The sequence below is a fragment of the Zestomonas ipomoeae genome (genome assembly GCF_057128665.1).
This window is the reverse complement of record NZ_JBSKHQ010000014.1, coordinates 1-57,671: the sequence shown is the minus strand read 5'-3', so window position 1 is coordinate 57,671 and position 57,671 is coordinate 1. Positions and strand designations below refer to the sequence as shown.

44 protein-coding genes, 1 pseudogene and 1 riboswitch (1 of these 46 running past the window's edge) are annotated in these 57,671 nt (G+C 64.4%); of the genes and pseudogenes, 29 read left to right on the top strand and 16 right to left on the bottom strand.

The window, feature by feature from the left end; all coding sequences use genetic code 11:
- The 5 genes from ACWKV7_RS15675 to ACWKV7_RS15655 form a co-directional block, all read left to right on the top strand.
- Positions 1 to 43, top strand: the final stretch of a protein-coding gene (locus tag ACWKV7_RS15675) for a cation:proton antiporter (RefSeq protein ID WP_483858617.1). 1,211 nt of this gene lie to the left of the window's left edge; only the last 43 of its 1,254 coding nucleotides appear in the window; its start codon lies beyond the left edge, outside the window; its stop codon occupies positions 41 to 43.
- Positions 44 to 142: 99 nt separating this feature from the next.
- Positions 143 to 226, top strand: a riboswitch (S-adenosyl-L-homocysteine riboswitch).
- A gap of 22 nt (positions 227 to 248) precedes the next feature.
- Entirely contained in the window at positions 249 to 1,655 is a 1,407-nt protein-coding gene (ahcY, locus tag ACWKV7_RS15670; RefSeq protein WP_483858616.1) for an adenosylhomocysteinase, read from the top strand.
- A gap of 175 nt (positions 1,656 to 1,830) precedes the next feature.
- Positions 1,831 to 2,676, top strand: a complete 846-nt coding sequence (gene metF / locus ACWKV7_RS15665) for a methylenetetrahydrofolate reductase [NAD(P)H] (protein ID WP_483858615.1) — start codon at positions 1,831 to 1,833, stop codon at positions 2,674 to 2,676.
- Between the two features lie 56 nt (positions 2,677 to 2,732).
- The gene (locus ACWKV7_RS15660; RefSeq protein WP_483858614.1) at positions 2,733 to 3,500 is read left to right on the top strand and encodes a substrate-binding periplasmic protein; all 768 of its coding nucleotides are present in this window, start codon (positions 2,733 to 2,735) and stop codon (positions 3,498 to 3,500) included.
- 264 nt (positions 3,501 to 3,764) lie between these two features.
- A complete protein-coding gene (locus ACWKV7_RS15655) occupies positions 3,765 to 4,025 on the top strand; it encodes a hypothetical protein (protein WP_483858613.1) in 261 nt (86 codons plus the stop codon).
- A gap of 99 nt (positions 4,026 to 4,124) precedes the next feature.
- Here the strand turns inward: ACWKV7_RS15655 and gbdR are convergent, their stop codons facing one another.
- Both gbdR and ACWKV7_RS15645 read right to left on the bottom strand, forming a co-directional pair.
- Positions 4,125 to 5,228, bottom strand: a complete 1,104-nt coding sequence (gbdR, locus tag ACWKV7_RS15650) for a choline metabolism transcriptional regulator GbdR (protein WP_483858612.1) — start codon at positions 5,226 to 5,228, stop codon at positions 4,125 to 4,127.
- Positions 5,229 to 5,613: 385 nt separating this feature from the next.
- Entirely contained in the window at positions 5,614 to 6,990 is a 1,377-nt protein-coding gene (locus ACWKV7_RS15645; protein ID WP_483858611.1) for an L-serine ammonia-lyase, read from the bottom strand.
- 290 nt (positions 6,991 to 7,280) lie between these two features.
- On the opposite strand from ACWKV7_RS15645, the gene choX (ACWKV7_RS15640) reads away from it, so the two are divergent.
- The 7 genes from choX (ACWKV7_RS15640) to betA all read left to right on the top strand — a co-directional run bounded on the left by choX (ACWKV7_RS15640) (position 7,281) and on the right by betA (position 15,952).
- Positions 7,281 to 8,225: a choline ABC transporter substrate-binding protein gene (choX, locus tag ACWKV7_RS15640; protein ID WP_483858610.1), complete on the top strand. Its 945-nt coding sequence runs from the start codon at positions 7,281 to 7,283 to the stop codon at positions 8,223 to 8,225.
- Between the two features lie 259 nt (positions 8,226 to 8,484).
- Positions 8,485 to 9,423 carry a choline ABC transporter substrate-binding protein gene (choX, locus tag ACWKV7_RS15635; protein WP_483858609.1) on the top strand — a complete coding sequence of 313 codons (939 nt, stop codon included), beginning with the start codon at positions 8,485 to 8,487 and terminating at the stop codon, positions 9,421 to 9,423.
- Positions 9,424 to 9,573: 150 nt separating this feature from the next.
- Positions 9,574 to 10,419: a choline ABC transporter permease subunit gene (gene choW / locus ACWKV7_RS15630; RefSeq protein WP_483858608.1), complete on the top strand. Its 846-nt coding sequence runs from the start codon at positions 9,574 to 9,576 to the stop codon at positions 10,417 to 10,419.
- Positions 10,416 to 11,660, top strand: coding sequence for a choline ABC transporter ATP-binding protein (choV, locus tag ACWKV7_RS15625; protein WP_483858607.1), 1,245 nt, complete (start codon positions 10,416 to 10,418; stop codon positions 11,658 to 11,660). The genes choW and choV overlap by 4 nt, the downstream gene beginning before the upstream one ends.
- 353 nt (positions 11,661 to 12,013) lie before the next feature.
- Entirely contained in the window at positions 12,014 to 12,607 is a 594-nt protein-coding gene (betI, locus tag ACWKV7_RS15620) for a transcriptional regulator BetI (protein WP_483858606.1), read from the top strand.
- Positions 12,608 to 12,689: 82 nt separating this feature from the next.
- Positions 12,690 to 14,162 carry a betaine-aldehyde dehydrogenase gene (betB, locus tag ACWKV7_RS15615; protein ID WP_483858605.1) on the top strand — a complete coding sequence of 491 codons (1,473 nt, stop codon included), beginning with the start codon at positions 12,690 to 12,692 and terminating at the stop codon, positions 14,160 to 14,162.
- A 107-nt stretch (positions 14,163 to 14,269) separates the two neighbouring features.
- Positions 14,270 to 15,952 (top strand): choline dehydrogenase, encoded by a 1,683-nt coding sequence (gene betA / locus ACWKV7_RS15610; RefSeq protein WP_483858604.1) that lies wholly within the window; start codon positions 14,270 to 14,272, stop codon positions 15,950 to 15,952.
- 20 nt (positions 15,953 to 15,972) lie between these two features.
- Here betA and ACWKV7_RS15605 read toward each other — a convergent pair whose 3' ends face one another.
- Positions 15,973 to 16,794: an alpha/beta hydrolase family protein gene (locus ACWKV7_RS15605; protein WP_483858603.1), complete on the bottom strand. Its 822-nt coding sequence runs from the start codon at positions 16,792 to 16,794 to the stop codon at positions 15,973 to 15,975.
- Between the two features lie 143 nt (positions 16,795 to 16,937).
- On the opposite strand from ACWKV7_RS15605, the gene ACWKV7_RS15600 reads away from it, so the two are divergent.
- Both ACWKV7_RS15600 and ACWKV7_RS15595 read left to right on the top strand, forming a co-directional pair.
- A complete protein-coding gene (locus ACWKV7_RS15600) occupies positions 16,938 to 17,942 on the top strand; it encodes a GlxA family transcriptional regulator (RefSeq protein WP_483858602.1) in 1,005 nt (334 codons plus the stop codon).
- Positions 17,943 to 18,067: 125 nt separating this feature from the next.
- Positions 18,068 to 18,802, top strand: a complete 735-nt coding sequence (locus ACWKV7_RS15595) for a hypothetical protein (protein ID WP_483858601.1) — start codon at positions 18,068 to 18,070, stop codon at positions 18,800 to 18,802.
- Positions 18,803 to 18,810: 8 nt separating this feature from the next.
- Here the strand turns inward: ACWKV7_RS15595 and ACWKV7_RS15590 are convergent, their stop codons facing one another.
- From ACWKV7_RS15590 to ACWKV7_RS15580, 3 genes are all read right to left on the bottom strand, one after another.
- The gene (locus ACWKV7_RS15590; protein ID WP_483858600.1) at positions 18,811 to 19,272 is read right to left on the bottom strand and encodes a YehS family protein; all 462 of its coding nucleotides are present in this window, start codon (positions 19,270 to 19,272) and stop codon (positions 18,811 to 18,813) included.
- Between the two features lie 104 nt (positions 19,273 to 19,376).
- Positions 19,377 to 20,087 (bottom strand): rRNA pseudouridine synthase, encoded by a 711-nt coding sequence (locus ACWKV7_RS15585; protein ID WP_483858599.1) that lies wholly within the window; start codon positions 20,085 to 20,087, stop codon positions 19,377 to 19,379.
- Positions 20,088 to 20,222: 135 nt separating this feature from the next.
- Positions 20,223 to 21,395, bottom strand: coding sequence for a hypothetical protein (locus ACWKV7_RS15580; protein ID WP_483858598.1), 1,173 nt, complete (start codon positions 21,393 to 21,395; stop codon positions 20,223 to 20,225).
- Positions 21,396 to 21,764: 369 nt separating this feature from the next.
- Here ACWKV7_RS15580 and ACWKV7_RS15575 point away from each other — a divergent pair, with 369 nt between their 5' ends.
- From ACWKV7_RS15575 to ACWKV7_RS15540, 7 genes are all read left to right on the top strand, one after another.
- Complete coding sequence (locus ACWKV7_RS15575; protein ID WP_483858691.1) at positions 21,765 to 22,841, top strand: type I restriction endonuclease; 1,077 nt, start codon at positions 21,765 to 21,767, stop codon at positions 22,839 to 22,841.
- 236 nt (positions 22,842 to 23,077) lie between these two features.
- Positions 23,078 to 25,360 (top strand): EAL domain-containing protein, encoded by a 2,283-nt coding sequence (locus tag ACWKV7_RS15570; protein WP_483858597.1) that lies wholly within the window; start codon positions 23,078 to 23,080, stop codon positions 25,358 to 25,360.
- The gene (locus ACWKV7_RS15565; RefSeq protein ID WP_483858596.1) at positions 25,329 to 26,912 is read left to right on the top strand and encodes a methyl-accepting chemotaxis protein; all 1,584 of its coding nucleotides are present in this window, start codon (positions 25,329 to 25,331) and stop codon (positions 26,910 to 26,912) included. Before ACWKV7_RS15570 ends, ACWKV7_RS15565 begins: the two co-directional genes overlap by 32 nt.
- A 254-nt stretch (positions 26,913 to 27,166) precedes the next feature.
- A complete protein-coding gene (locus ACWKV7_RS23760) occupies positions 27,167 to 29,122 on the top strand; it encodes a methyl-accepting chemotaxis protein (RefSeq protein WP_487249221.1) in 1,956 nt (651 codons plus the stop codon).
- Between the two features lie 190 nt (positions 29,123 to 29,312).
- Positions 29,313 to 29,984, top strand: coding sequence for a CsgG/HfaB family protein (locus tag ACWKV7_RS15550; RefSeq protein ID WP_483858595.1), 672 nt, complete (start codon positions 29,313 to 29,315; stop codon positions 29,982 to 29,984).
- Positions 29,985 to 30,001: 17 nt separating this feature from the next.
- On the top strand, positions 30,002 to 30,346 hold the full coding sequence (locus tag ACWKV7_RS15545; RefSeq protein ID WP_483858594.1) for a DUF4810 domain-containing protein: 345 nt from the start codon (positions 30,002 to 30,004) through the stop codon (positions 30,344 to 30,346).
- A gap of 9 nt (positions 30,347 to 30,355) precedes the next feature.
- Entirely contained in the window at positions 30,356 to 31,042 is a 687-nt protein-coding gene (locus tag ACWKV7_RS15540; protein WP_483858593.1) for a DUF799 domain-containing protein, read from the top strand.
- Between the two features lie 36 nt (positions 31,043 to 31,078).
- Here ACWKV7_RS15540 and ACWKV7_RS15535 read toward each other — a convergent pair whose 3' ends face one another.
- Complete coding sequence (locus ACWKV7_RS15535) at positions 31,079 to 33,712, bottom strand: CHASE domain-containing protein (protein ID WP_483858592.1); 2,634 nt, start codon at positions 33,710 to 33,712, stop codon at positions 31,079 to 31,081.
- 338 nt (positions 33,713 to 34,050) lie between these two features.
- On the opposite strand from ACWKV7_RS15535, the gene ACWKV7_RS15530 reads away from it, so the two are divergent.
- Entirely contained in the window at positions 34,051 to 35,478 is a 1,428-nt protein-coding gene (locus tag ACWKV7_RS15530; RefSeq protein ID WP_483858591.1) for a cellulase family glycosylhydrolase, read from the top strand.
- 97 nt (positions 35,479 to 35,575) lie between these two features.
- Here ACWKV7_RS15530 and ACWKV7_RS15525 read toward each other — a convergent pair whose 3' ends face one another.
- Both ACWKV7_RS15525 and ACWKV7_RS15520 read right to left on the bottom strand, forming a co-directional pair.
- On the bottom strand, positions 35,576 to 36,535 hold the full coding sequence (locus ACWKV7_RS15525; protein ID WP_483858590.1) for a ribonuclease Z: 960 nt from the start codon (positions 36,533 to 36,535) through the stop codon (positions 35,576 to 35,578).
- A gap of 38 nt (positions 36,536 to 36,573) precedes the next feature.
- Positions 36,574 to 37,035, bottom strand: a complete 462-nt coding sequence (locus tag ACWKV7_RS15520; protein ID WP_483858589.1) for a hypothetical protein — start codon at positions 37,033 to 37,035, stop codon at positions 36,574 to 36,576.
- 153 nt (positions 37,036 to 37,188) lie between these two features.
- On the opposite strand from ACWKV7_RS15520, the gene ACWKV7_RS15515 reads away from it, so the two are divergent.
- The 6 genes from ACWKV7_RS15515 (at position 37,189) to ehuA (ending at position 41,886) form a co-directional block, all read left to right on the top strand.
- Complete coding sequence (locus ACWKV7_RS15515) at positions 37,189 to 38,046, top strand: hypothetical protein (protein WP_483858588.1); 858 nt, start codon at positions 37,189 to 37,191, stop codon at positions 38,044 to 38,046.
- Positions 38,047 to 38,077: 31 nt separating this feature from the next.
- Positions 38,078 to 38,485, top strand: coding sequence for a CesT family type III secretion system chaperone (locus ACWKV7_RS15510; protein ID WP_483858587.1), 408 nt, complete (start codon positions 38,078 to 38,080; stop codon positions 38,483 to 38,485).
- 343 nt (positions 38,486 to 38,828) lie between these two features.
- Positions 38,829 to 39,698 (top strand): ectoine/hydroxyectoine ABC transporter substrate-binding protein EhuB, encoded by an 870-nt coding sequence (gene ehuB, locus ACWKV7_RS15505; RefSeq protein WP_483858586.1) that lies wholly within the window; start codon positions 38,829 to 38,831, stop codon positions 39,696 to 39,698.
- Positions 39,699 to 39,767: 69 nt separating this feature from the next.
- Positions 39,768 to 40,418, top strand: coding sequence for an ectoine/hydroxyectoine ABC transporter permease subunit EhuC (gene ehuC, locus ACWKV7_RS15500; RefSeq protein ID WP_483858585.1), 651 nt, complete (start codon positions 39,768 to 39,770; stop codon positions 40,416 to 40,418).
- The gene (gene ehuD / locus ACWKV7_RS15495; protein ID WP_483858584.1) at positions 40,418 to 41,110 is read left to right on the top strand and encodes an ectoine/hydroxyectoine ABC transporter permease subunit EhuD; all 693 of its coding nucleotides are present in this window, start codon (positions 40,418 to 40,420) and stop codon (positions 41,108 to 41,110) included. The genes ehuC and ehuD overlap by 1 nt, the downstream gene beginning before the upstream one ends.
- Positions 41,107 to 41,886: an ectoine/hydroxyectoine ABC transporter ATP-binding protein EhuA gene (ehuA, locus tag ACWKV7_RS15490; protein WP_483858583.1), complete on the top strand. Its 780-nt coding sequence runs from the start codon at positions 41,107 to 41,109 to the stop codon at positions 41,884 to 41,886. The genes ehuD and ehuA overlap by 4 nt, the downstream gene beginning before the upstream one ends.
- A gap of 76 nt (positions 41,887 to 41,962) precedes the next feature.
- On the opposite strand, the gene ACWKV7_RS15485 is transcribed toward ehuA, so the two are convergent.
- The 3 genes from ACWKV7_RS15485 to ACWKV7_RS15475 form a co-directional block, all read right to left on the bottom strand.
- The gene (locus tag ACWKV7_RS15485; RefSeq protein ID WP_483858582.1) at positions 41,963 to 44,710 is read right to left on the bottom strand and encodes an autotransporter outer membrane beta-barrel domain-containing protein; all 2,748 of its coding nucleotides are present in this window, start codon (positions 44,708 to 44,710) and stop codon (positions 41,963 to 41,965) included.
- 79 nt (positions 44,711 to 44,789) lie between these two features.
- Positions 44,790 to 45,392 (bottom strand): transposase, encoded by a 603-nt coding sequence (locus tag ACWKV7_RS15480; RefSeq protein WP_483858581.1) that lies wholly within the window; start codon positions 45,390 to 45,392, stop codon positions 44,790 to 44,792.
- 30 nt (positions 45,393 to 45,422) lie between these two features.
- Entirely contained in the window at positions 45,423 to 45,746 is a 324-nt protein-coding gene (locus ACWKV7_RS15475; protein ID WP_483858580.1) for a transposase, read from the bottom strand.
- A gap of 39 nt (positions 45,747 to 45,785) precedes the next feature.
- Between ACWKV7_RS15475 and ACWKV7_RS15470 the strand changes: the two genes are divergently transcribed.
- Complete coding sequence (locus ACWKV7_RS15470; RefSeq protein WP_483858579.1) at positions 45,786 to 46,931, top strand: IS481 family transposase; 1,146 nt, start codon at positions 45,786 to 45,788, stop codon at positions 46,929 to 46,931.
- 974 nt (positions 46,932 to 47,905) lie between these two features.
- Here ACWKV7_RS15470 and ACWKV7_RS15465 read toward each other — a convergent pair.
- From ACWKV7_RS15465 to ACWKV7_RS15450, 4 genes and pseudogenes are all read right to left on the bottom strand, one after another.
- Positions 47,906 to 48,229, bottom strand: a complete 324-nt coding sequence (locus tag ACWKV7_RS15465; RefSeq protein ID WP_483858578.1) for a hypothetical protein — start codon at positions 48,227 to 48,229, stop codon at positions 47,906 to 47,908.
- A 696-nt stretch (positions 48,230 to 48,925) separates the two neighbouring features.
- A complete protein-coding gene (locus ACWKV7_RS15460; RefSeq protein ID WP_483858577.1) occupies positions 48,926 to 49,489 on the bottom strand; it encodes a hypothetical protein in 564 nt (187 codons plus the stop codon).
- Positions 49,486 to 56,982: a hemagglutinin repeat-containing protein gene (locus ACWKV7_RS15455; RefSeq protein WP_483858689.1), complete on the bottom strand. Its 7,497-nt coding sequence runs from the start codon at positions 56,980 to 56,982 to the stop codon at positions 49,486 to 49,488. Before ACWKV7_RS15455 ends, ACWKV7_RS15460 begins: the two co-directional genes overlap by 4 nt.
- Before the next feature lie 18 nt (positions 56,983 to 57,000).
- Positions 57,001 to 57,474: pseudogene (locus ACWKV7_RS15450) on the bottom strand (hypothetical protein); the annotation flags it as partial.
- Between the last annotated feature and the right edge of the window lie 197 nt (positions 57,475 to 57,671).

Sequence of the window (57,671 nt, the reverse complement as noted above, 5' to 3'; positions counted from 1 at the left end):
ACGCAGCATCTGCGGCAGCGAACCGCGGGCCGGCGGCCACTGAGGCAGCCCGCACAGCTGATCCGCGGCGCTTGGGAATAGCGGCTTACCCGGCTATACTCGCCGGGTTTCACCGGCCGACCCGCTCGGCCGTGCCCGCCACCCGTTCGAGGGGCGCTGCAGCAGGCCAGAAGCCTGTCAGGCTCGAACGGGGCGTTACCCAACGCATCAACGGCGCCCATTCGCACACTACGAATGGAGAGACTCGCATGAGCGCTGTCATGACGCCTGCCGACTTCAACGACTTCAAAGTCGCCGACATTTCCCTGGCCGCCTGGGGCCGCCGCGAAATCATCATCGCCGAATCCGAGATGCCCGCCCTGATGGGCCTGCGCCGCAAGTACGCCGGCGAACAGCCGCTCAAGGGCGCGAAGATCATCGGCTGCATCCACATGACCATCCAGACCGCCGTGCTGATCGAGACGCTGATCGCCCTCGGCGCGGAAGTGCGCTGGTCGTCCTGCAACATCTTCTCCACCCAGGACCAGGCCGCCGCCGCCATCGCCGCCGCCGGCATCCCGGTATTCGCCTGGAAGGGCGAGACCGAGCAGGAGTACGAGTGGTGCATCGAGCAGACCATCCTCAAGGACGGCCAGCCGTGGGACGCCAACATGATCCTCGACGACGGCGGCGACCTGACCCAGATCATCCATGAGAAGTACCCGGCGATGCTGGACAAGATCCACGGCATCACCGAGGAAACCACCACCGGCGTGCACCGCCTGCTCGACATGCTCAAGGCCGGCACCCTGAAAGTCCCGGCGATCAACGTCAACGACTCGGTGACCAAGAGCAAGAACGACAACAAGTACGGCTGCCGCCACAGCCTCAACGACGCCATCAAGCGCGGCACCGACCACCTGCTGTCGGGCAAGCAGGCGCTGGTGATCGGCTACGGCGACGTGGGCAAGGGCTCGGCGCAGTCGCTGCGCCAGGAAGGCATGATCGTCAAGGTCTCGGAAGTCGACCCGATCTGCGCCATGCAAGCCTGCATGGACGGCTTCGAGCTGGTCTCGCCGTACAAGAACGGCATCAACGACGGCACCGAAGCCTGCGTCGACGCCGCGCTGCTGGGCAAGATCGACCTGATCGTCACCACCACCGGCAACGTCAACGTCTGCGACGCCGGCATGCTCAAGGCACTGAAGAAGCGCGCCGTGGTGTGCAACATCGGCCACTTCGACAACGAGATCGACACCGCCTTCATGCGTGCCAACTGGGGCTGGGAGGAGGTCAAGCCGCAGGTGCACAAGATCCACCGCACCGGCAAGGACATCGATCCGGCCAACGACGACTACCTGATCCTGCTCGCCGAAGGCCGCCTGGTGAACCTGGGCAACGCCACCGGCCACCCGAGCCGCATCATGGACGGTTCCTTTGCCAACCAGGTGCTGGCGCAGATCCACCTGTTCAACGCCAAGTTCGCCAACCTGCCGGCCGGCGACAAGCCATCGCAGATCCGCGTCGAAGTGCTGCCGAAGAAGCTCGACGAAGAAGTGGCGCTGGAAATGGTGAAGGGCTTCGGCGGCGTGGTCACCCAGCTGACCGCCAAGCAGGCCGAGTACATCGGCGTCACCGTGGAAGGCCCGTTCAAGCCGGACGCCTACCGCTACTAACGACAGCCCGTAGGGTGGGTCGCGCCGCGCAGCGGCGTAACCCACCATCGCTGACGACGGGCTTTCAGCGTCGCCGCAACCGCTGCCTGGCGGGTTACGCGCCGCACGAGGGCCCAGGATGGTCCAGCTCCAGTGGCTGGTGGCGCTAACCCGCCCTACGAAGGAAACCTTCTCCATGACTCAAGAACGCCGTTACAGCTTCGAATTCTTCCCGGCGAAGACCGAGGCCGGGCATGAAAAACTGTTGGCCACCGCACGCAACCTGGCCAGCTACAAGCCGGATTTCTTCTCCTGCACCTACGGTGCCGGCGGCTCGACCCGCGACCGCACCCTGAACACCGTGCTGCAACTGAACAGCGATGTCGGCGTAGCCACCGCGCCGCACCTGTCCTGCGTCGGCGACTCCAAGGCCGAGCTGCGCGACCTGCTGCAGAAGTACAAGAGCGCCGGCATCCAGCGCATCGTCGCCCTGCGCGGCGACCTGCCGTCGGGCATGGGCATGGCCAGCGGCGAGCTGCGCTACGCCAACGAACTGGTCGCCTTCATCCGCGAGGAAACCGGCGCTCATTTCCATATCGAGATTGCCGCCTACCCGGAGATGCATCCGCAGGCGCGCAACTTCGAGGACGACCTGGCCAACTTCGTGCGCAAGGCCAAGGCCGGCGCCAGCAGCGCCATCACCCAGTATTTCTTCAACGCCGACAGCTACTTCTACTTCGTCGAGCGGGTACGCAAGCTGGGCGTGGAGTTGCCGATCGTGCCGGGCATCATGCCGATCACCAACTACAGCAAGCTGGCGCGATTCTCCGATGCCTGCGGCGCGGAAATCCCGCGCTGGGTGCGCAAGCAGCTGGAAGCCTATGGCGACGATGTGCAGAGCATCCAGGCCTACGGCGAGCAGGTGATCAGCGAGATGTGCGAACGCCTGCTGGCCGGCGGCGCGCCGGGGTTGCACTTCTACACCCTGAACCAGGCCGATCCCAGCCTGGCGATCTGGAACAACCTCAAGCTGCCCCGCTGAGGTCGAACAGCGGGCGAGCGATCGTCCGCTGCTTGTTTTGGCCTAAGCTTTCTCCCATGAAAGCATCGGCAATCGGCCTGCTCGCCCTGTTGTTCTCCGCACTGGCGGCAAGGGCCGACTCCAACACCCTGCAGATCGTCACCGAGCCCTGGCCGCCGTATATCTACGAGGAGCAGGGCCAACCGCGCGGGCTCGACTACGAGATGGCCTCCCGCGTGCTTGAGCGCCTGGGCATTTCCGCCGAACTGAGGCTGCTGCCCTGGCGCCGCGTGCTCAGCCAGATCGAGAGCGGCGAAGCCGACGCCATTCTCGATATCTTCAAGACCGCCGAGCGCGAAGCGCACCTGCTGTTTCCCGAGGAACCGCTGTCGCAGAGCGAGATGGTGCTGTTCTACGCCAGGCAACGACCGCACGCCTTCGACACCCTGGAGGACCTGCGCGGGCTGAAGATCGGCGTCTCACCGGGCTACTGGTATGCCAACCCGGAATTCCGCGAGGCCGACTATTTCATCCGCGAGCCGGCACCGAGCCACGAGGCCAATCTCGGCAAGCTGTTGCGCGGCCGTATCGATCTGGTGGTCTGCGACCGGCGGGTCTGCAGCCACCTGGGAAAATCCATGGGCATCGCCGAGAAGATCGCCTACCACCCGCGCCCCATCAGTCGGGACGCGCTCTACCTGGCCTTTCGCAAGGAAAAGGGCATGGACCGGCTGGTCGAGCGGTTCGATGCCGAACTGCGACGCTTCAAGCAGAGCGAGGAGTATCGCCAATTGCTCGACAGCCACGACGAGCAGACCGCCGAACCGCCCGTCCACTGGCGCTGAAACCCGTCCCGCGCACAAAAAAAGCCCCCACCAAGCCGACAAGCAAGCGGGGGCAAACATATGGGGTAGCTGCTACGCACCAAGCCGGCGACCAACCGGCTGTCCGGGACGAAGACGGTTTCATTGTGCGGCGCCCCCGGGGCGGCGAATTAGCCGAAAGCGACCTGCATTTACGCGTGCCAGCCATTCGCTGCGAGGCGCCCTTGCCGCTAGGCTTAGGCCTGACCAGAATCGCTGTCACCATCACCGACGAGGGCTGCCCCCATGATGCACGCGGACTTGATCGATCAGGAGGACCTGCGCGAACGCCTGTTGGCGCTGGGCTTCGAAGTGCCCACCGGCGCCAGCCCGGAACAGGCCTGCGAACGCGCCGTGCTCGGCCTCAGCGAAGCACGGGCGGCAGCCTTGCGACACCTGGTGGAGCAGATGCTCGGCAGCGGTGCGACCATGCTGCCGGCAGTGCGCGAAGCCATCTCCCGCCACCTGCTGCCAGCCCTGGCGCAGTACCAGCAGAGTCACCGCTGATCCGGCTCCGATAACCTTGCAGGAGCGGGCCATGCCCGCGATGCATTGGCGCCGCCGGGTTTCGCGGCCCGCTCCTACCGAAGCGGGCCGATCGCGGCGCTACAGTCGCACGCTGGCGAATGTCGACTCGCCGCGCGCCTGGCTGAGGGCGGACAGGGCGCCGGCCATGGGCGCCAGTACCATGGCCTGGGGCACGGTCATCAGCATCACCGGCTGCGAGTTGTTGGAACTGGCGCGCTCGTCCCGTGGCGGGATGCCGAAGTATTCGCGGTAGCACTTGGAGAAATGCGGGGTGGAGACGAAGCCGCATACCGAGGCCACCTCGATGATCGACATCGGCGTCTGCTTGAGCAGCTGCCGCGCGCGGATCAGCCGCAACTTCAGGTAATAACGCGACGGCGAGCAGTGCAGGTACTTCTGGAACAGCCGTTCGAGCTGGCGACGGGAGACATTGACGTACACCGCCAGTTCGTCCAGGTCGATGGGCTCCTCCAGGTTGGCCTCCATTAGGGTGACGATTTCCTGCAACTTCGGCTGGTTGGTGCCGAGCATGTGCTTGAGCGGCACGCGCTGGTGATCCTGCTCGTTGCGGATGCGCTCGTAGACGAACATTTCGGAGATCGCCGCCGACAGTTCGCGGCCGTGCTCGCGGGAGATCAGGTGCAGCATCATGTCCAGCGGCGCGGTGCCGCCGGAGCTAGTGAAGCGGTTGCGGTCGAGGGTGAACAGGCGGGTGCTCATGCCTACGCGGGGGAAGGCTTCCTGCATCGCCGCCAGACATTCCCAGTGCACGCTGCATTCGAAGCCGTCGAGCAGGCCGGCGCAGGCCAGCGCCCAACTACCGGTGCACACGCCGCCCAGGCGCCGCCCCTGGCGTGCCTGGCTCTGCAGCCAGCTGATGTGTTCGCGGGTGACGCTGCGCTGGATGCCGATGCCACCGCAGACGATCACCATGTCCAGCGCCGGCGCCTTGGCCATGGCGGAGTCCGGGGTGATCTGCAGACCATCGCTGGCCCATACCTGGCCGCCGTCGGCGGTCAGCGTGCACCAGCGGTAAAGCTCGCGGCCGGACAGCTGATTGGCCATGCGCAGGGGCTCGACTGCCGAAGCCAGGGAAATCAGGGTGAAGTTGTCCAGCAACAGAAAGCCGATGGACTGCGGAGCACGGTTCTGGGGTTGTGCCCCGGGGTTGAACTGCGACATCACGGTACCTCCTCACGCAAAGCAGCTGTGGCCTCGTTCGAGGCTCTCTTGTAGTTATGGCTGTGGGCGCGCCGAAGCGGCCCTGAGCTGTGCTGGAATCAACGCAAATGCCGTGCCCAAACTTGAATGGACGTTCAATTAAAAAAGAACGGTCGCAAACGCCGCTCTAAATTGCGACATCCACCGTTTTCCCGCACGCCCGCGAGCGGGCGGCAATGCCCGCCGCAGCGGGCCCCTGAGCACTTCGGTAGCACTGCCCGAGCGACCGGTGTCACCACACGCACACCCACCCCGGCCAGCGCTAACCGTTCGGTCAGGTGCGCGCCGCCATGCACCATTGGCTGGCGCGCACCCGCTCCCGTGAGCGACAACGGCGCAACGCCGCTCAGCACTCGATGGCATTGACCGCCAGGCCGCCACGGGAGGTTTCCTTGTACTTGTCGTGCATGTCGGCCCCGGTGTCGCGCATGGTGCGAATCACCCGGTCCAACGAGATGAAATGTTCGCCATCTCCGCGCAAGGCCATTTGCGCGGCGTTGATCGCCTTCACCGCGGCGATGGCGTTGCGCTCGATGCAGGGCACCTGCACCAGGCCGCCGACCGGGTCGCAGGTCAGGCCGAGGTTGTGCTCCAGGCCGATTTCGGCGGCGTTCTCCAGTTGCGCCGGGGTGGCGCCGAGCACTTCGGCGAGCCCCGCGGCGGCCATGGCGCAGGCCGAGCCGACCTCGCCCTGGCAGCCGACCTCGGCGCCAGAAATGGAGGCGTTCTTCTTGCACAGGATGCCCACCGCCGCGGCGCCGAGGAAAAACCGCACCACGTCGTCGTCGCAGGCATCCGGGTTGAACTTCATGTAGTAGTGAAGCACCGCCGGAATGATGCCGGCGGCGCCATTGGTCGGCGCGGTGACCATGCGCCCGCCGGCGGCGTTTTCCTCGTTGACCGCCAAGGCGAACAGGTTGACCCATTCCATGGCGCTCATGGTCGAGCCGATCACGTTGGGCTTGCCCAGCTCCTGCAGGCTGCGATGCAGCCGGGCGGCACGACGACGGACATTGAGCCCGCCGGGCAGAATGCCTTCCTGCTTCAGGCCGTTGTTCACGCACGCCTGCATGGCGTGCCATAGCCGCAGCAGGCCGTCGCGGATCTGCGCCTCGCTGCGCCAGGCTTTTTCGTTCTCCAGCATCAGCTGCGACACGCTCAGGCCGTGGCGCTGGCACAGTTGCAGCAGCTCGACGGCACTGGAGAAGTCGTAAGGCAGCACGGTGCGATCCTGATCGAGCTGGCCGGCGGCGGCTTGCGCCTGATCGACGACGAAACCGCCACCGATCGAGTAGTAGGTGTCGCAATGCAACTCGCCCTGCTCGCCGAAGGCGCCGAGGGTCATGGCATTAGGGTGATAGGGCAGGTTTTCGTCCAGCAGCAGCAGATCCCGCGACCAGTCGAAAAGCACCGGCCATTCGCCGCCCAGCAGCAGCCGCTTGCCTTCCCTCAGGGCCGCGATGCGCGGGGCGATCTGGCTGGGGTCGATGCGATCCGGCCATTCGCCCATCAGCCCCATGATGACCGCATTGTCGCTGCCATGTCCGACGCCGGTGGCGGACAGCGATCCGTACAGCCGCACCTCGACGCGCGTCACCTGCGCCAGCAGCCCGCGCTCGTCGAGTGCCTGGACGAACAGCGCGGCGGCGCGCATCGGCCCCACCGTGTGGGAACTGGAGGGACCGATACCGATTTTGAACAGGTCGAACACACTGATGGCCATGCCTTTCTCCTGCAAGTTCGAGCCGTGCCGGACACGCTCGGAGCCGCGGATCATCAGGCTTTTCACTGCCCGGACGGCATCCCACACCGACCCGGCCTTATCCACCAGCGCCGCCCTCAACCCGGGCCTATTCATAACGCCGCGCGCGTTCGGCAGATGCGCTGGAAACGACCTCACCGCTACCAAATGCGACCTCGTCGGTAGGCGCAGCGGCGCAGCCTGCTCCATGATCTGGAGCGACCGACCATCGCCGCGCCGGCCGTCGACGCGACTCAGCAAGGATAGAGATGATGAAAACCGTGATTTCCCTGGGTCTGGCCCTGTGCCTGGCCGCCCCGCAACTGGCCCTCGCGGCCGAGCCGGCCAGTTGCAAGAAGGTGCGCTTTTCCGACGTCGGCTGGACCGACATCACCATGACCACCGCGGTGACCCGCCTGCTGCTCGGCTCCCTCGGCTATGTCACCAGCGTCAAGCGCATGTCCGTGCCGGAAACCTACCAGTCACTCAGCGAGGCGCAGCTCGACGTGTTCCTCGGCAACTGGATGCCGAGCATGGAGGGCGACATCCGTCCGTACCTGGACAACGGCAGCGTCGAGACCCTGCGCGCCAACCTGACCGGCGCCAAGTACACCCTGGCCGTGCCGGAGTACGTCTACGAGGGCGGCCTGAAGAGCTTCGACGATATCGCCAGGTACGCGGACAAGCTGGACGGCAAGATCTACGGCATCGAGCCGGGCAACGACGGCAACCAGCTGATCAGCAAGATGATTGCCGAGAACGCCTTCGGCCTGCGCGACTTCAGCCTGGTGGAAAGCAACGAAGCGAAGATGCTGGCCAGCGTGCAGCGCGCCGAACACCTCGGCCAGTGGCTGGTATTCCTCGGCTGGGAACCGCACCCGATGAACACCCGGATCAAGATGCGCTACCTCGAAGGCGGCGACGTCTGGTTCGGTCCCGACTACGGCGGCGCCACCGTCTATACCAACGTGCGCAAGGGCTATGCCGAGGAATGCCCCAACGTCGGCCGGCTGCTGAGCAACCTGGAGTTCAGCCTGGACATGGAGAACCAGTTGATGGAGGCCGCACTGAGCCAGACCGTCAACCGCCGGCAGGCCGCCAAGGCCTGGCTCCAGGAGCATCCGCAGAAGCTCGATACCTGGCTCGCCGGGGTACAGAGCCGCGACGGCCAACCCGGCGCGGAGCGGGTCAAACGCAAGCTCGGCCTGCTCGACTAGCCGAAAACCCCGCGGCGGATGCGGCGCAAAAGCAGCGGTTGCGACGCCGCCGACACTGGATGCGACCCGCGCTGCGCTGGTTGCGACGCACCCCGTAGGCGTTTGATTTCGCCTGTTCCATGATCGAGACCAGTTCACGCGCTAGGCTGGAAAAACGTGCCGTCCGCCATGCAGAAGCGGCGCACCGAAGTGCCATCACGAAAGCACAGCGGCGCTCAGCCTGTTAGGCTGTCCCCGTCAAACCGTAAGGAGTTCGTCCATGAAAGTATCGAAAACGTTGCTGCTGGCCGCATCCCTGAGCCTACCGCTGCTGACCCAAGCGGCAGAGCCGGAGTCTTGCAGCACAGTACGTTTCGCCGATGTCGGCTGGACCGATATCACCGTCACCACGGCGGTCACCAGCGAGGTGCTCGAAGCCCTCGGCTACAAAACCAAGACCAATCTGCTGTCGGTACCGGTGACCTACAAATCATTGGAGAACAAGGATATCGATGTGTTCCTCGGCAACTGGATGCCGACCATGGAGAACGACATCAAGGAATACCGCGACAAAGGCACCGTCGAAACCGTGCGCGCCAACCTCGAAGGCGCCAAGTACACCCTGGCCGTGCCGAGCTACGCCTATGACGCCGGGCTGAAGAGCTTCGCCGACATCGCCAAGTTCGCCGACAAGCTGGACAACAAGATCTACGGCATCGAGCCGGGCAACGACGGCAACCGCCTGATCCAGGGCATGATCGACAACGACACCTTCGGCCTGAAAGGCTTCAAGGTGGTCGAATCCAGCGAGGCCGGCATGCTGTCCCAGGTGCAGCGCTCGATCCGCCGCGAACAGTGGGTGGTCTTCCTCGGCTGGGAACCGCACCCGATGAACGCCCGCTTCCAGATGAAATACCTCGATGGCGGCGACGATGTGTTCGGCCCCGACTTCGGCGGCGCGACCATCTACACCAACGTGCGCAAGGGTTACACCCAGGAGTGCTCGAACGTCGGCAAGCTGCTGCAGAACCTCGAGTTCAGCCTGGCCATGGAAAACCAGCTGATGGACGCCGTGCTCAACGAGAACCAGAAGCCGGACGCCGCTGCCGAAGCCTGGTTGAAAGCCAACCCGCAGGTGCTCGACGCCTGGCTGGCCGGTGTGACCAGCCGCGACGGCAAGCCCGCGCTGGACGTGGTCAAGGCCAAGCTGGGGCTGTAACCGCCCCGCTCAAGGCCTGATGCCGTCGCCGGCGGGCGTGAATCGCCCGCCGGCCCCCTCCCCTCCCGATGTGATCGGGTGGAGCAACTCCGAGGCGATTCGCCAGGCGGCCGCCTCACTGTTTTCCTCTGAATGTGGACGCTCAATACCATGCTGACTGACCACAAGATCCCCCTCGGCCAATTCATCGCCAACTTCGTCGATTGGCTGACGCTGGTCGGCGCCGACTTCTTCGATGCCTTTGCCGATGGCCTGTCCATGATGATCCAAGGGGTCATCGATGGCCTGCTCTGGTTCAACCCCTACGTGCTGATCGGCCTGTTCGCGCTGCTGACCCAACTGATCCAGCGCAAATGGAGCCTGACCCTGTTCTGCGTGCTGTCGTTCCTGCTGATCCTCAACCTCGGCTACTGGCAGGCGACCCTGGAAACCCTCGCACAGGTGCTGTTCGCCACCCTGGTGTGCATCGCCATCGGCGTGCCGCTGGGCATCGTCGCGGCGCACAAGCCGGTGTTCTACACCGTGATGCGCCCGGTGCTGGACCTGATGCAGACCGTACCCACCTTCGTCTACCTGATCCCCACGCTGACCCTGTTCGGCCTGGGCGTGGTACCGGGGCTGATCTCCACGGTGGTGTTCGCCATCGCCGCGCCGATCCGCCTGACCTACCTCGGCATTCGCGACGTGCCGCAGGAGCTGCTCGACGCCGGCAAGGCCTTCGGCTGCTCCAGGGCCCAGCTGCTGGCACGCATCGAGCTGCCCCACGCCATGCCGAGCATCGCCGCCGGCATCACCCAATGCATCATGCTGTCGTTGTCGATGGTGGTGATCGCCGCGCTGGTCGGCGCCGACGGCCTCGGCCGTCCGGTGGTCAACGCGCTGAATACCGCCGACATCGCCCTCGGCTTCGAAGCCGGGCTGGCCATCGTACTGCTGGCCATCCTGCTCGACCGCGTGTGCAAACAACCCGACGCCAAGGTGAGGGCTGACGCATGAGCATGATCCGTTTCGACAAGGTCGATGTGGTCTTTGCCAAGAACCCACGGGCCTCGCTTGCCCTGCTGGACAAGGGCCTGAGCCGCGACCAGATCATCAAGGAAACCGGCCAGGTGGTCGGCGTGGAGAACGCCAGCCTGGAGGTCGAGCGCGGCGAGATCTGCGTGCTGATGGGGCTGTCCGGCTCCGGCAAGTCCAGCCTGCTGCGCTGCATCAACGGCCTCAACACCGTCAGCCGCGGTCGCCTGTTGATCGAGCATGAAGGCGAGGAAGTGGATATCGCTACCTGCTCGCCGGCCACGCTCAAGGCCATGCGCACCAAGCGCATCGCCATGGTGTTCCAGAAGTTCGCCCTGATGCCCTGGCTGACGGTGGCGGAGAACGTCGGCTTCGGCCTGGAGATGCAGCACCGCCCGGCCGCCGAGCGCAAGAAGCTGATCGCCGACAAGCTCGAACTGGTGGGCCTCAGTCAGTGGCGCAACAAGCGCCCGGACGAACTCTCCGGCGGCATGCAGCAGCGCGTCGGCCTGGCCCGCGCGCTGGCCATGGATGCCGACATCCTGCTGATGGACGAACCCTTCTCCGCCCTCGACCCGCTGATCCGCCAGGGTCTGCAGGACGAGTTGCTGGAGCTGCAACGCAAGCTGCACAAGACCATCGTGTTCGTCAGCCATGACCTGGACGAGGCGCTCAAGCTCGGCTCGCGCATCGCCATCATGAAGGACGGCAAGATCATCCAGTACAGCAAGCCGGAAGAGATCGTGCTCAACCCGGCGGACGACTACGTGCGCAACTTCGTCGCCCATACCAACCCGCTCAACGTGCTCTGCGGCGACAGCCTGATGCGACCGCTGGACGAATGCCGCCGCGAGGACGGCGAGCTGTGTCTGGACCAGGGCCGCGACTGCTGGCTGAAACTCACCGCCGACGGCCAGTTGCAGCAGGCCCGCTGCGGCGATCAGCGCCTGCAACTGCAGAGCTGGCAGGCCGGCGAGCCGCTGTCCGCGCTGCGCCGCGAACCGACCCTGGTCGACCTGCGCATCCCGATGCGCGAGGCGCTGGAAATCCGCTACCAGACCGGCCACAAGCTGGTGCTGCAGGACAACGGCCGCATCGTCGGCATCCTCGGCGACAGCGAGCTGTACCACGCACTGCTCGGCAAGAATCTGGAAAAGGCCGATGACTCCGAGGGCGAGCCCTCCGCCAAGGCCAAGCCGTCGCCGTTGTCGAAGGTCGGCTGAGCGTACAGGGCCAATGTAGGGGCGAATTCATTCGCCTGGGCACGTTAAGGCGAATAAATTCGCCCCTACATTTCCCGCAGCAGCGTAGCCCGGATAAGCGCCAGCGCAATCCGGGGCGGCGCCCCCCGGATCGCATCGCGCTGCACGTCAGTGCTCCCGCTACCTGGCGGCACTGAGCCCGTTCAGGCTAGGCTTCCCGGCGCCCCGCCCGCTTGGCAGCCGTCCACGTGCCACCCTGTCAATGTCGCGTCCCGCTCCGGCGAGGTCGTTTTTATTGATTGTTCGTTCAATAAAAACCTCCTAGACTGTCCGCAGTCCTAGTGCCACGCCGGTTGCGGCGGAGGAGTCGCCTGATGCCCAAAGTTGGAATGCAACCGATCCGCCGTTCGCAGCTGATCCACGCCACCCTCGAGGCGGTCGATCAGGTCGGCCTGGGCGATGCCAGCATCGCCATGATCGCCAAGCTCGCCGGCCTCTCCAACGGCATCATCAGCCACTATTTCCAGGACAAGAACGGCCTGCTCGAAGCCACCATGCGCCACCTGATGGCGGCGCTGAACATGGCCGTGCGCCAACGCCGCCGCGCCCTGGCCGACGACAGTCCGCGGGCGCACATCCACGCCATCATCGAGGGCAACTTCGACGACAGCCAGGTCAACGGCCCGGCGATGAAGACCTGGCTGGCGTTCTGGGCCAGCAGCATGCACCAGCCGTCGCTGCGCCGCCTGCAACGGATCAACGACCACCGCCTGTATTCCAACCTCTGCTGTGAGTTCCGCCGCGTGCTGCCCATCGAAGACGCGCGTGCCGCCGCCCGTGGCCTGGCCGCGCTGATCGATGGCCTGTGGCTGCGCGGCGCGCTGTCCGGCGATGCCTTCGACACCCGGCAGGCATTGCAGATCGCCTACGAATACCTCGACCAGCAACTGGCCAAGCAGGCCGGCTGACCGGTAGGGGCGAATTCATTCGCCCGACGAACCCCGAGCGGGCGAACGAACTCGCCCCTACACCGCTATTCAGGAGACCGCTATGGCTCGCTTCGAACAACAAAAGCTCTATATCCATGGCCAGTACGTGGACGCCACCAGCGGCGCCACCTTCGAGAGCGTCAACCCCGCCACCGGCGAAGTACTGGCCGAAGTGCAGCGCGCCTCGAAGGACGACCTCGAACGCGCCGTGGCCAGTGCCGAAGCCGGGCAGAAGGTGTGGGCGGCGATGACCGCCATGCAGCGCTCGCGCATCCTGCGCAAGGCAGTGGATATCCTGCGTGAGCGCAACGACGAGTTGGCCGAGCTGGAAAGCCTGGACACCGGCAAGCCTTTGAGCGAAACCCGCTACGTCGACATCGTCACCGGTGCCGACGTGCTCGAATACTACGCCGGCCTGGTCCCGGCCATCGAAGGCGAGCAGATCCCGCTGCGCGAGTCCTCCTTCGTCTACACCCGCCGCGAGCCGCTGGGCGTGGTGGCCGGCATCGGCGCCTGGAACTACCCGATCCAGATCGCCCTGTGGAAGTCCGCCCCGGCCCTGGCCGCCGGCAACGCGATGATATTCAAGCCCAGCGAAGTCACCTCGCTGACCACCCTCAAGCTGGCCGAGATCTACACCGAAGCCGGCCTGCCCGACGGCGTGTTCAACGTGCTCACCGGCAGCGGTCGCGAAGTCGGCCAGTGGCTGACCGAGCACCCGCGCATCGAGAAGATTTCCTTCACCGGCGGCACCGATACCGGCAAGAAGGTCATGGCCAGCGCCTCCAGCTCATCGCTCAAGGAAGTCACCATGGAGCTGGGCGGCAAGTCGCCGCTGATCGTCTTCGACGACGCCGACCTCAACCGCGCCGCCGACATCGCGGTGATGGCCAACTTCTACAGCTCCGGCCAGGTCTGCACCAACGGCACCCGGGTGTTCGTGCCGCGGGCGTTGCAGGCGCGCTTCGAGGCCAAGGTGCTGGAGCGAGTCAAGCGCATCCGCCTGGGCAGCCCGCTGGCCGAGGACACCAACTTCGGCCCGCTGGTCAGCTTCGCCCACATGGAAAACGTGCTCGGCTACATCGCCAAGGGCAAGGCCGAAGGCGCGCGCCTGCTCTGCGGCGGTAACCGCGTCACCGACGGCGACTACGCCCAGGGCGCCTACGTGGCACCGACGGTGTTCAGCGACTGCACCGACGACATGACCATCGTGCGCGAGGAAATCTTCGGCCCGGTGATGAGCATCCTGGTCTACGACGACGAGGCCGAAGTCATCCGTCGCGCCAACGCCACCGACTACGGCCTGGCCGCCGGCGTGGTGACCCAGGACCTGAACCGCGCCCACCGAGTGATCCACCAGCTGGAAGCCGGCATCTGCTGGATCAACACCTGGGGCGAGTCGCCGGCGGAAATGCCGGTGGGCGGCTACAAGCAATCCGGCGTCGGTCGCGAGAACGGCCTGACCACCCTGGCTCACTACACTCGCATCAAATCCATCCAGGTCGAGCTGGGCGGCTACACCTCGGTGTTCTGAGCGCCCGCACCACTCCCTCTCCCACCGGGAGAGGGCCGGGGTGAGGGGGCGGTGCAGCGCACTGCCACCAACTCCGGCACCCGAGCAGTCCCTCCGAAGGATGTCCCATGCCACAAGAATTCGACTACATCATCATCGGCGCCGGCTCGGCCGGTAACGTGCTGGCCACCCGCCTGAGCGAAGACGCCGACGTCAGCGTGCTGCTGCTGGAAGCCGGCGGTCCGGACTATCGGCTGGACTTCCGCACCCAGATGCCCGCCGCCCTCGCCTACCCGCTGCAGGGCCGCCGCTACAACTGGGCCTACGAGACCGACCCGGAACCGCACATGAACAACCGCCGCATGGAGTGCGGGCGCGGCAAGGGCCTCGGCGGCTCCTCGCTGATCAACGGCATGTGCTACATCCGCGGCAACGCCTTGGACTACGACAACTGGGCCAAGGCCAAGGGCCTGGAGGACTGGACCTACCTCGACTGCCTGCCCTACTTCCGCAAGGCCGAGACCCGCGACATCGGCCCCAACGACTACCACGGCGGCGACGGCCCGGTCTGCGTGACCACGCCCAAGCCCGGCAACAACCCGCTGTTCCACGCCATGGTCGAAGCCGGCGTGCAAGCCGGCTACCCGCGAACCGACGATCTGAACGGCTACCAGCAGGAAGGCTTCGGCCCGATGGATCGCACAGTCACGCCCCAGGGCCGGCGCTCCAGCACCGCCCGCGGCTACCTCGACCAGGCCAAGGGCCGGCCGAACCTGACCATCGTCACCCATGCCCTCACCGAGCGCATCCTGTTCAGCGGCAAGCGCGCCATCGGCGTCGCCTACCTGCATGGCAACAGCGACAACCCGGTCAGCGTGCACGCCAAGCGCGAAGTGCTGCTCTGCGCTGGCGCCATCGCCTCGCCGCAGATCCTGCAACGCTCCGGCGTCGGTCCCGGCGCGCTGTTGCGCGATCTGGACGTGCCCGTGGTGCTCGACCTGCCCGGCGTCGGCGCCAACCTGCAGGACCACCTGGAGATGTACCTGCAATACGCCTGCAAGGAACCCGTATCGCTATTCCCCGCGTTGCAATGGTGGAACCAGCCGATGATCGGCGCCGAGTGGCTGTTCCTCGGCAGCGGCATCGGCGCCAGCAACCAGTTCGAGGCTGGCGGCTTCATCCGCACCAGCGCCGAGTTCGAGTGGCCGAACATCCAGTTCCACTTCCTGCCGGTGGCGATCAACTACAACGGCAGCAATGCGGTGAAGGAGCATGGTTTCCAGGCCCATGTCGGCTCCATGCGCTCGCCCAGCCGCGGCCGTGTGCAGGCCAAGTCGAAGGACCCGCGCCAGCACCCGAGCATCCTGTTCAACTACATGAGCACCGAGCAGGACTGGCAGGAATTCCGCGACGGCATCCGCCTGACCCGCGAGATCATGCAGCAACCGGCACTGGACCCGTACCGTGGCCGCGAGATCAGCCCCGGCGTCGACTACACCTCCGATGCCGACCTCGACCGCTTCGTGCGCGAACATGCGGAAACCGCCTTCCACCCCTCCTGCTCCTGCAAGATGGGCGAGGACGACATGGCGGTGGTCGACGGCCAGGGCCGGGTGCATGGGCTGGAAGGCCTGCGGGTGGTCGATGCGTCGATCATGCCGATCGTCACCACCGGCAACCTCAACGCACCGACCATCATGATGGCCGAGAAGATCGCCGACCGGATTCGCGGCCGCACGCCGCTGCCACGCAGCACCGCGCCCTACTACGTGGCCCACGGCGCGCCGGTCAGGGGTCCTTCCCTGCGCTGAGCGGCCCGCGGCGCCACCACTCAGGCCGGGCGGGCCAGGTGCCCGTCAAGGAAGGCGAGCACCCGCTGCGCGTAGGCCTGCGGCTGCGCCTCGTAGGCCAGGGTGTGCTTGGCGCCCACCACCTGCCAGAACTCGGTATGGGTGACCCCGGCGAGGGCCTGCTGCAACTGGCGACCATCCGCGACCGGGGTATAGATGTCCTCGTCGCCATAGATCAGCAGCAGCGGCGGTTGGCCCACCAGGCGCGTCGCCGCGTGGGTCGGGCGCAAGCGGCGCTCCCCTGCCGGATAGAGCCACTTGCTGAGCTGGATACCCAGCCGCGGCAACGGGTAGCGGCGCCAGAAGTGCAGCAGGGTCGGGAACGCCGCTTCGACCACCGCCGCCTTGAACGGGTGGCCGGACTCGGCCAGCGCGCACAGGCTCATCGCCGCGCCCATGGACGCACCGACCACCGCCACCGGCAGGTCCGGATAGCAGGCTTGCAGCGCCTGCCCGGCGGCGAGCACGTCCAGCGGATAATCCATGGTCGTCGAGCTGCTCTCGCCGAAGCCGTTCAAGTCGAACACCATGACGTGGTAACCGGCGCCGCGCAGCAGCTCGGCATGCCCATGCTTCAGCCAGAAGCCCTTGGCCGCCACGCCCATGGGATGCGCCAGCAGCACCGCCCCTCGAATCTCCGCCGCATGGCTCTCGGCGAGCAAGGCGGCGAGCGTGGCGCCCGAGCCGCTGGCGACCTCCAGGCGGCGCCACGGTTGCTGGTCTATGTCCTCCGGCCAGCGCCAAGGCCGCATGTAGCGTGCGAAAAAAGGTTTTTTGAACACTCGATAGGCTGTATTTTTCATCGCCGCTTTCCCCGGTTGGCCACGGGCGCGGCGGCTCGCTTGGCGGCCGCCGTTCCCTCTTCGTGGCGCCATGCTAGGCAGCGTGGGGTGGGCTCGCCATGGCGGCAAATGACGAAAAGCATGCGAGATGCCCAGGGGGAATCATGATGAACGTCACCGTGCTGATGGCCGACCGCTGCTCCGCGACCAGCGTGTCGGCAGCGCTGGAATTCCTGGAGTGTGCCAATGTGCTCCACCGCTTCGCCGCCGGACGCGGGGAAGCGAAGGTCGCGGCGCCCTTCCAGGTCCAGAGCGTGTCCGTCGATGGCGCACCCGTCACCTGCACTGGCGGCCTGGTCCTGACGCCACACAAGGCCCTGGCGGACGTCGAGCGGACCGACCTGATCATCGTGCCCGGCTTCATGTTCAACATTCTCTCGGTCCTGCCCGAGATGGGACCGATCTGCGCCTGGCTGCAGCACCACCATCGGCAGAACAGCTACATCGCCAGCATGTGCACGGGCAGCTTCGTGACCGCCCAGGCCGGCCTGCTGGATGGCAAGCGTGCCACCACCCACTGGATTTTCAGCGAGCAGTTCGCCCGGCACTTCCCGCAGGTACGGCTGTGCGTCGAACGCGCCGTCACCGACGATGGCCTGCTGCTCTGTTCCGCCGGGTCGACCACCGGCAGCGATCTGCTGTTGCATATCATCCGCCGCTTCGCCTCGCCGCAGTTGGCCGCCGAATGCTCGAAGAAGCTGCTGATCGACAGCGCCGAGCGCAGCCAGACGCCCTATGCCAGCGCGCAGTTCGACAAGAGCCACCAGGACCTCGAGGTGCTGAAGATCCAGGTCTGGCTGGAAAAGCGCCTGGCCGAACCCATCGCCCTGGAACAGGTCGCCGAGCGCTTCGCCCTGACCCCACGCAGCCTGATCCGCCGGTTCAAGGAAGCGCTCGGACAGACGCCCATGCAATACCTGCAGAACCTGCGTATCGAGCGCGCCAAGCATTTGCTGGAGGGCAGCACGGAAAACTTCGACCGCATCACCCAGCAGGTGGGTTACGAGGATGGCAGCTCCTTCCGGCGCCTGTTCAAGCAACGCGTGGGCCTCTCGCCAGGGGCCTACCGACGACGCTTCAACAGCCAGTACCGTAGTGCCGACCACTGAGGCGCCGCCATAACGTGCCACGGCCCGCAGCCTGAACCACGCGCTCGTGCCACCTCACCGGCGAGGCAGTAGCATGCGCAGCTTCTAGACTGAAAGCGATTGGCCAGCAGAAAAGGAGGCAAGCAGTGCAATGCCCCAAGTGCCAGCAACCGTGTGATCTGCACCGACCCGACTGCCCGCACTGCGGCATCGTGTTCAGCAAGTACGCGCAATACCTCGAACGCCAGGCGGCGGTGGCCGAAGCCCTGGCGGAAAACGAAGCGGTGCCGTCGCTGGCCGCCCGGCTGCGCCAGCGCCTGCTGACACCGCCCGCCGGCGAGGCCTTCTGGTACGGGCGCGCGCTGCTCTGGGCGCTGTTCGTGCTCTGGAGCCTCACCTTCATCCTCGACAGCATTGCCAGCCTGGGCGACTCGCCGGGTTTCCTGCACAACGTCAACCTGCCCTTCCATGAGGCCGGGCACGTGGTCTTCGGCATCTTCGGCCAGTTCATCGGCTCCCTCGGCGGCACCCTGGGCCAGTTGCTGATGCCACTGATCGCCCTGCTCGCCCTGTTGCGCCAACGCGACACCTTCGGCGCCAGCCTGTGCTTCTGGTGGTTCGGCCAGAACTTCCTGGATATCGCGCCCTACATGGCCGACGCCCGCGCCGGCCAGTTGCCGCTGGTCGGCGGCAACTTCGGTCACTCTTCGCCCTACGGCTTCCACGACTGGGAATACCTGCTGACCGAGACCGGTCTGATTGCCCACGACCAAGGCCTGGCCCTGGCCTGCCTCAGCCTCGGCCGCCTGCTGATGCTGCTGGCGCTGATCTGGGGCGGCTACCTGCTGTGGAAGAGCCGGCCCAGCGGCATGGCCGGCTGAGGCGCGAGTTACGGCCGCTCGCGCAGGGCCAGGCCCTTGAGGAAATTGCGCAGCAGCTGATCGCCGCAGGCGCGGTAGTTGCTGTGCCCGGGCTTGCGGAACAGGGCGCTCAGCTCCGGCTTGGAAACCGGGAAGTCCGCCGCCTGCAAGATGCCGTGCAGGTCGTCTTCCTTCAACTCGAAGGCCACGCGCAGTTTCTTCAGCACCCTGTTATTGGTCACCGGCAGCTCGATGGCGCGCACCGGCAGGCTTTCGTCCTTGCCGCGCTTGTGCAGCACCAGGCCGTCGAGGAAATACGCCATCGCCTCGTCACCGCAGGGCTGAAAGCCGGCCTCGTCGTCCTTTCTCAGATAGGCGGACATGTCGGCCTCGGCCAGCGAGCACCCGGCCAGCCGAGCGATCTCGGCCATCTGGGCATCGGTGGCGGCCAGGGTGTAGCGCAGGCTGCGCAGGACATCGTTGTTGAGCATGGGGAATCCTTGTTCGAGTGGGCGCCGGCAGCGGCGCGCGGTGGTTGGGCTCTGCGCGCAAGGTGCCCGCGGTGCCTGGCCTGGCCTTCGCGGGGCGGGAGAACCTAGAAACGTTCGTTTGGCGCCAGGTAGCGCCACTGGCCGGCCGGCAGCTTGGCCATCGGCACGCCGCCGATGCGGATGCGCTTGATGGCCAGCACCTTGAGACCGACGCTGGTACACATGTGGGCGATCTGGCCGGGCAGTGGATTCTTCAGCGCGAAGCGCAGGCGGTTTTCGCTCTGCCAGCTGACCTTGCAGGGCGGCAGCGGCCGGCCGTTGTAGCTGAGCCCGTGATTCAGGCGCTTGAGGCCATGGGCCACCAGCTCGCCGCTGACCTCGACCACGTACTCCTGTTCGAGCTTGGCGGCATCCTCGGTGAGCTTGCGCAGGGTGCGCCAGTCCTGGGTGAAGACCACCAGGCCGCTGGCATAGGGCTCGATCGGCGTGGTCTGGGTCAGGCGCAAAAAATGCCCCTTGAGCGGACGAATGCCCGAACCGTCGTCGGCCCACTGGCTGCCCGGCCCCAGCAGCGCCTCGGCCTCGCTCGGCTCGGCGCCCGCCGGCAGGTGCAGCAGCAAAGTCACCGGGGGTAGCGGCGCCGCCGTGGCGTCGGCATGCAGTTCGATCTTTTGTCCGTCGACCTTGAACTGCGGCTCCTCCACCACCTGCCCGTCGACGGAGACCCAGCCGCCCTGGATATACAGCTCCGCCTCGCGCCGAGAGCAGGACAGCAGTTCGGCAAGACGTTTGGACAGGCGCACGGAATCTGACATGGCAAGGGCCGACTGGAGTAAAGGGCGGCCATTGTACTCCCCGGCGAAGGGCGCGTATCGCGCAACGCCGCCGTCCGCCGGACGAGGGCGCACAGAGCCGGCGCCCGCGCGCCAGCACCGATGGCCCCGCAGGGCTCAGGGCGTGCCGTAGCAACCGCCGGGCAGCAACGCGCAGGCCGGTGGCATCGGCGGGGCCGCCGGCGTGCTCGGCGGCTCATGGCAGGTACCGGCACAGCCCGGCTCGGGCAGGTAGGTGTTCTGCCAGCCAACCCGCTCCGGCAGGGTGCTGATGGGAATGTAGCGGTAGTGCATGTAGCGGTAGTCGCTGGACGCTTCCACCTGGGTGGTGAAGGTACCGGTGCGGGGCCCGGACAGCGGACCGCGCAGCACCTTGGCCCAGGTCGGGTCGTCGGGCGAGATCAGGTAGACGTTGGTGCCCCGGTGGCAACCGGTGCAGGCGGCATTGAGGTTGGAGCCGTTCTTCAGGTCGGCGATCGCCAGGCGTTGGTCCTTCCAGCCGATGAACTGTTCCGGGCTGACGCTGCTCAGCTTGTTGTCCCAGAAGCAGGCGTGCCCGGTGCTGGCGCTCTGGCAGATGATGCCGGCGGGCGAGCCCGGCGCGCCGCTACCGCGCGGCAGGGCGATGCAGGCGCCGCGCTCCACCGGGTCGCTGTAGGTCCAGACCGCCGCATAGTCGCCCGGCGATAGCAGGTTGCGCGACAGCGTGCCCTGGTACTGCCAGGCCGTGCCGCTTTCCGCCCAGTCCGGCGGGATCGGCACCCGGTGCGCGCGGCAATCGGCAATGTACGGGTTGTCACCCGGGGCCGGGTCGAAGAAGTCCAGGCGCTTGAGCAGCTCGATGATCTCCGGTCGCAGGGTCAGCTTGGGATAGCGATTCCAGTAGAAGTCGATCAGCGCGGCGTTGCGCCAGGCCAGGCGCGCCGCCAGTTTTGCCGGCGCGTCCTGCAGGAAGGCAGCGATCACCGCGCTCTTCAGCGAAGCCGCTTCGCCGACCTCGAGCTGCTGGGAGGCAAGCCACTGCCGGGCCTTGTCGATGGCCTCCAGCTTGTCCTTCGGCGGCTCCACGCCGGATTTGAGCACCTCGTTCATCATCGCGTCCTGCAAGGCGGCGATGGCGTCCTGGTCGAGCTTGAGTTCCTTCAGCGATGGGTCGAACAGCTTGCCGTGGCCGGCGTAGGCCAGCCGTTCGACGGCTGGGGCCGCCAGCGGCTGGCCCTGGCGGTCGACCAGGGTCGACGACAGCAGCACGGCGGCGGCGGCGATGGGCAGGGTAAGTAGGGTCTTCATGGCGCTTCTCCCGCTGGTTTGGAGAAATCGCTGTCCGCGTGCGCGGACAGCCGGGCACGAGACGAACGCAAGCGTCCGCAGGTGCCAGCAGAGGGAAGCGACCAGTGGGAAAACGCGGAACAGCCTCCAAGCCGGCGAGCAACATCCCTGTGCATCGCCCAACTTAGCAGCCTGGCGGAGCTGGCGAACGCCGCCGGACCAACGGCAGTGCGCTCAACCACTGTGGACGAAGCGATCGATCACCGGTTGGGCGATAGCATCCAGCCAAACTGGCTAACAGCTATCGCACTGCTACTCTCGGAACATGCCCAGAGGCGCAGGCACGCCCTTCGCCAGACCAACGGACGAGACAGCCAGCAAGGAGCCGATATGGACCTCATCGAGAAACTCAACAGCCTCTCCAGCAAAATACGCCAACAAGCCTCGGCTATAAAAACCGAAGAGGCGACCAAGAACGCCTTCGTCATGCCCTTCATCAATATGGTTCTGGGTTACGACGTATTCGATCCGACTGAAGTGACCCCCGAATACATTTGCGATATTGGAACCAAGAAGGGCGAAAAGATTGATTACGCCATCCGAAAAGAGGGCCAAATTCAAATACTCATAGAGTGCAAGAAGATTGGCGAGCCATTGAACATCAATCACGCTTCTCAATTGTTTCGATATTTTCATACCACCAGCGCACGTATCTCCATTCTCACGAACGGGCAGATTTATAAGTTCTTCACAGACTTGGACGCGCCCAACAAGATGGACGAAAAACCCTTTCTTGAACTAGACCTGCTTGATATCGATGAATATGCCATTCCGGAATTGAGCAAACTGACCAAATCCGCCTTCGATGTCGACTCCATCATCAGTGCGGCCGGCGAGTTGAAATATGTGAGCCAAATCAAGAGAGAGATTGCCTCTCAGTTCAGCAAGCCTGACGACGACTTCGTCAAGTTGTTCGCTTCACGGGTATACGAAGGAATGATCACGCAGAAAGTGCGGGAGCAGTTCAGCGAACTCACCAGAAAGGCAGTCGCACAGTTCCTCAACGACCAGATCAATGATCGCTTGAAGTCGGCCATCAGCGGAGCGGTGCAGCCTACCTATGCTGCGGCAAACGCCGCAGATATCGCCGAGAAGAAAGCGGCCGAGCCGGAAGACAAAATAGTCACTACGCTCGAAGAGCAAGAAGGCTTTCACATCGTGAAGGCCATCGTGCGTACGGTGGTTGACGCCAAGCGCATTATCCAAAGAGATACGCAGAGCTACTTCGGCATTCTGCTAGACGACAATAATCGCAAACCCATCTGTCGACTCCATTTCAACCGAAGCCAGAAGTACATCGGGCTGTTCGACAAGGACAAGAACGAAACCCGCTACCCCCTTAGCTCTCTGGACGAAATCTATGGATTCGCCAACCAACTCAAGGAAACCGTCGGCTTCTACTCCTGAGCCTTGAGGTAGAAGTCCATCGATATAACCCCGTCAACTGATCAGCGCAGATAGCAGACTATGCATCAGCGCTGGCCACTAGCGCCCCCACCCAGCGGAATCTGCACCTCTATCACCTAGAAGATGACGCCGGTCAACACTCTCCCGTTGCCGCTACTCCAGCATTAATGGCCAGTAGCCACCCCTCCAAGCCTGCGCCGCAGCCTGGAGACAGGGACAACCGGAGACCGCCGGCGATGGACAACGAACAAGAATTCCGCCGGCTGCTGCAGCGCACCGGGCTCAACCGGGAGGAGATCCTCCAGCGCCTGAGCTTTCTCGACTGGCTGCCCGAGGACGGCGAGCGGCTGGCGCAGTTCGCGCCGCGAATGGAGGCCGCCCAGCGGCGCTTCATCGACAAGCTCTACAGCCATCTGGCCCAGTTTCCCGGCCCGGCGGGGCTGCTGGACGATCCGGTCGCCACCGCGCACCTCAAGCACAGCCAGCTGGCGTACTACCACCGGCTGTGGCGCGGGCCCTACGACCGGGACTATGTGCTCGACCGGCTACGCATCGGCTGGGTGCACCAGCGGGCCGGGGTCGATCTCAAGTGGTACATGGGGGCCTATCGCCTCTACCTGCAGGAAATGCTCGACGAACTGCTCGGCTCGTCTGCCCAGGCCGCCTGTCTGGGCAGCCTGCTCAAGGCCGTCTGCTTCGATATCTCGCTATCCCTGGATACCTACAGCAGCGCCCAGCACCAGGCCCTGGAAGAAAGCCAGGCGCGCTATGCCCGTGCCGTGCGAGGGGCGAACGACGGCATCTGGGAGTGGCAGGTGGAGCAGGACCGGTTGTACGTCTCGGAACGCTGGGCCGGCATGCTCGGGCTGGAGCGGGACAGCTTGGGCACCACCAGCGAGAGCTGGTTCTCCCGCGTGCATCCGGATGACCTGCCGGGCCTGCGCCAGGCCATCGACGCCCACTTGGCCGGCATCACCCCGTCGCTGCGCCACGAATATCGCCTGCGCCAGCGCGACGGCTGCTACCTGTGGGTACTGGTGCGCGCCGTGGCCGGCGAGGACGACGACGGCATACACCGCCTGGCCGGCTCGCAATCGGATATCAGCGAACGCCGAGCCGCCCAGGAGCAGTTGCGCCACGCCGCGCGCCACCACCCGCTCACCGGCCTGGCCAACCGCACCCGCCTGAACGAGTTGCTGCAGCGCGCCGTGGAGCGCCAGCAGCGGCCCGGCGCGCGCAAGGCCGGCCTGCTGTTCATCGACCTGGACCGTTTCAAGCTGATCAACGACAGCCTCGGCCACCCGATCGGCGACCAGGTGCTGGTGGCGGTGGCCGAGCGCCTCAGCCACTGCCTGCGGCCGGGCGACCACCTGATTCGCTTCGGCGGCGACGAATTCGTCGCCCTGCTCGACGATCTGGCCTGCATGGGCGACGCCGAGCGGGTCGCCCAGCGCATGCTCGACAGCCTGCGCCAGCCGCTGCACATCCAGGAGCAGACCCTGGCGGTCAGCGCCAGCATCGGCATTTCCGCGCTGGAAGGCACGAGCCACGATGCCCTGCAGGCTGCGGACCTGGCGCTGTATCGCGCCAAGGAGGCCGGCAAGGCGCAGTTCGCCCACTACAGCAGCGAACTGCAGGCCAGCGCGCACCGCCAGCTGGAGCTGCAGAACGCCCTGGGGCAGGCGCTGGCTCGGCAGCAGTTCCGCCTCTACTACCAGCCGATCTGTCGGCTCGACCATGGCCAGCCCTACCTGGTGGCGGTGGAGGCACTGTTGCGCTGGCAGCGGGACGAGCAACTGGTCGCCCCGCAGGAGTTCATCGGCTGCCTGGAGGAGTCCGGGGAAATCCTCGCGGTGGGTGACTGGGTGCTTCACCAGGCCTGCACCCAGGTGCGCGCCTGGCAGCAGGCCGGGCAGCGCCTCCTGCGCTGCTCGGTGAACCTGTCCAGCCGCCAGTTGGCCCAGGCCGACTTCGCCGCGCGGGTCGCCGACATCCTGCGGGAAACCGGCCTGCCACCCACCAGCCTGGTGCTGGAGATCACCGAAAGCCAGTTGATGCAGGACTGCGCCCAGACCCTCGCCTGTCTGCGGGAGCTGGCCAGCCTGGGCATCCAGCTGGCGCTGGACGACTTCGGCACCGGCTACTCCTCCCTTGGCTACCTCAAGCGCTTTCCTCTGCACATGCTCAAGGTGGACAAGAGCTTCATCTGCGGCATTCCGCAGGACACCGAGTCCGTGGCCATCAGCCGGGCCATCATCGGCCTCGGTCACAGCCTCGGCATGACCGTGGTCGCCGAGGGCGTGGAGCGCCAGGAGCACCTCGACTTCCTCGCCGGGCAAGCCTGCGCGTTCGGCCAGGGCTACTGGTTCAGCCGACCGCGCCCACCCCGCGACCTGCAACGACTATTCAGCGGCGAAGACTGCTTCGAGGGCCTCTGGTGCCTGCTCGACGCGTCGCCGCCTCCTCAGGCGACCGAAAGGGCACCCCATGAAGACCAACCTACCGATCAGCGGCCGTGAAATCCCCGTCGGCGCGCGCGACAACATTCTTTCCATCACCGATCTCAAGGGCCGCATCACCTATGTGAACCCGGACTTCTGCCGCATCAGCGGCTTCGCCGCCGATGAGCTGCTGGGCCATAGCCACAACATCGTGCGCCATCCGCAGATGCCGTCGGCGGCCTTCGCCCACCTGTGGCAGACGCTCAAGGCCGGGCGGTCATGGATGGGGCTGGTGAAGAACCGCTGCAAGAACGGCGACCACTACTGGGTCAGCGCCTATGTCACGCCGATGCGGCGCAACGGCGAGATTCTCGAATACCAGTCGGTACGCACCCAGGCCGAGCCCGCCAAGGCCCAGGCCGCCGAACGCCTCTACGCACAGCTCGCCGCCGGAGGGGTGCCACGCGCCCTGCGCGCACCACGGCTGTCGCTGGCCCTGCGGCTGAGCCTGGCGTGCGCTGGCGGCGTGGTGGCCGGCGCCGCCCTGCTGGCGCTGCTCGCCGGACTGCCCTGGCTGCCGCTGCTGGGTGGCGCCATCGCCCTCGCCCTGCTGCTCGCCGCAGTCATCCACCATGCCCTGCGGCCCTTGGTGCAATTGGCCGAGCACGCCCGGCGCATCGCCGACAACCCGCTCAGCCAGGTGCTCTATACCGGCCGGCGCGATGTCTTCGGCCAGATCGCCTTCGCGCTGCACAGCCTCGAGGCAGAAGCCGGCGCCATGGTTGGCCGCATCAGCGACTCGGCACGGCAACTGCGCAGCAACTCGGCGGACCTGGCCGCCGCCGTCGACAGCAGTAACCAGGCCTCGCAGCAACAACAGGCGGAGACCGACCAGGTGGTCAGCGCGGTCAGCCAGATGGCGGCCAGCGTGCAGGAGGTGGCGCGGCATGCCCAACTGAGCGCCAGCGCCGCCAGCGAAGCGGACATGGCCACCGCCAGCGGACGGCAACTGGTGGAGCACACCCTGCGGCTGATCGCCGCGCTCGCCGAGGAAATGCATGCCAGCCACGACGCGGTGCGCCAGTTGGCCGAGCGCAGCGAGAACGTCAACCAAGTGCTGGCGGTGATCCAGGGCATCGCCGAGCAGACCAACCTGCTGGCCCTCAACGCGGCCATCGAAGCCGCCCGCGCCGGCGAGGCCGGGCGTGGTTTCGCGGTGGTAGCCGACGAGGTGCGGGCACTGGCCCAGCGTACCCAGCAATCCACCGCCGAGATCCAGGGCATCGTCGACAACCTGCAGCACAGCGCCGGGCAGGCGGTGACGGCCATGGCCAACAGCCGCCAGCAGACCCAGGCCAGCGCCGACCATGCCGAGCAGGCCAACCAGGCGCTGGACGGCATCACCCGCCAGGTCAGCCAGATCACCGACATGAACCTGCAGATCGCCAGCGCGGTGGAAGAACAGAGCGCTGTCGGCGACGACATCCAGCGCAACCTCCACGGCATCCGCCAGGCCGGCGAGTGCACGGTGGCCGCCAGCGGCCGCAGCCGCGCCAGCGCCGGCCAGCTCGCCGAACTGGCAGAACAACTGCACCTGCTCGCCGAGCAGTTCTGGGGCCTGCGCAAGTAGCTCCGCCGGCGTCGGGCAGGCGCGGCGCGTCCGCACATGATCAGGGCCGGACCTCTCCAGGGTCGGCCCATGGCGGCGTTCCGCCAAAAGCCACTCAAGAAGCAGCCGTTTTCCGCCGATAGCCACTGCGAACCCCAGCGGCGAGCCCGGCGGCGTCTATCTTTACCTGCGCTGGCACACGGATTGCGAAGTCCGGGGTTCCTGCCTCGCCTTGCCGTCTTGCGCGGATATAAGAATAAGGAGCTCTCTCGATGTTGCACGCAGCCTCCCGCCTGTTCGCCAACCTTGCCGTGGGCAAGAAGCTACTGCTGGGCTTCGGCCTGGTGCTGTTGCTGACCGTCGCGATGGTCGTGACCGGCTTCTACGCCGTCGATGCGGTATACCGGCGTCATGTGCAATCGGCGCAGTTGGCCGCCATCAACGCGCAGATCCTCCAGGCCCGCAACTTCGAGAAGGACTTCGCCCTGAGCCGGAGCGCCAGCTCGGCGACCCAGGTGCGCGAACGCCTGAACGGCGTCTTTGCCCAGTTGCGCGGCATGATCGGCAGCACGGCGAGCGATGCCCAGCGGCGCGAGCTGGAAGACATGGAGCAGGCCGGCACGCGCTACCTGGAACAGTTCGAGCGCTTCGTCGAACAGCTGGGCAAGGCTCGCGCCGCGCGCGAACAGATGGCCACGGCGGCGGCCGAAGCACGCGATCAGTTCGAGGTGGTGGAGCTGGACATGTACGACGCGGTCCGCGAACTGCGCCTGGCCGGCGACAACCTGCGGGGCAGCGATCCCCTGACCCTGGCGGAAACCGCCTCGGGCCTGAGCAAGCGCATGCTCGACCTGCGCGGCAACGAAAGCCTGTACATCATCGACGGCTCCCAAGAGGCGCTGCAGAGCTGGCGCGAGGTCAACGACGACCTCCAGGGCGTGGCCCGCAGCCTGATGGTCTGGCTCAACGACGAGCAGAAACGCACCATCGAAACCGCGCTGCAGGCCCTCGCGACGTACCAGCAGTCCTTCGAGAACTACCAACAGATGCACGTCGCCAACCTGAGCAACGAGCAGGCGATGATCGAACAGGCGCGGGCGGTGATCGCCCAGGCCGAACAAGCCCAGGCCCGGGAGGAGCAGGCGATGCGCGACGGCAGCACGCGCGCCTTCCTGCTGCTCGGCGGCATGGGCGCAGCGGCGGTGCTGCTGGGGCTCTGCGCGGCCTGGCTGATCTCCCGGCTGATCGTCGGCCCGTTGCGGCAGACCGTGGCGATTGCCCGGCGCATCGCCGAAGGCGACCTGACCCAGGACGTGCAACAGGACCGGCAGGACGAACTGGGCCAACTGCTGGCGGCCATGCAGAGCATGACCGTCAGCCTGCGCAACCTGGTCGGACGGATCGGCGGCAGCGTCAGCCAGATCGCCAGCGCGGCCGAACAGCTGTCGACCATCACCGCCCAGACCAGCGCCGGGGTCCAGACCCAGAAACTGGAGACCGAACAGACCGCCACCGCCATGCACGAAATGGCCGCCACCGTGCAGGAGGTCGCGCGCAACGCGGAGCAGGCCTCCGCGGCCGCGCGCCAGGCCGACGACGAAGCGCGCCAGGGGGATGCGGTGGTGCGCGATGCCGCCGGGCAGATCGGTCGTCTGGCCGATGCGATGGAGGGCACGACGAATGCCATGAACCAGCTCCGGGAAGAAAGCCAGCGCATCGGCAGTGTGCTCGATGTGATCAAGAGCGTTGCCGAGCAGACCAACCTGCTGGCGCTCAATGCTGCCATCGAAGCCGCGCGCGCCGGCGATCAGGGCCGCGGCTTCGCCGTGGTCGCCGACGAAGTGCGGGCCCTGGCCCGGCGCACCCAGGAATCCGCCGGCGAGATCGAGTCGCTGATCGGCCAGTTGCAGAAAGTCGCCAGCGACGCCGCGGTGCAGATGGACGGTAGCCGCAGCCTGACCCAGCGCAGCGTCGAGCTGGCCGACGAAGCGGGCGAGGCGCTGGGCCGCATCACCCAGGCGGTATCGACCATCGAGCAGATGAACCAGCAGATCGCCGCCGCCGCCGAAGAACAGAGCGCGGTCGCCGAAGCCATCAACGAAAGCGTCACCCGCGTGCGTGACATCGGCGAGCAGAGCGCCGCATCCAGCCAGCAGACCGCCGGCTCCAGCGCCGAGCTGGCGCGCCTGGGCAACGAGCTGCAGCAACTGGTCGGGCAGTTCCGCACCTGAGCGCCGCTGGCCGCCGCCAACCGGACGTCGGTACCGGACCGGCGGCCTGGCTGGCCACTGGCTATACCGCGACGCGCTTTGTAGACTCTCGCCCCCTCGCAGCAACGCCATGGCCGGGCCACGGCGTGCTGCCGGCCCCAGGGTCATGCCTCCCCTCGCGCCGATCACCCCTAGAAAGGACATCTTCTTCATGCGAAACATCCTGCTTCTCGCCCTGCTCGGCATCTCCGCCCTGCTCGCCGGTTGCGCCACCGAACAGTCGCGCACCCTCGAGGTCGCCAAGGTGAACTCCGCGCAAAGCACCTACCAGGGCACCCGCAGCCCGATTTCCGTGGGCAAGTTCGATAACCGCTCCAGCTACATGCGCGGGCTGTTTTCCGATGGCGTGGATCGCCTCGGCGGCCAGGCCAAGACCATCCTGATCACCCACTTGCAGCAGTCCAACCGCTTCAACGTGCTGGATCGCGACAACCTCAGCGAAATCCAGCAGGAAAGCGCCATCGCCAACAAGCACCAGCAACTGCGCGGCGCCGACTACGTGGTGACCGGCGACGTCACCGAGTTCGGCCGCAAGGAAGTCGGCGACCACCAGCTGTTCGGCATTCTCGGCCGCGGCAAGACCCAGGTCGCCTACGCCAAGGTCAACCTGAACATCGTCAACGTGAACACCTCGGAAGTCGTCTTCTCCTCCCAGGGCGCCGGCGAGTACAGCCTGTCCAACCGCGAAGTCATCGGTTTCGGCGGCACCGCCAGCTACGACTCGACGCTCAACGGCAAGGTACTCGACCTGGCCATTCGCGAGGCGGTGAACAACCTGGTCAACGGCATCGACAGCGGCGCCTGGCGGCCGGCCGGCAACTGATGAAGGGACGCGCGAACATGAAGTACCCCGCCTTGCTGGCCGCGGCCGGCGCGTTGCTGACCGGCTGTGCCGCACAACCCAAGACGCTGTATCACTGGGACGGCTACCAGCAGCAGGTCTATGAGCACTTCCAGGGTGAAACCAGCGACCCGCAGGCGCAGATCGCCGTGCTCGAAGCCAGCCTGCAGCAGGCCCGGGCCAAGGGCGAAGCGCTGCCGCCGGGCTTCCATGCCCACCTCGGCATGCTCTACGCCGAGGTCGGCAAGGCCGACCAGGTGCGCCAGCAGTTCGAGACCGAGAAAACCCTGTTCCCCGAGTCCGCCGCCTACATGGACTTGTTGCTGCGCAACGCCGAGAAGTAAGAGGTCATGATGCGTTTCAATCCCCTGCGCCTGCTGTTGCCGGTGCTCTGCGCCGTTCTGCTCGGCGGCTGCGTCACCCCGCCCGCGCCCTACGACTACAGCGCCTTTCGCGAGAGCAAGCCGGCGTCGATCCTGGTGCTGCCGCCGGTGAATACCTCGCCGGACGTCAAGGCCTCCTACAGCGTGCTGTCCCATGTCACCTTCCCCCTCGCCGAGGCCGGCTACTACGTGCTGCCGGTGGCCGTGGTGGACGAGACCTTCCGCCAGAACGGGCTGACGAACGCCGACGAGATGCAGAGCGTGCCGCCGGCCAAGCTGCACGAGATCTTCGGTGCCGATGCCGCGCTCTATATCGAAGTCACCGAGTACGGCGCCAGCTACAAGCTGATCGCCAGCGAGGTCGCGGTGACCGCCAACGCCAAGCTGGTGGATTTGCGCAGCGGCCGTCTGCTCTGGGAAGGCAGCGCACGGGCCAGCACGGCGGAAAACCAGAACAACAACAACGGCGGCCTGGTCGGCATGCTGATCACCGCGGCCATCGAGCAGGTCATCAACACCCTCAGCGACCGCGGCCACGAAGTCGCCGGCATCGCCAGCCAGCGCCTGCTGAGCACCGGCGGCCATCGCGGCCTGCTGCTCGGCCCGCGTTCGCCGCAGTACGCGCAGAGCGAACTGGCCGCCCAGCAACAGCCCTGACCCTCGGCCCGGCCAGTCAGCCGATCGCAGAGAGCCTCACGACGGCAGCACCGGCAGATCGAAGAAGAACGTGCTGCCCTCGCCGGGCACGCTGGTGTAGTCGATCTGCCCGTGCATACGCTCGACCAGCATCTTGCAGATACTCAAGCCCAGGCCCGTGCCGCTCTGCCGGCGGCTATCCGAGCCATCGGCCTGGGCGAACTTCTGGAAGATCCGCGAACGGAACTCGTCGGCGATGCCCGGCCCATGGTCCCGCACCTGCACCCGCACCTGGTCGCCCACAAGGTGCGCGGTGATTTCCACCTCTCCCCCGGAGGCAGAAAACTTCACCGCATTGGAAATCAGGTTGCTCAGCACCTGCTGCAGGCGCAACTCGTCGACCTCTACCGGCACCTCGGCAGGCAGAGCGCTGTCATCCAGCAACAGCGTCACTTGAAAATCCTCGGCGTAGCCCTGGTTATGCAACAGCGCCTCCTGCAACAGGGGGCGCAAATCGGCGCGGCTCAGCTCCAGGCTCGTCTGCTCCAGCTCGAGCTTCTCGATATCGAGGAGATCGTTGACCAGGTGGATCAGGCGTTCCGAATTGCTTTGGGCGATAGTCACCAGTTGCTGTGCCTGTTCGGGCAACTGCCCGACCGCTCCCGCGGCGAGCAGACCCAGCGACCCCTTGATCGAGGTCAGCGGCGTGCGCAGCTCATGGCTGACGGTGGCAACGAACTCGCTCTTCAACCGGTCGACCTGCCTGCGCTCGCTGATGTCGTGCAGCAGGCAGATATAGCGCAGGCGCCGCGGCAGTTCATAACGACTCAGGCTGACTTCCAGGTCCAGCGACTGGCCATTGGCCCCCCGGGCAGCGACCTCGCGGGGCTTGCCAAGCTGCTCGTCCGACTCCGGGAGTTCTTCCAGGCGTAGCGCCGGCATCAGTTCGGCGAGGGAGCGCCCGATCATCCGCTCCTGGGCATGGCCGAACAGCGCGGCGCTGGCCGGATTGGCCTGCTCGATCCGCCCCTGTTCATCGAAAATCAGGATGCCCTCGGCAGCGTTCTCCAGGATCGCCCCCAGCTCCAGCGTCCGCTGTCGCACCAGGTGGCGAACCTGCTCGGCACGCCCGGTGATACTCAACAGGAAGCCTCCCAGCAAGCTGCACAGCAACAGCCCGCCCGCCAGCATCGCCCATGGCTGCAGGCCGTGGTTACGACGCAGGAAGGCCTCGGTGGGGCTGATGGCGACGCGTAGCTCGCGGCCTCCGACGTGCAAGCGATCCACCAGCATCAACGCGCGCGCGTAGTCCGGCAGGTTGATCTCGTCCGGGCCGTACAGCCGCTGGGGCGCTGCCTCGGAAACATCCATCAACTGCAACTGGTAGCCATCCCGGGGATAAGCCTTGAGCGCTTCATCGATCAGCGCGGCCAGGCGCAGCACCACCACCGCATACCCTTGCAGGCGCTGCCGCCGCTCAAACTCGTCCTGCGGCCAGGGGCCGGCATAGACCGGCTGCAGCAGCAGGACCCCCGGTTGGGGGGCGCTGACGTCCTGAAGCAGGGTGATCGGCGCGGTCATCACGGTGACGCCAGTGTCCCTGGCATGATCCAGCGCTTCGCGACGATGCGGGAACGCCGCCACATCGATGCCCAGTACCCGGGCATTGCTTTCCATCGGTGCGATGAATGCCACCGGAACGTAACTGTCGCGCTGGCTCGCCACCCGCAGGCCTCCATTGCCATCGGGTTCGAGAATGCGGAAGCCGGTGAGGCCCTCGGCGGCCATCCGCGCCTCGAAGGTCGCCCGCTGTCGACCGCTCACCAGCGGGTCCCAGCTCACCGCAGTAATGCCCGGGTAGGTATCCGGCAACCTGGCCACGAAGGCCGCGAACTCACTGGGGCTGACATGTTCGGAAGCGGCAAACAGGCGCTCGATCGACTGTGCCGTCTTGGCATAGAGCTCGAAGCGGAACTTGAGTGTCGCGATCATCAGCTTGGCCTGCACGTGAAAGCGCTGGCGCAGGTCCTTCTGTTCCGCGTCGCTGGCCAACACGAAGACCAGCACCATCAGAGCACAGCTGATGAGCAGCGGCAGGCCGACGCTACCGGCTCGGTTGCGCCACAGCTGCCTGGGCTCGGCAAACAGGATGAACATCAGCGGGGTGGCAATCAGCACACCGATGCTATCGCCCACCCACCATGTCCACCAACTGAACGAGACGTCATCCGCGGCGATGACCTGATTCAAATACAGCCCGCCAACGCCGACGCTGGCACTGAGCAGACAGGCCAACGGCCCACCCAGCAACAGCAGCAGAAAGATGCTGCGCTCCTCGGTCAGCCCGTTGGGAAAGCCCACCACGCGGCGGATCGACCAGGCCCCGACCAGCCCCTGCAAGGTGGACCCGAAGGCGATGCCCGCCGCGACCTGCAGGTCATTGAGCCCCCACTGCATCAATCCGCCGGGAGCGACGCTGAGATTGAGCAGGACCGACCCCAGGAACACACCGATCAACATCGGATAGCCCCAGATCAGCACCGCAGCCAGGCCGATGCCCACGGGTGGGAATATCGCCGAGGCGAAGCCCGGTGGAATCGCCAGCATCAGCGCAAGGCGCCCGGCAATCACATAGGCCAGGGTCAGCAACAGGATCTTCAACGGCACGGTAGACATGGGTGGCAACGACATAGCAGGCCGGGGCTCCTAGCGCGCGAGCGGAGCGGTCATGGGGTTCGCAGCACATGGGCCCGGGATAAGGTCCGTCACCACTGCCCTACTGTATATATGCGCTAGTCGCGGTCGGCGCCAGTTTCCGCCACGCGACGGGCGGCTGATTACCCGCCCCCGCCCTCTCTGAATGTGTGCGGGGCGCCTGCCATCACGACCGCTCATCCGCAACGCTGGCACAAACCCTCTACGGCAGCGCATTCCCGACACGCGACCCGGAACCTCGCCGGGACGGACCAGTCAACGCTCACGCGGACGGCGCCCCGTCGATCCAGTCACCCCCACGGGAGTCCTTCACCATGCCTCATCTTTCCTTCATGCGCGGGTTGCTCTGGTCGCTCTTGGCCACCGGCCTCTTCCCCTTGGCGCACGCCGAGTCGATCGTCGACCGCAGCCCCCTGGCGGCGACCGAGACCCGAGCGGTCGCGACCAGCGCCGCGCAGACCACCACGGTGAACGGCATCGCCTTCGCCAGCAAATCCACCGGCGGCGCCGGACCGGAGCAGAGCTGGAACATCTGGTCCAATGGCTATATCGAGCACGGCTTCAACCTCACCGACCCCAGCCGGCTGACCATCGTCGCCAAGGGCGACTACGCCGCCGGCGCCTGGCCGCGCATGGTGGTCTCGGTGGGCGGCAGCCCGATCCGCACCTTCACCGTCAGCAGCAGCACCTGGAAGACCTTCAGGCTGGACGTCAGCGGCATGCCCGGCAATCAGCCGCTGCGCATCGCCTTCACCAACGACCACTACGCCAACGGCGAGGACCGCAACCTGTACGTCAAGTCCGCCAGCGCCACCACCCAGGACGGCGGCACGCCGCCGGCCACCACACCGGTGGCGCAGAATGGCCAGCTGCGGGTGAACGGCGTCGACCTGGTCAACGCCAACGGCCAACCGCTGCAGCTGCGCGGCATGAGTTCCCACGGCCTGCACTGGTTCGGCCAGTTCATGAACAGCGCCAGCATCAAATGGCTGCGGGACGACTGGAAAGCCAACGTGGTGCGCGCGGCGATGTACACCGCCGAGGGCGGCTACATCAGCAACCCGTCGATCAAAAACAAGGTCATCGAAACCGTCGACGCGGCCATCGAGCATGGCCTGTACGTGATCATCGACTGGCACATCCTCTACGACAACGACCCGAACATGCACAAGACCGAGGCCATCGCCTTCTTCAAGGAAATGGCCCAGCGCTACGGCAACACGCCCAACGTGATCTACGAGATCGCCAACGAGCCCAACGGCAACGTCAACTGGAACCAGCACATCCGCCCCTATGCGATGGACGTCATCAACGCCATCCGCCAGGTCGACCCGGACAACCTGATCCTGGTCGGTACCGGCACCTGGAGCCAGGACATCCACCACGCCGCCGAGAACCCGCTACCGCAGGGCAACCTCCTGTATGTGCTGCACTTCTATGCCGGCACCCACGGCCAGTACCTGCGCAACCGCATCGACTACGCCCGCGACCTCGGCGCGCCGATCTTCGTCTCCGAGTGGGGCACCTCCCAGGCCAGCGGCGACGGCGGCGTGTACGAGAACGACACGCGCACCTGGATCGACTTCCTCAACCAGCGCAACATCAGTTGGGTGAACTGGTCGCTGGCGGACAAGAACGAAACCTCCGCCGCCCTCGCCCCCGGCGCCAGCCCCACCGGCGGCTGGTCGAGCAGCCAGTTGAGCACGTCGGGCCGGTTGGTCAGGGAATTGATGCGCAACTAGCGAGACGCTCGCCAAAACCTGAATCCGAGTAGGTTGGCGCTGAGCGCAGCGAAGCCCAACAAGGGGCGCAGCGCCCCGGAGAGGCCTGCTTGCGATTTCACCGGTCCGCCCGCGCCAGCTCGCCGGCGCGGCTCAGGCGGTAGCGCGCCAGGTCTTCGGCCAGGAACAGCCGCCCCTGGTAATGCTGCGCCGCTTCCAGCCGAATGTCCTCGATGGAGGGCGAGCGGTCGCTATCGGCCTGGTAGCGCGGGCTGAAGTGGGTGAGAACCAGACTCGGCAGTGCGGCCGCTTGCGCGAACGCGGCGACGGCCGCCGCCGCACTGTGCCCCACATCGCCGACCTTCGCCGCCACGTCCTGCGTGTAGGTCGCTTCGTGTACCAGCACCTGCGCCTGCGCGCAGGCATCGCGCAGCAGCTCGGGACGGTCGTTGTCGCCGCCCACCACCACGCACCGCGGCGGGTGGGGGAAATACAGGTAGTCGCGGCTGCGCAACAGCCGATCCTGATACGTCACGTCGATGCCCTTGTGCAGCTTGCCCCACACCGGCCCGGCCTCGACGCCCTCGGCCGCGAGCTTCGCCGTATCGAGGCTGGGCGCCAGGTTGATCTCGGTAAAGCGGTAGGCGAACGACGGTACGCGATGGGACAGCGGATAGGCCTCGACCTGGAACCGCTCGTTCGCCCACTGCCCCTGGGTTTCCACCGCAATGAATTGCAGCTCGTAGGGCAGGAACAATTGCGTCTGCTCCTGCGTTGCCCGCAACCAGGACTCGATGGCCGCCGGCGCGACCAGCGTCAGCGGCCGCTTGCGCCCCAGCATGGCCGCGCTGGCCAGCAGCCCCGGCAAGCCGTAGCAATGATCGCCGTGCACATGGGTGATGAAGATCGCCTCCAGGTCCATGGGCGACAGCGAGGTCTGCAGCAAGCGGTGCTGGGTGCCCTCGCCGCAGTCCACCAAGTACCAGGCGCCGCCGGATTCCTCCTGCAGGGCCAGGGCCGTGACATTGCGCTGTCGGGTGGGCGTGCCGGAGGAGGTGCCGAGGAAGATCAGGTCCATGCCGTACTACTCCCGAATGGCTACAGGGAAGGAACCGCTCACTGCTCCGCCTTGAGCAGCACGAAGGCTTCGCCGCCCCTGCGGTCGTGGGTGAGGATAAAGCGCTGGTCGCCCAGCGTGATCATCGTCGGGACCGACTCCCCTACCGGCGTGCTGGAAAGCGCCCGCGCCGCCTTCAGCATCCGTATGGTGAGGCCGTCGTCGTTCTGCGACGGCGTGGTCACGGCGCACTCCTTGCCGGCCTTGACCTGCACGCCGAGGCTCTTGTCATCGGTCATGCCCAGCGTCAGAAAGCCCATGTCCTGCATCTGCATGACGCCATGCTCCCTGGCGGCCAGCTCTGCACCGGCAAAGCTCGGCGCCTTGCGCAGGCAGATGTCGCGGAACGCCGCGATGGCCGGGGTTTCCGGCGAATCGGCCGCGTTCGTGCGGTCCACCGGGCTCTGGGTAGTGCAGGCCGATGCCAGGGTAACGGCGGCGAGCAGGCAGGCTCTTTTCATGATCGATCTCCACGACGACAGACAAGGGTGCGGGATTCTGCGCCCTGCGCCGGGCAACTTCCAGCCATCGCGCCGCGCCCGTGCAATCGCCCGGTGGAACCCTTTTCCTCCTGCTGCCACTCACTGGCCACCACAACCCGCTCAGGAGGCGTCATGTTCAGGGCAATCCAGGGGCAGTCCAGGCCCTCCCAGGTGCAAGAAACCGCGGGGCCGGGGGCGGCCAGCCGTTCTCAAGACCCGCAGAGCGCGCTGCATGGCGCGAGTACCACCCCCTGCCCCGGCGTCCTGCAGCAGCCGCAAAGCCATGGCGACCGGCGCATCGATCAGCAGATCGAAAAGCTCAAGCCCCATATTTCCGAAACGCCGCTGAGCGACGGCGCCGCCAGCGCGTTTACCGGCCGAGCCCAGGCACTGGAACGGATGATGAAGGGCGAGGTGCCCAGTTTCGAAAAGATGCGCGAAGGGGTACGGGGCGCGAAGGAGGCCGGCACCTTCTACGCCAACGGCGGCCTGGACTCGGTGAGCGCCAGCGACGTGGCCGAGGTTGGCGGCGCGGCGGCGAAACACGCGCTGGCCAACCTGTCGCCCCTGGAGGCCCTGAGAAAGGCACCGGACGCGCTGGCGAAGACCAGCGATGCGGCGCACACCGTCGCCACCGCATCCGATCACAAGAAGGCCGAACTCAAGGACACCTTCGACCGGGTGGTCGACAGCAAAACCACCCAGGCGGCGTCTTCCGTGGCGACCGGTGTCGTGGTCGGACGCGGGCTCTCAACCGCCGGGCGGGTGGTCGGCGCCATACCGCATCCCGTCCCGAAAGTACTGGGCGGGGTGATGATGGGCGCGGGCTTCGGCTTCCAGATACTGGGGGGCGCCAACGCCGCCTATCAGATGCACGACCTGGGCAGCGAGATCGACAGGATGCGCGGCGGCGACTCCGGTCCGACCCCCGCCTTCGACCTGGCCAAACAGAAGATCGAAGACTTCAACCAGAAGACATCCAGCTCCTGAGCACCACCCACCGACTACAGCGAGAATCGCCGTGATTGATGCCTTGAACCGAGACGTACTGCCGGTCATTGCCCGCCGCTTCAATATCGCCAACCTGCGCCTGGAACCCTTGGGCACCGCCGGCCTCAAGCTGAAGACGGGGCAGGAGCTGTACCTGGAAGTGAACGCCGCCACGGACAGGCTCTATGTGTACACACCGCTGATGCCGCTGCCGAAGCAGGACGAAGCCAAGCTGGCGCTGTATTCGATACTGCTGGAACTCAACTGCGTCGAGAAAGGCACCCACTGGGGCAGCCTGTCCATCAACAGCCAGTTGAATACGGTCATTTTCCAGGTCGCGCTGACCCAGGCAGAGCTCGACGCGGACGTACTGGAGCACGCGCTGACCCACCTCGTCCAGCGCAGCGACCAGCTCAATCGCCGCTTGAAGGCGGCCTGAAGCGACCGCCGGGGCTCGCCTTGCCAGCCCCAGGCGTTCTCCGGCGGATGCCAACCGCTCACCGGCGATGCAGACGCCAGCGGCCTTCCTGCCGCCGCCATGGACTGATTTCGCCTGCCTGGCACGCTCCCGCGCAGCGCGCCGACACCCGGTGCGCCACCCGCTATACGGGCCGGAAAGGACCGCCCTGCTCGCGCCACTCCGCGTCCTGCTCAACCGACCGCCTGCGCAAGTCGTTTGACATCAAAGCATTACTGCCTAAGAATTTCACCCGGCTAATATTATCGCCGCTGAACATGTAAGCGGTATTTTCTGGAGAAAACAGAAGAAAAAGGGGAACAACATGCGGACCATTCATTTCAAATCAAAGCTTATTGCCGGCGCCCTGGGCGTCGCATTCGCCAGCCTGTTTGCCACGGGCGCCAGTGCGATCACCCTGCAGGAGGCCAAGGACAAAGGCTTCGTCAACGTGGCCGTCGCCAACGAGATTCCCTACGGCTTCGTCAACGCCAAGGGCGAGGCGGAAGGCGCCGGGCCGGCCGTCGCCACCGAGGTGCTCAAGCGCATGGGCATCGACGAGGTGCAATGGGTGGTGACCCAGTTCGGCTCGCTGATCCCGGGGCTCAAGGCCGAGCGATTCGACATGGTGGCCGCCGAGATGGCGATCCTTCCGGAGCGCTGCAAGGCAGTGATCTACTCCGAGCCCAACACCAGCTACGGCGAGGGCCTGCTGGTGCAGAAGGGCAACCCCCACGATCTGCACGGCTACAAGCAGTTCGCCGAGGGTGATTTGAAAGTGGCCATCATGGCCGGCGCCGACCAGCTGGAAATGCTGCAGAAGCTGGGCGTGCCCGAGGCGAACATGGTCACCATCAACAGTAATTCCGATGCCATCTCCACCGTTTCCACCGGCCGCGCTGCCGCCTATGCCGGCACCGGCCTGACCGCCAGCCATCTGGCCGAGATGAGCGATGCGGTGGCCCTGGCCGAGCCGTTCGAAGACCCGGTTATCGACGGCAGCGAAGTGCGCAGCTGGGGCGGATTCACCTTCGCCAACAGCTCGGAGGACTTCCGCGATGCCTTCAACGCCGAACTGACCCAGTTCAAGCAGACCGAGGAGTGGAAGAACATCCTGCAGAAGTACGGCTTCACCCCCGCCGATATCCAGGGCTCGTTCGCCAAGACCACCGAGCAGCTGTGTAACGCCGGCTAAGGCAAGCGGCGCCGCCGCACCAGGCGGCGCCCTTCTCAACCCCCGCGTTCGCCTGGAGGTTCACCGCTCATGTGGGACTACCTGCCGCCCCTGCTGGAGGGCGCATGGGTCACCGTGCAACTGACGTTGTGGTCGACCCTGCTGGGTGCGCTCTGCGCCTTCGTTTTCGGCCTGGGCCGGCTGTCCGCCAACCCGTTGCTGAAGTCCGTTTCCGTCTCCTATATCGAGATTTTCCGCGGCACCTCGCTGCTGGTGCAGATGTTCTGGATCTTCTTCGCCCTGCCGCTGCTGGGCGTGCGGCTGTCGCCGGTGACCGCCGGCATTCTCGCCCTGTCGCTGAACATCGGCGCCTATGGCGCCGAAGTCGTGCGCGGCGCGGTGAAGTCGGTGCAGAAGAACCAGCTCGAAGCCGCCAAGGCACTGAATTTCACCGCGCGCCAGACCCTGTGGCGCATCGCCTTGCCACAGGCGCTGCCGGAAATGATGCCGTCGTTCGGCAACCTGGCGGTGCAGAACCTCAAGGACACCGCCCTGGTGTCGCTGATCACCCTCAGCGACCTGGCCTTCCGTGCAGAGAACCTGCGCAACCTCACCCAGGACAGCACCACCATCTACGGCATGACGCTGTTCCTCTATTTCGGCCTCGCCCTGGCCCTCAGCGCCCTGATGAAAGTCCTCGAGCGCTGGGTCGGCCGCTGGCGCAAAATGGGGGCCCGCTGATGCTGTTCGGTTACCACTGGGATACCAGCTCGCCGCTGGCATTCGCCCTCTCCATCTTGCCGATCCTGCTGCGCGGCATGGTCGTCACCCTGCAGGCCGCGGCGCTGGGCTTCGTCATCGCCGCCATTCTCGGCTTGGTCTTCGCGGCATTGCGCGGCGTGCGCTCACGGCTGGTCGCCTGGCCAACCGCGCTGATCGTCGAGTTCTTCCGCGATACGCCGCTGCTGGTGCAGCTGTATTTCCTCTACTTCGTGCTGCCCGAATACGGCCTGTTGCTGCCGGCGTTCCTGACCGGCGCGGTGGCGCTCGGCGTGCAGTACAGCGCCTACCTGTCGGAGGTCTACCGCGCGGGGCTGGAGGCCGTGCCGCGCGGCCAGCGCGAGGCAGCACGGGCGCTGAACCTGCCGCCGGCGCACACCTTCGTCAAGGTGATCCTGCCCCAGGCGCTGCCGCGCATCGTGCCGGCGCTGGGCAACTACCTGATCTCGATCATGAAGGACGTGCCGGTGCTGTCGGTGGTGACCGTGCTGGAGATGCTCAGCGTGGCGAAGATCATCGGCGACCGCACCTTCCAGTACCTGATCCCGCTGACCATGGTCGGCGCGCTCTACCTGCTCCTGACCCTTCTGGCCGCTTACCTGGTACGGACCCTGGACGTCCGCTTGCCTAAACGTGGGATACCGCTGAAATGACAGACACCCTGGTTCGCTTCGAGAACGTGACCAAGCGCTTTGGCGAATACACCGTGCTGGACAACCTCAATTTCGAGGTGAAGCGCGGCGAGAAGGTCACCATCATCGGCCCCTCCGGGTCGGGCAAGTCCACCGTACTACGGGTACTGATGACCCTCGAACCGATCAACGCGGGCGTCGTCTACGTGGACGGCACACCGCTCTGGCACGAGGAAAGGAACGGCACGCTGGTGCCGGCCAGCGAAGCCCACCTGCGCCGGATGCGCAGCAACCTGGGCATGGTGTTCCAGCAGTTCAACCTGTTCCCGCACATGACCGTACGGCGCAACCTCACCGAGGCGCCGGTACGGGTGCTCGGCCTGTCGCGCAAGGAAGCCAACGCGCGTGCCGAGGAACTGCTGGACATGGTCGGGCTGAGCGACCAGGCCGACAAGTTCCCGCCGCAACTCTCCGGCGGCCAGCAACAGCGGGTCGGCATCGCCCGCGCCCTGGCCATGCGCCCGCAGATCATGCTGTTCGACGAACCGACCAGCGCCCTCGACCCGGAACTGGTGGGCGAAGTGCTCAAGGTCATCCAGCGCCTGGCCGAGGAACACGACCTGACCATGCTGCTGGTGACCCACGAAATGGACTTCGCCCGGCGCATCTCCGACCGCGTGTGCTTCTTCGACCAGGGCGCGATCCGCGAAGAAGGCCCGCCGGAGCAGATCTTCACCGAGCCGCAGAACGCCCGCACCAAGGAATTCCTCCATGCGGTGCTGCATCCGGAAGACTGAGGAGCAGACGCCAGTCGCGCCAGGAAGAGCCCAGCCGCATCCTCAAGCGGTGTCTGGCCTTCGCCCGGAGTGTTTCCTAGAAGCGCCAGCGCAGGCTCGCGGCCAGGGCGTTGCTCGCGCTGCCCGAACCGCTCATGCCTTGGTAGCGCAGGTCCAGGCCGATACCCGGAGCGATGGCGTAGTCGGCCTGTAGGTCGCACAGCACGCTGCTTCTCGGCAGACGCGTACCCAGCACCCGGAACGGCTCGCCCTCGTCGAGCCGCAGCTCCAGTTCGGGGCGCAAGTCGCCTTGCAGGGTGCGCAGCGCCAAGCTGCCCTTGAGGATCAGCTCGCGGCCGAACAGCTGCGTCTTCTGCTGCCCCCGGCTGCCCAGGGTCGAGCTGAGCACCTGGGTCGCCTGGCTGGAGGCGCTCAGCGCGGCGCTGCCGCCCTGCTCGCGAAAGCCCTCGACCCGCTGCTCCAGGCTGACCATGCGCGCGAACGGCTCCAGGTAGGCTTGCTGATCGTCGCCCATGCGCCAGGACAACTCACTGAAGCCCTGGGCGATGCCGACGTCGTAGTCGCTCGCCAGACGCTGTGGTCCGTCCACCAGTTGCAGGCTGCGCCGGCCATCCACCTGATGCACGCTGTAGCTGGCGCCTAGGGCGAACCTGAGCTTGCCACCCGGCACAGGCCACTGGTTGCCGGCATAAACGGCGGAACGGTAGCTACCCGCGTCGGCATCGGCACTGCGCGAACTCACGCCCAGTTGCTGATCGCCATAGCCGACCGCCACGCCCATGCGCCAGCCGCCGAAGAGCGGCCAGTCGCTGCCCATAAGGACGCCGTCCTGATCCACCACCACCAGCCCGGCGTTGCCGTCATCACGGGTGCGCTGGTGGCCGGTCTGAACCTGCACCCAGAACGGCAGGGCGCGCTGCGGATCGTCGAGGTTGGCGCCAAGGTTTTCCAGCGGCACCCAGGGCACGCTCAGGTCATCGAGCAGCAGCGCGGTGGCGAAACTGGCGTGGGCATCGCCGGACAGCCGGTCATAGGCCGCCGGGACCTGCTCGATGCTGAGATTGAGCAGGGTCCGTGCAACTTCGTTACTCGGCGGCAGGCTGGCGGCACCCTGGGCGAAGGCACGCTGGTTGGGCGTTTGCGCCAGACTCTCGAAGGTCACGTCATTGCGCAGCAGGGTCAGGAACACCTCGTTGCTGCTGTAGCTGAGGCTGGGGTCGAGAAACGCCAGGTTGCTGGTCACCGCATCGAACTGCCCGAGCAGCGAGCTACCGCTGCTGAGGATGCTGTAGGTGGTGCCCAGCGCATACGCGCCCGGCCCGGCCAGCACCTGCACGGTACCCGCCAGGCTGGCCTGCCCGGTGACGATGAGACGATCGGTATTGCCGGCGGGGTCCACCTCCACCTGATACACCGAGGCGCTGTCGAAGGTGAGGTCGCCATTGATGGTCAACGTGCCGATGGAATTGCCGGGTGCCAGGATGCCCCCGGCATCCACCACGACCGCGCCGACACTGCCCGAGCCGCCGAGAATGGCACCGCTGCCGACCTGCACCGTAGACGCCAGAGCACCGTTGACCCGCAATGTACCGCCGCTGACCAGGGTGAAACCGCCAAAGGTGCTGTTGCCGGAGAGCACCAGGGCCCCGCCGCCGGACTTGATCAGCCCGCCCGTGCTGACGATGCTGCCGGCAAAGCTGGTATCGCTCGCCTGATCCACCGTCAACAGGGCGCCGCCCAGGTCCAGGCTACCGCCGCTGCCGGCCAGCGAAGCCATGGTGAGGTCGAAGTCGTTCAACTCCAGCACCCCGCCGTTGATGGTGTAGGCACCATTGCCGACGAAGGCGCCGCTGGAGCCCTGGAACAACGAGCCCGCCTCCACCCAGGTACCACCGCCGTAGCTGTTGGCGCCATCCAACTGCAGCACCCCGGCGCCCAGCTTGATGAGCGCGCCGGCGCCGCTGAGCGCGGTCGCCAGGGTTACCGTATTGCCATTGGTGTCGAAGCGGCCGCCGGCAGCACCCAGCGGCTGCAGACGGTCGGAAATGTCGTCCGTATTGCCCGGCGCCCACTGCAGCCCGCCGCCGTCCAGGGTGATCAGGCTGAGGTTGCTGCCCAGGCTGTCGGCGCTGGTGAACTTGATCAGCCCGCCCTCGACACGGATGGCGCCGTCGTAGAAATCGCTGCTGTCGCCAGTCAGGCTCAGCGTGCCCGTGCCCACCTTCAGCAATCCGCTGGCACCGCCGCCGTGCAGCGTACCGGCCATCACGGTCGACAGGTTGTTGCTACCCACACTCAGCAGCACCGAGCCCAGGTAAAAGTCCCCCGCCCCCTCGATGGAGCCGGCACTCACCGAACCGCCGCCGAAGAACTCCACGGAGCCGCCGGCATTGGCCACCAGCCGGGCACTGCCCGCCGTGCTGTTGTCGTGGAACTGCGTGGAGCCGCCGTTCTCGTTGACGATGGTCGCGCTGCCCGCACTGCTGTCGCCATGGAACTCGACACTGCCGTCCAACTGGTTCACCAGGGTGGCGCTGCCGGCCGAGCTCTGGTCGTTGAACTCGGTCACCGAGTCATCGATGTTGGTGATGCTGGCCTGCCCGGCGGTGCTCTGGTCGTTGAACTGCACCGTCCCCGCGACATCGTTGGTGATGGTCGCGCTGCCCGCCGTGCTCTGGTCGTTGAAAATCAGCGAACCGCTGGTATTGTCGATCGCCCCGCTGCCGGCGGAATCCGTGCCGGAAAACACCGCGGCCTGCCCGGCCATGCACATCTGCAGCAACAACCCGCCGCACACCAGCCGCACCCGCCACTCGCACCCCATATCGCCCCCTTCGACGCCGAACCGACGCCGGGCAAGGCACAAGACCACCGCCCTCGCGAGCGCCCGAACTAGCTGAAGCCTAGCCACTGGATGGCGGAGTGCCATGTGGTTGAGGTGCCGTTGGGCGAATGAGTTCTTTTGGCAGGCAGAAGGTGACTCCAGGCCAGGCCGAGCCCCTGTGGCTCCAGTGCATTTGCTCAAAACGTGCAGGGTGCGGGCAGCGCAGCGCTGAGGGTTCACCCTGGGCGTTCGCCCGGTAGCTCGACCAGCGATATTCAGCTGGGTGTTCAACCATGCCGGCACGTACAGGATTCATCTCAATGTATCGATAACAGGCCAGCACATAAGCCTCTTCCTGCATGAGGCAAGAGCGGAAACGACCCTCCCACAGCGTACCGCTACGACGGTAAGTACGATTGACATACTGCACATAACGCTGCCCCAACCCCTTCATCATGAGCCCTGCACTATCAGGACCTTCGGGCGTGACCAATAAATGAACATGATTGGTCATCAGACACCATGCATGGATCGCACATCCATGCTTCTTTGCTTGCTCCACCAATACATCCAGATAAAAAAGATAATCCTCACCCGCGTAAAAACAGGCTGAACGATTATTTCCTCTCTGAATCAGATGGAGTGAAACTCCTGGCAATGAAATGCGCGCCCGACGTGGCATAAAGACCTCCTTCCATAGAGCCCACAATCCCTAGATCAATAAACGTGGTCTGTCCCCTATTGCTTTTTCAATGTATCGATAACAGGCCAGCACATAAGCCTCTTCCTGCATGAGGCAAGAGCGGAAACGACCTTCCCAAAGCGTACCGCTACGGCGGTAAGTACGATTGACATACTGCACATAACGCTGCCCCAACCCCTTCATCATGAGCCCTGCACTATCAGGGCCTTCGGGCGTGACCAATAAATGAACATGATTGGTCATCAGGCACCATGCATGGATCGCACATACATGCTTCTTTGCTTGCTCCACCTGTACGGACCGGAGACATAGGTGACAGGTGTGCGGAGACATGGTTGACACATTCGGCAGTGACTTGCCGAGCCGACGACCATGCCCTGGAACACAAAAGACGCCATGAGCCTACGAGAAGAGTTTGTCCAGTTAGCCCAGCAAGAGGGAGCTAACCGCCGCGAGCTATGCCGACGCTTTGGTATCAGCCCGCAAACCGCCTACAAATGGCTGGCCCGGCATGAGCAGCAGGGACGCGCTGGCTTGGCCGACCGTTCCAAACGTCCGAAGACCAGTCCGTGCCTCACGCCTATCGGGCTGGAATCGCTCGTTGTAGAGCTGCGTCTGAGCCATCCGTACTGGGGAGGGCGCAAGCTGAGCCGGCGCCTGCAAGACCTGGGATATCCAGCCCTCGCCCCCAGCACTGTCACCAGTATCCTGCATCGCCATGGGCTGATCGATTCCCTGGCCTCGCAAGCGGCCACTCCCTGGAAGCGCTTCGAGCACGCCGCCCCCAACGACCTCTGGCAAATGGACTTCAAGGGGCATTTCCAGACCACCGAAGGGCCCTGCCATCCGCTGACCGTGCTGGATGACCACTCGCGCTTCAACTTGGGCCTCCACGCCTGCGCCTGCCAACGCCACGACACTGTGCAGGACCATCTGATCCAGATTTTCGAGCGCTACGGCTTGCCAGTGCGTATCAATACTGACAACGGCGCGCCCTGGGGCGCCCCGAGCCAGCCTGGGCAACTGACCGAACTCGCCATCTGGCTGATTCGGTTGGGTATACGCCTGAGCTTCAGCCGGCCCTACCATCCACAGACAAACGGCAAGGATGAACGTTTCCATCGCTCGCTTAAGGCCGAAGTTCTCAATGGCCGCAGTTTTCATAGCCTGCGCCAGGCCCAGGATGCCTTCGACCGCTGGCGCGAGATATACAACCACCAGCGGCCACACGAAGCCCTAGGCATGGCCACTCCTGCAACGCGCTACCGGATCAGTCCGCGGGCCTACCCCGCGCAGTTGTCCGAGGTGGAGTACGGACCGGACGATACGGTGGTGACAGCCAAGGCGCTGGGAATGATCCGTTTCAGAGGGTGCAGCTACAAACTGTCCAGTTCGCTACGCGGTCAGCAGGTGGCCATCCGCCCCGACAGCGATACCGACGGTGTGTACGGCGTGTATTTTCTTCATCACCGGCTGATGCAGATCGACCTGCGTGAAGCGGTCCTAAACGATGCATAATCCGTCAACCATGTCTCCGCACATGTGTCCACCATGTCTCCGGTCCGTACATCCACCAATACATCCAGATAAAAAAGATAATCCTCACCGGCGTAAAAACAGGCTGAACGATTATTTCCTCTCTGAATCAGATGGAGTGAAATTCCTGGCAATGAAATGCGCGCCCGACGTGGCATAAAGACCTCCTTCCATAGAGCCCACAATCCTAGATAAATAAACGTGGTCTGCCCCTATTGCCTTGCTCTTTTTGGTCAGGACCGGATCAGGACACTATTGTCTTTTCTTACTTTTTCTCTTTGAGTTCACCTTATGATTATTCTTCGCAACATTTTCATAACTAAAACCCAGCCCCCCCCGCCCATAGCCAAGTAACAATCAAGAGCCTCCTGACCTTCACTCTCGCACTCAAACTCTATATAGGATGGAACGTTGAACTGGTCTCCCCCTCCACCCTCCACCCTCCAACAACCTCACATAAAATTCTAGCACCTGAATAATCTGGGAGTTCTCAACAAGAACTTTCATTTCATCGACATATTCACACTCAATAAAGACCCTTCCCCCGACAGTTCGAACATGGTGAGCGTTCCCTGTCCCTAGATATCCCTCCTGCGCCTCTCCTTTATCCACTGCGTTAAGTCGGTCAATCCATGTTTGCGCGGAAGACGGACAGCCAACATCGTCAGAGAACCAAGCTGTCACCTCCCTTACACCAGGGCCCTGCTTAGGAACTGCACGAACGTCTTCACCTAGATCACTAGCGGAGATCCCAAACTGCTGAGCCACCTGCAATCTGACTAAATACAGTTTTCCCGATTCCATAGACTAACTACTTACCTTGATATACAGGCCAAGAACAATTGGAGGAACAATTGGGGACAGACCACGATTACACTCAAAGAAAACGTGGTCTATCCCCTATTGTTCTTGACGCTAGGCCGGCTAATGGGCGCCCCCTTTTTTCACCCTATTTTTCAAAAAACTTCATGCCTGAGCAAATGAAAGAGGCCGTCTTTCCTAACGATCCGCTCTATAGAGGATGAACGCGCTGTTTCATTTATGTAGAGCAAGACGGGAAAGCTCGGATAATCCTGCTCAACCGGCTCACCATCAAACGGATCAAGATTTAATTTGATAACATAGTGCTCCGCATCACTATACCCCCATAAATAGTAAATACCGCCTTGATAGGTGCTTTCTTTTTCCTCAAAGGAAATCCTAAGGATTTCTTCCACGCGATCCTTCGCCTGAAGAAGGCTTAACCCAGTCACACCATATAGATCGTACGCAATAGTCATTTAGGCAGAACCACGCTTGGAGCTCGACCTGCAGCTGTTGCCGCAGAGTCATAAATCATGAAATTGACTTCACGCCCGGCCCGCTTGCTTAACTGACTTGCCAAATCTCTCAGACCAAGAGCTTGAATAATAGGGGACAGACCACGATTACACTCAAAGAAAACGTGGTCTGTCCCCTATTGTTTCATGCTCAAGGAGCAACAGCCATTTGATGCAAAGCGCTGTTTCGCCTGAGCGGCGAGTAAGGTGACAGCAGGTCAGCCGGCAAGGGGACTGGATGCGAGCCAAGTGGTCTGAGTGGAGGCCTGCTGTCACCGCCTGAGGGTTGTTGTATCCGGGTCGTCTGCCGGGTGAGCCAGTTGGGGATTGGACACGCGATGCGTGAGCCACAGGTCTGTGATGATGCCCGGACACTACGGCGGCACCAACGTTTCTCTGGGGCGGATCACCGCCAGGGCGGCAGGCAGTAGAACCAGCCTTGCCGCTTGATCCATATGGGTGACAGGCACGACTCGGTCGTAGCCAGGAATGAGGAAACGGACTCGACCGGATCAACCGATCAGGTTTGGAAACGGAGAACCCCCTGCCGAAAATCAACGGCAGGGCATGCATGGTTTCGGCCTTGACGAAGGTCCGGCTAATGGGTGTCCCCTATTATTTCCTAGGACGGGACACCCCATTGTCCCTACTTGGCTATCACATATAGACAACCTTGCTGACAAGCTTGAAATCCACTTCTTCCGGTTTTGTCACAGCGAAATTATCAACTGCATTCGTAAGGCCATGCGAAACAACAAATGAATGATTACCCTCGCAATAAAATCTCAAGCCAACCTCATTGGGCAAGTAGTCTTTTGCCAGCCCATCCACCCCCCTTAAATACAACTCTATCTGAGTGACCTTTCTACCAATAAACTCCTTCCAAAAATTAAAACCAAACTCTGCGACATCAATTGCTAAGTATTGATCATCCTTTTCTATAACCTCCGCACGATCATGGTCGCCCTCAATCCTTAAGCAAACTGATACCAACTCATCAGAACTGGTTAAGCCAACAACCCTGCCGGAGCTAAAATATATTAAAAGCGGTCCAAAGGCGTAGTGTGAGAATGCATATTCAGCAGACTCAGCTGAACAAAGGTTAGGCTCGCCATCCTCAGGCATCACCAGCCTAACTATCCGCATAATTGACTCCTCTTTGATTGACATCAAGAGATCCGCACAGCTAGACGGAACCCTATACTCCTCATCCGAGATCATAAGTTCCTCCTCGCCGCCTCAATTAATCGATCTATTGTTTTTAGATTGCTCGCTGACGGCACTTTCCCTGGCGTTACCTTGACCGGATCAGCGATAACAACTCTACCATCTCTTGCGATAAGAAACTGCAAGTCATCAACACTCACCTTTTTGCTTAGCAGAATATTTTTTATATTTGTCAGATCATTAATGCTTCTCTGGTTTAGCAACTCACTCTCACCAACTATTCTTGGCCCCTTCCCAGGAATAGTTTTCACGACATCCTTTGAGCCTTGAGCAAACCGATCCATTAATAGAGCAGGTTCGCCATCAACCTTAATCATCTTTGCATTAACGGTGGGCAATCCGAGCTCATCCAGCTTCTTCAGGGCTTCTAACTCCTTGGTTAAACTGTCCGCACTTTTTCCGGGTTTAACTAGCGCAACAACTTTATCCTTTCCATATGCAAATACTTTTTTAAACCCGCCTTCCCCTAAAGGCTCAGCGAGCTGACTACGCGATATACTTGGCGCTCTGCTAAGCAGAGCCTTACCCACCAGTCCTCCCGAAACAGCCGCAGATATGCCAGCGGCAATCAGCATGGCCTTTTCTGCGTCTAAACCATACTTCTCTTCAAGATGTTGCGCATAGGCAGCATTAGATACAGCACCCTCTGCCTCTATCTGCTGCATAAGCAGTGCAGACATATCTGCCTTCATCTGCCAAGGAATGTCTTCCTTAAAAGACGAGTCAATCACCCGCCTAACCAGCAAGCTGCCGGAAACTATATCACCATATTTTTCTTGACAAACTGCCGGACTGCTAGCGCACTCAACAATCAATTTGTCCTGCTGTTGCAGGCTGAGCTCACGGAACGCTTTAATAACTTGGTCACAGCTATTATCGAACTTGCACTCTTTAGCACGCCCTACGAATTTCTGAATCTGAGTGGGGGTCAGATAGTTATTCCCCGTCTCGATCTGTGCCGCATTCGCCGCTACCGCTGCATCACCTCCAGCCGCAGCCGTGATACCAGCTACCAGATTGCCGATCAGGTTCAAACGCGTCTGCTTTTCTTCATCGGTCATGCCCGATGCGTCCAGGCCACTCAGGCTATTCAGCAGGTTATTGAGCACGACGCTCGCACTACCGCCCAGCGCACCTGAACTGCAACTCTGATTCTGCGCAGCCGCCCCTGCGCAACCCACTACGGCATGTAGCGCTACGCGTGCGGCCTCGGAGTCAAGGCTGTCGGCGACATGCTTGACCTGCTCTACGGCCAACGCTTGCAGGTAATTGACAGCGGCGCTTTGCAGAAACTGGGAGCTACCGCCCGTGACGTTGCCACCTGCCGCACCACTTAGGGCCATCATCAGGGTGCGGCCGGTACCGCCGACTTCCCACGTCTGGTTTTCCGCAATCGCCCGTTTCAACTGGTCGATTCTCTGCGGATCGCGCTCCTGCTCCGGCCTAGCCATTTCCGCAGCCAATTCCCTCTTGGCGTTCGTCGACTCCTGCGCTCGCTCGGCCAGGAAGGTACCAACGTTCTGCACGAACTGGCGGGTAATCGCAAAACCTGCTTCGATCTCCTCTCGATCGAAAACCTTGCCGAGGGTGTTGCTGCCATCCTTGTCGCTGGACACATCACGATTGACCCCTGCAACCGCTTCGTCTGCGCTTTCGCCTGTCAGCTGCCGTTGCCTGGCCTCGTCGGTGATGGTGATCTGGCCGCCGCTGATGCCGCTCTGGGTTCTGCTGCTGTCTTTATCGCTGGCACTGAGCGCTATCGGTGTACCGGCGGTAACGCCAGGCTCGTGCAGCGGCTTACCATCCGCGCCCTTGATGACGTTGCCTTGCTTGTCATAAGCGTTGCCGCTGTAGCCCCCGCTCAGGCTTAAGCTGGTGGCCTTGTACTCGGCCTCATTCTTGATGTCGGAGTGGGTCAGCGTGCCGGTGGTCAGGCTGTTCTTGCCGTCCGCCACGGCTTTATCGGTGCTGGCGATGACCGCGCCCTTGAGGTCGGTATTGCCTTTCACATCGATCTGAAAGCCACCGTCGCCGGCCTTGATGCCGGTCTGTTCGGTCACGCTGGCATAGCGGCTGTCGATTTTCTGCTGGCTAAAGGCGGCGTTGGCGCTGCTTGATGCGCCATAGCAGAACGGCGGGATGCATAGACTGACACCAACGCTGGCGTCTTGCTGTTTGGATTTGTAGTTGTCGATGTCTTGCTGGCTGGCCAGATTGAGGTCACCGCCAACCTGGGCTTTCACTTGGTTGGCACTGACTACCGCGCCTTTGAGAGTGGTGTCCTCACCACTGATCAGGTTGACGGTGTCGCCCGCACGCACGGCAGCGTTGCTGTGAGTAACGCTCTCACCCTCGCTGTAGCCTTTGCCTTTGTTCGCAGCCAAATCGAGAGTAAAGCCGTTCTGCGACCCCAAGCCGAAACCAACGCCCACACTCCAGCCGCTATTGGCATTCTTGCCATGCAACTGTGCGGTGTTTTGGGCCGAGAGCAGGTTGATGTCGCCACCAGCCTTGAGATTGACGTCATGGGCCGCATCAATCTGGCTGCCGACCACGTTCAGGTTGCTGTTCTTGCCATCACCAACCGCACTGATATTGACGTCGCCGCCGGCAGCGATGGTGCTGGCCACCACGTTCTGCCCGGACTGGGAGCTACTGCTGCTGCCCTTGCTGTTGCTAAGGTTGACGCTGATCTTGATGCCGGTGAGGTTACCGCTCCCCATGGCCTGCGCGGCTTCGTAGCCCCGCTGAGCATCCATGGCAGTATTGACCGCCGCTAGGGTCTTGAGGCGCGAATCCTCGGTCTTGCCCGCCGCGTCGCTCATCTGTTGGATGTTGCGCACAGCATCCACCAGCGGGACGCTGACGGTGCCGCCCACCGCGGTGCGATTAGAGCTTTGCTTTTGGGTGGCGCTGAGTTTGTCGTAGCCGGCTTCGATGTCGACCTGTTTAGCGATGATGCTGACGTCACCGTTCGGCGCTATTACGTGGCTGGCGACCTGGCGGTAGCGCTCGCCGGCCGTTAGCTCGACATCTCCTCCCAGGGAAGCAATCTGGCTGGCCGTTTGGGTGACGCTGCTGTTTGTGTTGTTTTCTTTGAGGCTGGCGACACCTGTGGCGCCCTGATACCAGTTGCCAATCTCACCGGTGTTCTTGGTTTTGGAGCTAGCGCTCGACGTGTTACGGGTTTCGCCGCTGACGACACTCAAGTGACGAGCGGCATCGATGCGAATAGCGCCGTCAGCCACCAAGGTGCTGCCGCGAATGCTGGTATCGCGACCACTGTCGATATCGATGGTGCCGCCACTCAGGGTGCTGCCCACTTCCTGCACCGAGCTTTGCTGCCCACCTTTGGCTTTGTTCTCCAAGGTGAACGAACCATTGGTGGCGAGGGAGTCGGTCAGGTGCCAGTTGAGCTTGTTGGACTTGCTGGCTTGACTGGACTGCTGGCTCTGCTGCGCCGTGCTGATGGCGATATCGCGCCCGGCATCCAGAAGAATGCCTTTTTCGGCATGGACCGCCGCGGCACGCAGCGTAATGTCGTTATCGGCCAACAACTCGACACTTTTGCCATCCAGGCTGGTGCTAGTCAGGCTGGTGTGTTCGCTGCTCTTGGTGCTGGCTTTGCTGGAAAACAACTTATTCTTGGATTTTCCGCTGGCTTGGCTGGCGGTGTTTTCCGCCGCGTCCAACAAAAGGTTCTGGCCAGCGTACAGAGTGATCGCCTCTGCGCTGCTCAACTGCGCGCCACGGGCAACGAGGTCGTTATTGGCCACCAGGGTCAGGTCGGAACCGGACTGAATGGATGTCGATACGGCTTGGCTGCTGGACGTCTCGGAGAGCGCGGATTTTTTGCTGCTAAACAGGCCCCCGCTTTTCTTTTTGGTGTAGGAGGAGCTCTGGTCGATGTTCTCCGCCGCCAACAAGCCGATGTCGTTCCCTGCGTAAAGGTAAGCCTCTCCACCGGCTTTCAGTTTGCTGGCGACCAGGGCCATGTCGCCCTCGGCGCTCATCAGCAAGTCGCCACCTGTTTCGATCTCCACGCCCTGCTGGCGAGCGGCCGTGCTTTCTTTACGAACCGTCTTGCTGCTGCTTCCGCCGAACGATCTTTTCTTCTTTTGGGATTTCTCGTAGTAGCTGTAATCCTGGTCCGCCTCAGCCAGTAGGCTTACATCGTTCCCCGCGTAGAGCTGGGCGTCCCCACCCGCCTTCAGGCGGCTCGCGCTCACCGTCAGGTCGTTGTCGGCGCTGATCAGCAGATCGCCGCCGGCTTCGATTTCGGACGCCTGCTGGCGAACGGTCAGGTTTTCCTTGTTGATGGTTTTACGGCTGCCGCGCTTGTAGCGGTACTCGCTATCGCTTTCGTTGGCAGCCGATGCGATGGTCACGTCGCCGGCGGCGGTCAGGGCAATGTCGCCCCCCGCCTTGACCTTGCTGGCGACGACGGTCAGGTCCTGGCCCGCTTCGACCGCCAGATCCCCACCCACCTGCACATCGCTGCCGTACTGGGTGACGGTCGAGTTGTTCCAGTAGTGGCGCTTGTCCTTGCGCATCAGACCGTCTTCGGCCTGGGCGGCGCCGAGCACCACGTCGCCGCCGGCGCTGAGATCGGCGTTGCCACCGGCGCTGAGGGCGCCGCCGATGTTGCGCAGGTCGCCGCCGGCGGACATCTCCAGCTTGTCGGCCGCTTCGAAGCGCGCCGCCTTGTCCACCACGCTGGTGGTCTGGCTGTAGCCTTTGCCGCTGCGCTGATCCTGGGTGATGGTGCGCTCGTTGCTGATGTCGCCGGTGAGGGCGATGGCGCTGACGTTGCGGCCGTTGATGATGCCGCCCTGGGCGTTGCGAATGCTGTCCATGGCCAGCAGCGAGACGCGCTCGCCGGCTTGCACCAGGCCCTTGTTCTCGATGTTCTGGGCAGTGAGGTCGAGGTTGCGACTGGCGCGCAGGGTACCGCTGCTCTTCAGCTCGCCGCCGCTGATCAGGGCCAGGTCCTGGCCCTGGATCAGCGCGCCGTTGGGCGCTAGGCGGTCATTGGCCTGGGCCAGGTAGAGCACTGGTACCAGCACCTTCTGGCCGAGCACTTCGCGCTCCTCCATCCACACGATGTCGTGGGTCAGTGCCGCCACCTGTTCTGCGGTCAGGCGGATGCCGACCGAGAGGCTCAGCGCTTCCTTGCTGGCGATGGCGTTGTCCATCAGGTAGCGGAACATCGCTTCGTCCGAGGCCAGGCCATCGAGGAAGCGCTTGCCGGTGCGCGCGACCACTGCCTGCTGGATCAGCCGCTGCTCGTAGAGGCCGTCGCCCAGGCGTTTCCAGCTGGCTTCGCTGTCGTAGCCGAGCTTGTCCAGCAGGTAACTGCTGTTGAGGAATTGCTTGAGGTTGGTCAGCGCCGGGTCGGTCACCACCAGGTAGGGGTGGCCGGGGTCGGTGGCGAGGTGGAACAGGCCGTACTGCCCCTGGGGCAGGGTGAAGCCCGGCAGGTCCAGCGGGTCGACGGCCTGCTGGCGGGTGTCGGCCGGCAACTGGGCGTTGAGCGTCACCAGCAGCGGCTGGCCGCTACCGTTGACCTGGGTGGACTGGGTCTTGTCGGCGCCCGCCTGGGGCGCCTGGTTGTCCAGCACCGAGGCGTTGCTGATCGACTGGCTGGCCTGGATGCTGACATTGCCGCCGGCCTGGATGATGGCCGGGGCGCCGCTGCCGGTGCTGTTCTGGGTCTCGATATCGCTGACCAGGGCCCACTGGTAGTAGGCGCTGGGCAGGGTCTTGGGCAGCGCCTGGGCGTTATAGGGGTAGACATAGGCATCGCGGAAGCGCTCGTCGGTGCCGTCGGTCACGCGCCCGGTGTTGAAGCGCCGCACCCTCTGGCTGGTGCCGGTGGCGGCGCCGGTGTTTTCCAGGGTGGTGGCGGTGATGTCGATATCGCCACTGGCGCTCAAGGTGCTGAAGCGGTTGACCACCGCGCCGGCCCGCACGTCCAGGTCACCGCCGCTGTGCAGGCGCGCGGCGGGCGAGTCCTTGTCCGGGTCGACGACGATGTTGAACGACTCGGTGGCAACGTAGTCGACGTTGTGGTGATCGCCGCTGCAGTCGTAGCAGACCACGCTGACACTGCCGGCGGTCTGGGTCTTCTTGGTGGCGAACTGTTCCTTGCGGTTGATCAGGCTGGTGGCGCGCAGGCTCATGTCGCCGGCGGACTCGATGCCGCCCGAACGGTTTTCGATCAGGCTGGCGAAGCTGCCGGCCTGGTCCTTGGCCACGCTCAGCCAGCCCAGGCTGTAGAGGTCGCCATAGAGATTGGTGAGGCTGTCGGTCAGCAGTTGCATGTTGCTGCCGCTGAACAGCAGGCCGCGCTCGTTATGAATCGTCGCAGCCTCGACATCCACCACGCCGCTGGCACCCAGGGTGCCCTGGGTGGTCAGGCTCGCGGCCTTGATCGCCAAGTCACCCGATGCGGTCAGGGTACCGGCGTTGCTCAGCGCGCCGGTTGTGTTGATCTGGCCATTACCGCCGCTGCGCACCTCGGCACCGGCGTCCATCCGCGCGCTGTCGGCGGTGAAGGTCAGGGCGGACTGGCTGAGCAGTTTGCCGGCGCCGCTGTAGGCGCCGGTCAGGGTCAGGTTCAGTGCGCCGTCGGTCTCGAGGCTGCCGTCGTTGTGCCAGGTGTCGCCGGTGGCGACGATGCTCTCGGCGGAGAGCAGTTTGCCGCTGGCGGTCTGGGTGAAATTGCGCACATCGAGGGTGATCTTCTGCGCTTGCAGCTCGCTGCTGTTGAACCAGTCAGCGACGTTCAGCTGCAGCACGCCGTTGGTGAAGAAGCGCCCGCCGGCGTTGCCGACGTCGGCCAGCGCCAGGTTGAAACCCTGGTCGCCGACATGGCGCACGCTGCCGGCCTGGTTGCTCAGGCCCTGGCTGGTCAGGCTGAAGGTGCCGTTGCCGATTTCCACCAGGCCGTTGTCGTTGTCGAACTGGCCGGCGATGGTGAAGCTGCTCTGGCTGCCGGCCGCGCCGCTCAGGGCGCGCAGTTTGCCGCTGGCGTTGCTGACGCTGCCCGCTTGCAGGTCGAGGGTGGTGGTGGATTCGACCAGGCCGCGGGTATTGGTCAGTGCGCCGTCGATATCGAGGGTGATGCGCTCGGCGCCGACGATGCCGTCGCTGTTGTCCAGGCCGGCGGCCGTGACGGCCAGGCCGGTCTTGGCGGTGAGGCGGCCGCGCTGGTTGTCGAGCTGGCCGGCGACCAGGGTCTGTGCGGCCTGGGTGGCGACCAGGTCGCCGTCGGCGTTGTTCAGCTGCTGGGTCGCGGTGAGGTCGATTGCATCGGCCTGGATGCGGCCCTGGCGGTTGTCGGTGGTGGCGCTGGTGACAGTCAGCGCGCCGCCGTTGGCGATGAGCTGGCCCTCCTGATTGTCCAGCGTGTCGACGTTAAGGGTGAGCGCGCCGTTGCCGGCAGTGACCTGGCCTTGGCGGTTGTCCAGCGTCTCGGCCGTCACCTTGAGGTTGCCGGTGTCCGCGTGCACGGTGCCGTTCTGGTTGAGTACTTGCTTGGCCTGGAGCGTCAGGCCGCCGGCCTTGCTCAGGACAAGGCCGTCGGCGCTGTTGTCCAGGGTTTCGTCGAGGGCGATGTCGAGGGTCTGGTTGCTGGCCAGGGTGCCGGCCTGGTTGTTCAGCTCGCCGCCGCGCAGGGTCAGGGCCTGCTGGCCGATCAGGGTGCCGCCGGCGTTGTTCAGGGTCTGCGCCTTGAGGCTGGCGTTGCCGGCGCTGACCAGGGTGCTGCCGGCGTTGTCGAGGGTCTGCAGGTCGGTGCTCAGGCGGCCGTGGGCGACCACCTGGCCGCGGTTGCTGAGGGTGCCACCGTTCAGTTCGAGGGTGCTGGCGGCGTTCAGGCTGCCATCGGCCTGGATGCCGGCTTCGAGCACGCCGGCGTTGTCCAGTTGGTTGGCATTGACCTTGAGATCGCCGCCGCTGGCCAGGCTTTGCGTCACCGCCACGCGCTCGGCGTGCAGCTCGGCGTTACGCCCGGCATAGGTCTTCTCGCCCAGTTCGATGGTCTCGGCCTTGAGGGCGATGTCCCGGCTGGCCGCGGTCTGCGCCAGGCTCAGCTGGCCGTTGGCGTCGATCTGGATGTCCCCGGCGCTGGCGGCGAGGTCGCCGGCCAGTTTCACGCCGACGCCGGCTTCGG

Excerpts from the sequence above, each read along its gene's own strand:
- ACWKV7_RS15480 (WP_483858581.1), bottom strand. The coding sequence starts at position 45,392 with ATGCCACGTCGGGCGCGCATTTCATTGCCAGGAGTTTCACTCCATCTG.
- betI (WP_483858606.1), top strand. The coding sequence starts at position 12,014 with ATGCCCAAAGTTGGAATGCAACCGATCCGCCGTTCGCAGCTGATCCAC.
- ehuB (WP_483858586.1), top strand. The coding sequence starts at position 38,829 with ATGCGGACCATTCATTTCAAATCAAAGCTTATTGCCGGCGCCCTGGGC.
- ACWKV7_RS15460 (WP_483858577.1), bottom strand. The coding sequence starts at position 49,489 with ATGATCTCGGATGAGGAGTATAGGGTTCCGTCTAGCTGTGCGGATCTC.
- ACWKV7_RS15570 (WP_483858597.1), top strand. The coding sequence starts at position 23,078 with ATGGACAACGAACAAGAATTCCGCCGGCTGCTGCAGCGCACCGGGCTC.
- ACWKV7_RS15600 (WP_483858602.1), top strand. The coding sequence starts at position 16,938 with ATGATGAACGTCACCGTGCTGATGGCCGACCGCTGCTCCGCGACCAGC.
- ACWKV7_RS15605 (WP_483858603.1), bottom strand. The coding sequence starts at position 16,794 with ATGAAAAATACAGCCTATCGAGTGTTCAAAAAACCTTTTTTCGCACGC.
- choX (WP_483858609.1), top strand. The coding sequence starts at position 8,485 with ATGAAAGTATCGAAAACGTTGCTGCTGGCCGCATCCCTGAGCCTACCG.
- ACWKV7_RS15645 (WP_483858611.1), bottom strand. The coding sequence starts at position 6,990 with ATGGCCATCAGTGTGTTCGACCTGTTCAAAATCGGTATCGGTCCCTCC.
- choX (WP_483858610.1), top strand. The coding sequence starts at position 7,281 with ATGAAAACCGTGATTTCCCTGGGTCTGGCCCTGTGCCTGGCCGCCCCG.
- ACWKV7_RS15475 (WP_483858580.1), bottom strand. The coding sequence starts at position 45,746 with ATGTCTCCGCACACCTGTCACCTATGTCTCCGGTCCGTACAGGTGGAG.
- ACWKV7_RS15585 (WP_483858599.1), bottom strand. The coding sequence starts at position 20,087 with ATGTCAGATTCCGTGCGCCTGTCCAAACGTCTTGCCGAACTGCTGTCC.
- metF (WP_483858615.1), top strand. The coding sequence starts at position 1,831 with ATGACTCAAGAACGCCGTTACAGCTTCGAATTCTTCCCGGCGAAGACC.
- gbdR (WP_483858612.1), bottom strand. The coding sequence starts at position 5,228 with ATGTCGCAGTTCAACCCCGGGGCACAACCCCAGAACCGTGCTCCGCAG.
- ehuA (WP_483858583.1), top strand. The coding sequence starts at position 41,107 with ATGACAGACACCCTGGTTCGCTTCGAGAACGTGACCAAGCGCTTTGGC.
- ACWKV7_RS15530 (WP_483858591.1), top strand. The coding sequence starts at position 34,051 with ATGCCTCATCTTTCCTTCATGCGCGGGTTGCTCTGGTCGCTCTTGGCC.
- ACWKV7_RS15550 (WP_483858595.1), top strand. The coding sequence starts at position 29,313 with ATGCGAAACATCCTGCTTCTCGCCCTGCTCGGCATCTCCGCCCTGCTC.
- ACWKV7_RS15655 (WP_483858613.1), top strand. The coding sequence starts at position 3,765 with ATGATGCACGCGGACTTGATCGATCAGGAGGACCTGCGCGAACGCCTG.
- choV (WP_483858607.1), top strand. The coding sequence starts at position 10,416 with ATGAGCATGATCCGTTTCGACAAGGTCGATGTGGTCTTTGCCAAGAAC.
- ACWKV7_RS15660 (WP_483858614.1), top strand. The coding sequence starts at position 2,733 with ATGAAAGCATCGGCAATCGGCCTGCTCGCCCTGTTGTTCTCCGCACTG.
- ACWKV7_RS15575 (WP_483858691.1), top strand. The coding sequence starts at position 21,765 with ATGGACCTCATCGAGAAACTCAACAGCCTCTCCAGCAAAATACGCCAA.
- ACWKV7_RS15580 (WP_483858598.1), bottom strand. The coding sequence starts at position 21,395 with ATGAAGACCCTACTTACCCTGCCCATCGCCGCCGCCGCCGTGCTGCTG.
- ACWKV7_RS15470 (WP_483858579.1), top strand. The coding sequence starts at position 45,786 with ATGCCCTGGAACACAAAAGACGCCATGAGCCTACGAGAAGAGTTTGTC.
- ACWKV7_RS15540 (WP_483858593.1), top strand. The coding sequence starts at position 30,356 with ATGCGTTTCAATCCCCTGCGCCTGCTGTTGCCGGTGCTCTGCGCCGTT.
- ACWKV7_RS15465 (WP_483858578.1), bottom strand. The coding sequence starts at position 48,229 with ATGACTATTGCGTACGATCTATATGGTGTGACTGGGTTAAGCCTTCTT.
- ehuC (WP_483858585.1), top strand. The coding sequence starts at position 39,768 with ATGTGGGACTACCTGCCGCCCCTGCTGGAGGGCGCATGGGTCACCGTG.
- ACWKV7_RS15525 (WP_483858590.1), bottom strand. The coding sequence starts at position 36,535 with ATGGACCTGATCTTCCTCGGCACCTCCTCCGGCACGCCCACCCGACAG.
- ACWKV7_RS15520 (WP_483858589.1), bottom strand. The coding sequence starts at position 37,035 with ATGAAAAGAGCCTGCCTGCTCGCCGCCGTTACCCTGGCATCGGCCTGC.
- betB (WP_483858605.1), top strand. The coding sequence starts at position 12,690 with ATGGCTCGCTTCGAACAACAAAAGCTCTATATCCATGGCCAGTACGTG.
- ACWKV7_RS15515 (WP_483858588.1), top strand. The coding sequence starts at position 37,189 with ATGTTCAGGGCAATCCAGGGGCAGTCCAGGCCCTCCCAGGTGCAAGAA.
- ACWKV7_RS15485 (WP_483858582.1), bottom strand. The coding sequence starts at position 44,710 with ATGGGGTGCGAGTGGCGGGTGCGGCTGGTGTGCGGCGGGTTGTTGCTG.
- ACWKV7_RS15545 (WP_483858594.1), top strand. The coding sequence starts at position 30,002 with ATGAAGTACCCCGCCTTGCTGGCCGCGGCCGGCGCGTTGCTGACCGGC.
- betA (WP_483858604.1), top strand. The coding sequence starts at position 14,270 with ATGCCACAAGAATTCGACTACATCATCATCGGCGCCGGCTCGGCCGGT.
- choW (WP_483858608.1), top strand. The coding sequence starts at position 9,574 with ATGCTGACTGACCACAAGATCCCCCTCGGCCAATTCATCGCCAACTTC.
- ahcY (WP_483858616.1), top strand. The coding sequence starts at position 249 with ATGAGCGCTGTCATGACGCCTGCCGACTTCAACGACTTCAAAGTCGCC.
- ACWKV7_RS15565 (WP_483858596.1), top strand. The coding sequence starts at position 25,329 with ATGAAGACCAACCTACCGATCAGCGGCCGTGAAATCCCCGTCGGCGCG.
- ACWKV7_RS15590 (WP_483858600.1), bottom strand. The coding sequence starts at position 19,272 with ATGCTCAACAACGATGTCCTGCGCAGCCTGCGCTACACCCTGGCCGCC.
- ehuD (WP_483858584.1), top strand. The coding sequence starts at position 40,418 with ATGCTGTTCGGTTACCACTGGGATACCAGCTCGCCGCTGGCATTCGCC.
- ACWKV7_RS15535 (WP_483858592.1), bottom strand. The coding sequence starts at position 33,712 with ATGTCGTTGCCACCCATGTCTACCGTGCCGTTGAAGATCCTGTTGCTG.